Origin of the sequence: Paraburkholderia nodosa DSM 21604, from assembly GCF_000519185.1 — a bacterium.
Taxonomy (GTDB): domain Bacteria; phylum Pseudomonadota; class Gammaproteobacteria; order Burkholderiales; family Burkholderiaceae; genus Paraburkholderia; species Paraburkholderia nodosa.
In genome coordinates this window covers 339,135-394,705 of sequence record NZ_JAFA01000005.1, presented here as the reverse complement: position 1 = coordinate 394,705, position 55,571 = coordinate 339,135, and the positions used below count along the sequence as shown (strand labels likewise).

Genomic DNA, 55,571 nt, shown 5'->3' with positions numbered 1-55,571 from the left:
CACCTAACTACCGGCTTCCTTCTGCGTTGCTGCGTCAGCAGCAGAGAAACGAGATTATGAAGAATCTTTTTCGCTTCGTCAACCCCTTTTTTTCGCTCACCGCTTAAAAAAGCTGCCGACTCCTGCGTCCGCCGGTTTCCGCGGCGGCCTTCGCTGCCCTGATGTCTGAGACATCGAACTGCGAAGGGGGCGAATCTTATCGCCCCCGCCGGCGCTGTGCAAGGGGGTGACGAAAATATTCCTCACTTCCGGGTAAGGACCTCCAGCGGCACCGCATTCGCCATCGCCGCGTAGCCCGCATCGCTTGGGTGGATGTGGTCGCCGCTGTCATAGCCGTAACGCAGTCGCGCGGGATCCGCCGGGTCCCGCAGCGCCGCGTCGAAATCGACCACGCCGTCGAACGCCCCGCTCGTCCGGATCCACTGGTTCACCGCCGTGCGGATCGCCTCGCGCTCCGGCGGAAGCGAAGCCGGCGTGAGCGTTGCGCCGAAAATGCGTACGCCGCGTCCGTGCGCCTGCGCGATCACACGGCGGTAGCCCGCGATCAGGTCGTTCGCGTCCACGTGCGTATGAGGAAAGTCGCAGTCGAGGCCCGATCGGGCCGGCATCGCCTGGAAGTTGATGTCGTTGATGCCGATGAGCAGCACCACGGTCTTCACGCCCGGGTGGCCGAGCGCGTCGCGGCCAAAGCGCCGCTCGAGCGCCTCGCCGTAGCAAGGCGAATCGCTCAGCAGCCGGTTGCCGCTAATCCCGAGATCGATCACGGCGAGATCCGTGCCCGGCGACTGCGCGATGCGGCGCGCCAACGCGTCCGGCCAGCGACGGTTCTGATTGAGCGAGGAACGCATGCCATCGGTAATGGAATCGCCGATCGCCGCGACCGTTGACGCCCCTGGCGCCTCGACCGCCAGCCCCGTCACCCACGCGTACTGCGTAAAGCGCTGGGTGAACGCACCGATCGACGGATCCGCGACGTGATTGCCCGGACGCGAGACGTAATTCACCTGACTCGCCACGCGGTGCCACGCGACCATCTTTTGCTCGGGTCCCATATAGGAACTGATGGCGTAGGGTGCGTGCGCCTTCAGATCGATCTGCACCGGATCGCTATCGAGCGCAGCACCGGGAGGCACCGACACCGCCGGCCGCCCGCCGAAGGTCACATGCGCCGTACCCGCCTCGCTCGCCGCCGCGCCGCCCGCGGACGGCGCAATCGCCATCGCCTCTATCACGAGCGGCGTGCGCCCGTAGAGGTTACTCACATGCACCCGCGCAACCGTGCCGCCCAGCGTCGGATACACGATCTGCCGAACGGTACGCCCGGCGACCTCGGGCGCGCGATACAGCGCCGGGAGCGCGTCGCGCTCGGGAATCGACTGTAGGGCCGTCGCCCAGCTCGTGACCCAGGGGCCCGGGGCTTGATCCGCGAACGCCGGAGACGCGGCGCCAAGTGAAATGAACGCTGCGGCCGCAGCCGCGAGGGGAGCAAAAGAAATCTTCATCCGTGAACGAGTGCGCAGGCAAAGGCGCATTGTGCCCGATGGCCCGGTGCACAGCCTTCCATCCGCCTGACAGCCCAGCGCACTACCCTACGCAAAATCCCACGCACACGCCGCCCACGCGCACAAATCCCAGGCAATCCCGCTGCCGCCCCACTAAAACTCAACTGTAGGTTCGAATTTCTTTGCCCTACCTCAAAAAATTCATTTACCGACCGGTCGGTTGGTTTATACTGCGCGACATACCCAACTTCGACGAGAGCGTCTCCATGTACACGCAATCCCTCGACATCCCCGGCAACGTTGCTCCGCTCGACGCGGACGCAACCTCGCCGGAGCAGGCGCAGTTCGACGCCATCATGGCCGCCGACGGCAAGATCGAGCCGCAGGACTGGATGCCCGAAGCCTATCGCAAGACGCTCGTGCGCCAGATCTCGCAGCATGCGCACTCGGAAGTCGTCGGCATGCTGCCGGAAGGCAACTGGATCTCGCGTGCGCCGAGCCTCAAGCGCAAGGCAATCCTGCTCGCCAAGGTGCAGGACGAAGCGGGCCACGGCCTCTATCTCTATAGCGCGGCGGAAACGCTCGGCGTTTCGCGCGACCAGCTCGTCGACGCCTTGAATGCGGGCAAGGCCAAGTATTCGAGCATCTTCAATTACCCGACGCCCACGTGGGCCGATGTCGGCGTGATCGGCTGGCTCGTGGACGGCGCGGCGATCATGAACCAGATTCCGTTGTGCCGCTGCACGTACGGCCCGTACGCGCGCGCCATGATCCGCATCTGCAAGGAAGAGTCGTTCCACCAGCGTCAGGGCTTCGACGCCCTGCTCGCCATGATGAGCGGCACCGAAGCGCAGCGCGAACTCGTCCAGCAAGCTGTGAACCGCTGGTGGTGGCCGGTGCTGATGATGTTCGGCCCGGGCGACGCCGATTCGGTCCACAGCAACCAGTCGGCCAAATGGGGCATCAAGCGCATCTCGAACGACGATCTGCGCCAGAAGTTCGTCGATGCGACGGTCGAGCAGGCGAAGGTGCTGGGCGTGACGCTGCCCGACCTGGATCTCAAATGGAACGAAGAGCGCGGCCACTACGACTACGGCACGATCGACTGGGAAGAATTCTGGCGCGTCGTGAACGGCGACGGGCCGTGCAACCGCGAGCGTCTCGGCACGCGCGTGAAGGCGCACAACGAAGGCGCGTGGGTGCGCGAAGCCGCCCTCGCCCATGCCGAAAAGCAGCGTCAGCGCGCCGAAAAGCACGCAGCTTGAGCACCTCATACATGAATCAGGAAGGAAGGAGATCCACGATGAACAAGGAATGGCCGATCTGGGAAGTGTTCGTGCGTAGCAAGCAGGGCCTCGACCACAAGCACTGTGGCAGCCTGCACGCCTCCGACGCCTCGATGGCGCTGCGCATGGCGCGCGACGTCTACACGCGCCGCCAGGAAGGCGTGAGCATCTGGGTGGTGCCGTCGTCGGCAATCACGGCATCGGATCCGAACGAAAAGGCCGAGCTCTTCGAGCCGGCCGGCGACAAGATCTATCGCCACCCGACGTTCTACACGCTGCCCGACGAAGTCAACCACATGTAAGAGCGCAACATGACGACGCCCACGCCTGAACAACTCGCGTACGTGCTGCGCCTCGCCGATACGGCGCTGATCCTCGGTCAGCGCAATACGGAATGGTGCGGCCACGGCCCGATCCTCGAAGAAGACATCGCGCTCGCCAACATGAGCCTGGACCTGATCGGTCAGGCGCGCCTGCTCTACACGCATGCCGCCACGCTCGAAAAGGCCCTCACCGGCCGCGAGCGCACCGAGGACGACTACGCCTACTTCCGCGCCGAGCGCGAGTTCGCGAACTACACGCTCGCAGAACTGCCGCATTTCGGCCCGCTCGCCGGCACGACGCATTCGGCCAACGACTACGCCGTGACGATCGTGCGCAACTTCCTCTACGCCACGCTGATGGAGCATCTGTGGACCGCGCTGCTGCGCTCCGCCGACCCGCAGCTGGCCGCGATCGCCGAGCGCTCGATCAAGGAAACGCGCTACCACGTGCACCATGCGCGCGAGTGGCTGATCCGTTTCGGCGACGGCACCGATGAGTCGCACAGCCGCGCCCAGGCCGCGCTCGACTGGCTGATGCCGTACACGCGGGAATTCTTCAGCACCGACGCCGTGGAAGCGGCTGTGGCCGAAGCCGGCATCGCACCGCTTACGGCGCAGTTCGAAGCCGCGTGGCGCGCCGACGTGGAAGCCGCGCTCGAGGAAGCCACGCTCACGCTGCCCGCGCAGGTGTTCCACATCACGACCGGCAAGCACGGCGAGCACTCGGAGCACATGGGTTTCGTGCTGGCCGAGATGCAGAGCCTCGCGCGCCAGCACCCGGACGCGCGCTGGTAAGCACCCCCGCAGGAACAGAGGAAGTCACGATGCAAGCAACGGCAGATCACGCGCTCGAACGCGCCTGGGAAGTGCTGGAATCGGTGCCCGATCCGGAGATTCCGGTCGTGTCGATCCGCGAACTGGGCATTCTGCGCGACGTGCGCCGCGCCGACGACGGCCAGATCGAAGTGGTCATCACGCCCACCTACTCCGGCTGCCCGGCGATGTCGCAGATCGCGGAGGACGTCGCGCACGCGCTCGACGCCGCCGCGCTCGCGCCCTACCGCATCGCGACGACCCTGACGCCCGCGTGGACCACCGACTGGATCACCGACGAAGCGCGCGAGAAGTTGCGCGCCTATGGCATCGCGCCGCCCACGGGCAACTGCGGCTCAGCGCCGCAATCGGCCGAACAGCCGATCACCTTCATCGCGAAACCGAAGCCGTTGCCCGCGCCCGCCTGCCCGCACTGCGGCTCGCAGCACACCGAGCGCCTCGCGCAGTTCGGCTCGACCGCGTGCAAGGCGCTCTACCGCTGCATCGACTGCCGCGAACCCTTCGACTACTTCAAACCGTACTGATATGGCCACTCCGCAATTCCATTCGCTGCGCATCCGCGAAGTGCGGCCCGAAACCGCGGACGCGGTCTCTGTCGCTTTCGAAGTCCCGCCCGAGCTGCGCGAGGCGTTTCGCTTCACCCAGGGGCAGTTTGTCACGCTCAAGACGCACATCGACGGCGAGGAAACGCGCCGTTCGTACTCGATCTGCGTGGGCGTGACCGACTACGACCGCGATGGCGAGCTGCGTATCGGCATCAAGCGCGTGCGCGGCGGGCGTTTTTCGAACTTCGCGTTCGAGCAGCTCGCGCCCGGCCACGAGATCGACGTGATGACGCCCGATGGCCGCTTCTTCACGCACCTGAACGCCGAGCACGGCAAGCACTACATGGCCTTCTCGGGCGGCTCGGGCATCACGCCCGTGCTCGCGATCATCAAGACGACGCTCGAAACGGAGCCGCGCAGTGAGTTCACGCTCGTGTACGGCAACCGCAGCGTCGACGCGATCATGTTCGCCGAAGAGCTGGAGGACCTGAAGAACCGCTTCATGAGCCGCTTCCGCCTTTACCACGTGCTCTCGGACGACCTGCAGGACGTCGAGCTCTTCAACGGCGTGCTCGATCAGGCCAAGTGCGCGGCGTTCCTCGAAACGCTGGTGCCCGCCGACGAGATCGACGAAGCCTTCATCTGCGGCCCCGGCCCGATGATGGACGCCGCCGAAGCCGCGTTCAAGGACGCGGGCGTGCCGCCGCAAAAGGTGCACGTGGAGCGCTTCGGCTCGCCGCTGCCGCAGGCGGGCGTGCCGAATGTCGAGATCACCGAAAACACGCCGGCCGCCGACCTCGAGATCGTCATCGACGGCAAGAAGCGCAAAATGCGTCTGCCGTACGAGGGCGTGAGCCTGCTCGACGTCGGCCTGAAGGCGGGTCTGGCGCTGCCTTACGCGTGCAAGGGCGGCGTGTGCTGCACCTGCCGCGCCAAGGTGCTCGAAGGCGAGGTGAAGATGGACAAGAACTACACGCTCGAGGAGCAGGAGGTGAAGGACGGCTTCGTGCTCACCTGCCAGTGTCATCCGGTGAGCGAGCGCGTGGTCGTGAGTTTCGACGAACGTTAAGGCGTTAGAGCAACAGCACGCTTTCGGCCTGCAGGCGATCCGCTTACACTAGGGGCCGCCCGTCGGTGTTGCAGCGCAGCGCTGCGACACCCGCGGGCGGCTCCTTTTGTTATTAGCGTGCTTTCGGGCTTACAGGGCGTTCAGCGTGAACGCAACGAGTTGTCGATGACCACGATTCACCTCATTTACGGCGAGCCGGCCGTGACGGCGCTACGTCAGGCTCTCGAAGCGGCAGGCCGTCCGGACCGCGTGATCGCCCTGCGCGATGATCTGACGGTAGGCCCATTGCGCGACATCGACGTGGCGGGCGACCCCGGCGTGGCGCAACGCGCCGCCTTCTGGGAGCGTCTCGGCGATGCGCCACCAGCCCTTGCACACGACGACTGCGCGGCGCTGAATGCGCTCGAAGCCGACGACTCCCATGTGCTGATCTGGCACACGCACGACGCCGCCCACCAGCTCGCGCTGCGGCGCGTCTGCTACCGCTTGCGCGACGTCCCGCAGCGCTTGAACGAAGTGCGCCTCACTGTCGACGAAATTTCGGGCCCGAACGCTGCAGCCTGCATCGAGGCGCGCTTGCCCGACGCCGCGCCGATCTCGGTGCTGCGCATCGCGCGTCTCGCGCTGGAGTGGCAGGAAGCCAAGTTCGCCAACGGCGAGACGCGCCGCTGGCGCGACAACACCTTTACGAGCGGCACATGGAGCGACCTCGACGCCATGATCCTCGACGTGCTCGACGCCCATGAAGACCGTCCGGCGGGCGCATCCTGGCTCGCCAGCGACGTGCTCGGGGCCGCGCTCACGCGTGGCGGCGCCGGCTTCACGGTTGGCGAGCCGGTCGTGCTGTGGCGCCTGCGCGAACTGTGCGCGGCTGAAGAACTGCGCCTGCGCGACGACATGTGCGCCGCCTGCGCCCCGCTCGCCGCTGCCGCGCGCGCCGCGCGTCCGCCGCTGCCGCAAACCGCCGCGCACCTTTCCCTCCCCCGCTGAATTCCCATGGCACGCACCCGAGCGCCCGACCACGAAACCCAACGCGACCAGATCCTCGAACTCGCCGCCGCCAAATTCGCGCAGACGAGCTACCCGAGCACCTCGATGTCGGATCTCGCGGCCGCCAGCGGCACCTCGAAGGCGCGGCTCTATCACTATTACGAGAGCAAGGAAGCGATCCTCTTCGATCTGCTCGATCGCTACACCAAGCGGCTCATGCTGATCATCGCGGAGGTGGAAGGCGCGAGCCAGCGGCGCGGCCACGACGAGCGCGAATGCTTCGCGGCGCTGATTCGCGCGTTTCTCGCCGAGTACGAAACCTCGCACAGCCGCCACGTGGCGCTCCTGAACGACGTCAAATACCTCGTGGACGCCCAGCGCGAGATCATCCTGAACCGCCAGCGCGACGTGGTCGCCGCCTTTACGCGCCAGCTCGCGCGCGCGTACCCAGGCCAGGTCACGAGCGAAAACCAGACCGCGCTGACGATGATGGTGTTCGGCATGATCAACTGGACGTTTACGTGGCTCAAGCCCGGTGGCCGCATGGGCTATCGCGACTTCGCCGAGCAGGTGATCGCCATGGTCGATCACGGCCTGAAGGGCGCCTGAAGATTGCCTGGACGGTGCTCCGGGCGGTAGAAATTTTCGGGTCGGATTGCTGCAGTGCGACATGATGCGTCAGGGCAACAGTTGACACGTCAAACGACCACTTCTGAATAAACGTTAATAATCAATCGCTTGCGCTTATATTTTTATTAATTAGGCGCAACACTCAAATTTGCACTCCGGGTTTTCCCTAGAGTGCACCCAGGGTTTCCGCTAGAATGCGTTTTGCGCTGCATCATGCGGCATGCATTTTAAGGAGAACCCACCATGAACCCGCTTTCGACCCAAGCCAACGTGCCGATCATATCGTCCGCTCGTCCGCTGACGTCCGGACATGCGCCCGTCATGGTGCGAGTGCTCACCTCGGCAGACCGCGAACGCCTGCTCGCGCACTTTCTCACGCTCGACAGCGATGACCGCCTGCTGCGCTTCGGCCAGGCCGCGCCGGACCACGTGATCGAAAAGTACGTGCGCTCGATGGACTTCACGCGCGACACCGTGTTCGGCGTGTTCAACCATCAGCTGCAACTCGTGGGCGTCGGCCATCTGGCCTACCTGCCGGCGGACGGCAACGGCCGCACGGCCGAGTTCGGCGTGTCGGTGCTGGAAAGCGCGCGCGGCCAGGGCATCGGCTCGAAGCTGTTCGAGCGCGCCGCCATCCGCAGCCGCAACACGCACGTCACCACGCTCTACATGCACTGCCTGTCGCGCAACTCGACGATGATGCACATCGCGAAGAAGTCGGGCATGAAGATCGAGTACGCCTACGGCGAAGCCGACGCCTATCTCTCGCTCGAGCCGGCCGACCAGAGCAGCATCATCGCCGAAATGCTCCAGGAACAAGCCGCCGTGTTCGACTACGCGCTCAAGCGTCAGGCGCGCCAGGCCAGCAAGCTGATGGAATCGATCCTGCCGCAGGCTGTCGCGGCGTGACTCCTGCCCTTCGGGACAGACTGATGCACTGAAAAAGCGGCTTCGGCCGCTTTTTTTTGCGTCTGCTGCACAGTGCCGCGCAGTCAGCGGATCGGCAAAGCCGTCGTTTCCTTGAACGTGTCGAGCGAAAAGCTGGACTTCACGTCGATCACCGAAGGATGGTGCAGCAACTGGTCCTGCACGAAGCGCGAGAAGTGCGCCATATCCTCCACCTGCACGCGCAGCAGGAAATCCATGTCGCCCGTCATCGCGTGGCAGGCCACCACCTCCGGCCAGGTCTGCACCGCCGCACGAAACAGCTCGGCGTGCGTCACGCCTTCGCGCCCCGCCGCCGTCGGCCCACGCTTTTCCAGCCGCACGTTCACGTAGGCGAGCAGGTCGAGGCCCAGCTTCTGCGCATCGAGCAGCGCCACGTAGCTGCGAATCACGCCGCTTTCCTCCAGCCGCCGGATGCGCCGCAAACACGGGCTCGGCGAGAGGTTCACGCGCTCGGCGATCTCCTGGTTCGAGAGCCGGCCATTCTCCTGAAGGATCGCCAGAATGCGCCGATCGATCGCGTCCAATTCGATGCTTGCCATTTTCTGCCTTCCGAACATTCATTCAAGGCAGTTTATAGCGCAGATCGACGGCAATGCGACCCAACTCGCAAGTTTTCTCCCAATACGGCGGACTACACTGTCCAACACGAAATCTGATCTACATCAGCCAGGAGACAACCATGCAGGTCCCCAACTGGGAGAACCCCGTCGGCACCGACGGCTTCGAATTCATCGAATACACCGCGCCGGACCCCAAGGCGCTCGGCAAACTGTTCGAACGCATGGGCTTCACGGCCATCGCGCGCCATCGCCATAAGGACGTGACGCTCTACCGTCAGGGCGACATCAACTTCATCGTCAACGGCGAACCCGATTCGTTCGCCCAGCGCTTTGCGCGTCTGCACGGCCCGTCGATCTGCGCGATCGCCTTCCGCGTGCAGGATGCCGCCAAGGCCTACAAGCACGCGCTCGAACTCGGCGCGTGGGGCTTCGACAACAAGACCGGCCCGATGGAGCTGAACATTCCGGCCATCAAGGGCATTGGCGACTCGCTGATCTATTTCGTCGACCGCTGGCGCGGCAAGAACGGCGCGGCGCCGGGCAGCATCGGCGACATCAGCATCTATGACGTCGACTTCGAGCCAATCGCGGGCGCCGAGCAGAACCCGGTCGGCCACGGCCTCACCTATATCGACCACCTCACGCACAACGTCCACCGCGGGCGCATGAACGAGTGGGCCGAGTTCTACGAACGCCTCTTCAACTTCCGCGAAATCCGCTACTTCGATATCGAAGGCAAGGTCACCGGCGTGAAGTCGAAGGCGATGACCTCGCCCTGCGGCAAGATCCGCATCCCTATCAACGAGGAAGGCGGCGAGACGGCGGGCCAGATCCAGGAATACCTCGACGCCTATCACGGCGAAGGCATCCAGCACATCGCGCTCGGCACGAACGACATTTACCGCACCGTGGATGGCCTGCGCGCCAAAGAGATCGCGCTGCTCGACACGATCGACACGTACTACGAGCTCGTGAACCGCCGCATTCCGGGCCACACCGAGCCACTGGAAGAACTGAAGAAGCGCAAGATCCTGATCGACGGCATGCCCGAAGACCTGCTGCTGCAGATTTTCACGGAGAACCAGATCGGCCCGATCTTCTTCGAGATCATCCAGCGCAAGGGCAACCAGGGCTTCGGCGAGGGCAACTTCAAGGCGCTGTTCGAGTCGATCGAGCTCGACCAGATCCGCCGCGGCGTGGTGCAGGACAAGGCCTGACGCACCCGCGCCGATAATTTCGGCCAATGCCAAACAAAAAGGGCGAAGATCGCACGATCTTCGCCCTTTTTGACTTTTGAATCCGCCGCCGCACACCCCGGCGCCGGATTCGGGTGAATGGAATGCTGCGCGGATCAGCGCGGCATCAGGATTTGCGTTCGGCCTTCGCGGCCGGCATGGCGTTCGTATCAGCCTTCATGCTCAGCGTGTACTGGGCGCATCGGGTCGTCGCATTCTCGCCGCTCTTCGTGCTGGCGTTCGAATGCAGCGGCGCGCTCATGGCAAAGAACGCGGCCGAGACCGTCAGAAAGGTCTGGATATGTCGATTATTCATGCTGAACTCCTTTTTTCAGACTGCCTGTTGCAGTAGTGCCCCTTTAATAAGCGTTAACTGCGAGGGACGCTGCGCGGTTCGCACAGGTGAGGGAGTTAGACAGGATATTCAAGTCCGGTTCCCAGGTAGTGCAAGTTTTACACGTTGTTACTCCTCTGAGGAATTCGATACATCCGTTATTACACGGGGGTTTCAGGCCGCTTGCGCGACACGGCGCCACAGGCCCGAAAGATGCAGCGCAATGCGGCGCGGCGCCCCGAGCCTCGCAGCGGCGGGTTTATCCGAGTGCTACTATCGAAAGAAAGAAGCCAATATGGCGACCCCGGCCGAAGCATTCACAAGATGCCGAGGCCCTGAAGTTCTGGCGATCCCACAACGGATTGGTTGGATGGAGGAAGACACATAATGAATGCCCCGCTAGACGCAGGTCAGCGCGCTTCGCTTGAAGCCGCACTCGCTTCCGTCACGCTCGACGATAAATACACCCTCGAACGCGGCCGCGCGTACATGAGCGGCATCCAGGCGCTGGTCCGCCTGCCGATGCTGCAGCAGGAACGCGACAAGGCCGCCGGTCTCAATACCGCGGGGTTCATCTCAGGCTATCGTGGCTCGCCGCTCGGCGGTCTCGATCAGTCCCTCTGGAAGGCGAAGCAGCATCTCGCCGCGCATCAGATCGTTTTTCAGCCAGGTGTGAACGAAGACCTCGCCGCGACCGCCGTTTGGGGTTCGCAGCAGGTGAACCTGTACCCGTCCGCGAAATACGACGGCGTGTTTTCGATGTGGTACGGCAAGGGCCCCGGCGTCGACCGCAGTGGCGACGTGTTCAAGCACGGTAATTCCGCCGGCTCGTCGCCGCACGGCGGCGTGCTCGTGCTTGCCGGCGACGACCATGCGGCCAAGTCGTCCACGCTCGCGCACCAGTCGGAGCACGTCTTCAAGGCCTGCGGACTACCGGTGCTGTTCCCCTCGAACGTGCAGGAATATCTCGACTTCGGCCTGCATGGCTGGGCGATGAGCCGTTACTCCGGCCTCTGGGTCGCGATGAAATGCGTGACCGACGTGGTGGAGTCGTCGGCTTCGGTCGAGCTCGACCCGCATCGCACGAACATCATCCTCCCAGAAGACTTCGCGATGCCCGAGGGTGGCCTGAATATCCGCTGGCCCGATCCGCCGCTCGTGCAGGAAGCGCGTCTGCTCGACTACAAGTGGTACGCGGGGCTCGCCTACGTGCGCGCCAACAAGCTCGACCGTGTCGAAATCGATTCGCCGCATGCGCGCTTTGGCATCATCACGGGCGGCAAGGCATATCTGGACGTGCGCCAGGCGCTCACCGACCTCGGCCTCGACGACGAAACCTGCTCGCGCATCGGTATCCGGCTCTACAAGGTCGGCTGCGTGTGGCCGCTCGAGGCGCAGGGCGCGCACGCCTTCGCGCGCGGCCTCGAAGAGATTCTCGTGGTCGAGGAAAAGCGCCAGATTCTCGAATACGCGATCAAGGAAGAGCTGTACAACTGGCCCGACGCCCAGCGTCCGCGCGTGTACGGCAAGTTCGACGAAAAGGACGGCGCGGGCGGCGAATGGTCGGTGCCGATGGGCAACTGGCTCCTGCCCGCGCACTACGAGCTATCGCCCGCGATCATCGCGAGAGCCATCTCCACGCGGCTCGACAAGTTCGAATTGCCCTCGGACGTGCGCGCGCGTATCGCCGCGCGCATGAGCGTGATCGAGGCCAAGGAAAAGGCGCTCGCGAAGCCGCGCGTGCAGGCGGAGCGCAAGCCGTGGTTCTGCTCGGGCTGCCCGCACAACACGTCGACGAACGTGCCCGAAGGCTCGCGCGCGATGGCCGGCATCGGCTGCCACTACATGACCGTGTGGATGGACCGCAACACGAGCACCTTCAGCCAGATGGGTGGCGAAGGCGTGGCGTGGGTCGGCCAGGCGCCGTTCACGAACGACAAGCACGTGTTCGCCAACCTCGGCGACGGCACCTACTTCCACTCGGGCCTGCTCGCCATCCGCGCGGCGATCGCCTCGAAGGCGAACATCACCTACAAGATTCTCTACAACGATGCGGTCGCGATGACGGGCGGCCAGCCTGTCGACGGCACGCTCACCGTGCCGCAGATCACGCATCAGGTCGCCGCCGAAGGCGCGGCGAAGATCGCAATCGTCACCGACGAACCCGGGAAGTACGAAGGTGAACCCGCCACGAAGCTCGCGCCGGGCGTGACGATCCACCACCGCGACCAGCTCGATGCGATCCAGCGTGAACTGCGCGAGATTCCCGGCACGACGATCCTGATCTACGACCAGACCTGCGCCACCGAAAAGCGCCGCCGCCGCAAGCGCGGCACGTATCCGGACCCGGCGAAGCGCGTGGTCATCAACGAGGCTGTGTGCGAAGGCTGCGGCGATTGCTCGGTGCAGTCGAATTGCCTGAGCGTCGAGCCGCTCGATACGGAATACGGCACGAAGCGACAGATCAACCAGTCCACCTGCAACAAGGACTTCTCGTGCCTGAAGGGCTTCTGCCCGAGCTTCGTGACGGTGGAAGGCGGCCAGCTGCGCAAGCCGAAGGCGAGCAGCGTCGCGAACGAAGCGATGCCTGCCGTCCCGACGCCCGACGTGCCCGCCATCGACCGGCCCTACGGCGTGCTCGTGACGGGCGTGGGCGGCACCGGCGTGGTGACGATCGGCGCGCTGCTCGGCATGGCCGCGCACCTCGAAGCCAAGGGCGTGACCGTGCTCGACGTGACCGGCCTCGCGCAAAAAGGCGGCGCGGTAATGAGCCACGTGCAGATTGCCAACCGCCCCGGCGACATCCACGCCACGCGCATCGCCATGGGCGAGGCGAACCTCGTGATCGGCTGCGACGCCATCGTGACGGCCGGCGACGACTGCATCTCGCGCATGCAGGAAGGCATGACCCAGGTGGTGCTCAACAGCGCGCCCACGCCGACCGCCGAGTTCATCAAGAATCCGCAGTGGCAGTTCCCGGGCTCCAACACCGAGGCTGACGTGCGCGCCGCAGCGGGCACGGACAACGTCGCGACCGTCGATGCGAACCGCTACGCGCTCGCGCTGCTCGGCGACGCGATCTACACGAACCCGTTCGTGCTCGGCTACGCGTGGCAAAAGGGCTGGCTGCCGCTCACGCACGAGTCGCTCGTGCGCGCGATCGAGTTGAACGCGGTGCAGGTCGAGAAGAATCTCGCGGCGTTCGAATGGGGCCGCCGCGTGGCACACGATCGCGCCGCCGTGGATCAGCTCGTGAAGAAGCCGATGCCCGAGCAAAACGCAGACTCTGCCGGCGCGAAGATCGTCTCGCTGCATACGCCCAGGGCGCTCGACACGCTCATCGAAAAGCGCGCGCAGTATCTCGCCGCGTATCAGAACGCGGCATACGCGCGGCGCTATCGCGCGTTCGTCGAAAGCGTGCGCGAGGCCGAAGCAAAGCTCGAGCACGTCGACGGCCAGTCTCCGCTCACCGAAGCCGTGGCGAAGAACCTGCACAAGCTGATGGCATACAAGGACGAATACGAGGTCGCGCGCCTCTACGCGGACCCGGCGTTCATCGAAAAGATCAAGGCGAGCTTCGAAGGCGACTGGAAGGTAAACTTCCATCTCGCGCCGCCCTCGTTCGCGAAGCATGACGACAAAGGCCAGTTGGTGAAGAAGCAGTATGGCCCGCGCATGCTCACGGCCATGCGCATGCTCGCGAAGTTCAGGTTCCTGCGCGGCTCGGCGCTCGACCTGTTCGCCCGCACCGAGGAACGCCGTCACGAACGCGCGTTGATCGGCGAGTACGAAACGCTGATGCGCGAAGTGACCGGCGGTTTGAGCGAGGCGAATCTGCCGCTCGCGGTGGAACTCGCGAACCTGCCCGACGCAATTCGCGGTTACGGCCACATCAAGGAGAACAACCTCAAGGCCACGCGCGCGAAGTGGGCCACGTTGCTCGCGAAGTGGCGCTCGCCGGAGAACGGCGCGGCGCGGCATGCGGCTTGACGCTCACCTGATTTGAGGCGGGAAAAACAAAGGGCGCTCCGTGCAACACGGAGCGCCCTTTTCACGTCAGGCGATGAGCGAGAGCGTGCTTACTTTGCCGCCGCCTTCGCCACGTTCGCGTTCGCCGAAGCGACCGCCGTCATGTTGATGATGCGTCGCACCGTGGCCGCCGGCGTGAGGATGTGCACCGGCTTCGACGCGCCCAGCAGGAACGGGCCGACCGTCACGCCTTCACCGCCGATCACCTTCAGCAGGTTGTAGGCAATGTTGGCCGCTTCCACGTTCGGCATGATCAGCAGGTTCGCTTCGCCCGTGAGCGTCGTGCCCGGGAACGACTGCTTGCGGATCAGCTCGGAGAGCGCCGCGTCGCCGTGCATTTCGCCGTCGACTTCGAGCTGCGGATCGCGCTCGGCGATCAGCTCGCGCGCGGCCTGCATGCGCTGCGACGTCGACGAACGCACGCTGCCGAAGTTCGACGAAGACAGCAGCGCGACCTTCGGCGTGATGCCGAACTTCTCGATTTCGCGCGCGGCGAGGATCGTCATGTCGGCGAGCTGCTCGGCGCTCGGCACTTCGTTCACGTAGGTGTCGCTGATGAAGATATTGCGGCCCGGCAGCATCAGCAGGTTCATCGCCGCGTAGTTCTCGGCTGCCTTCGCCTTGCCAAACACCTGATCGATGAACTTGAGGTGGTAGTCGAAGCTGTTGAGCAGGCCACAGATCATGCCGTCGGCGTCGCCCAGATGCACGAGGATCGCGCCGATCAGCGTGTTGAACTTGCGCACCGAAGCCTTCGCCACGTCGGGCGTGATGCCCTGACGCGCGCCGAGTTCGTGGTACGCCTGCCAGCTCTTCTGGAAGCGCGGATCGTCTTCGGGATCGACGATCTCGAAGTCGGTGCCCGGACGCAGCTTCGAGCCCATCTTCTTCAGGCGCATTTCCACGACCGACGGACGGCCCACGATGATCGGCCTGGCGATCTTCTCGTTGAGCACGAACTGCGCGGCGCGCAGCACGCGCTCGTCTTCGCCCTCGGCGAACACGATGCGCGCGCAGTTGGCCTTCGCCGCCGCGAACACCGGGCGCATCACCATGCCCGAGCGGTAGACCGTCGCGCCAAGCTGCTCGCGGTAGGCTTCCATGTCCTGGATCGGGCGCGTGGCCACGCCCGAATCCATCGCGGCCTGCGCCACGGCCGGCGCGATCTTGATGATGAGGCGCGGATCGAAAGGCTTCGGAATCAGGTACTCCGGGCCGAATTCGAGCGTGTGGCCTTCATAGGCCTTCGCCACTTCGTCGCCCTGATCGGTTTCCTCGGCGAGTTCCGCGATCGCGCGCACGCACGCGAGCTTCATCTCTTCCGTGATGGTCGTCGCGCCCACGTCCAGCGCGCCACGGAAGATGAACGGGAAGCACAGCACGTTGTTGACCTGGTTCGGATAGTCCGAACGGCCCGTGGCGATGATCGCGTCCGGGCGCACCTTCTTCGCTTCTTCCGGGCGGATTTCCGGCTCCGGGTTCGCGAGCGCGAGGATCAGCGGCTTGTCGCCCATCTCCTTGACCATCTCGGGCTTGAGCACGCCTGCGCTCGAGCAGCCGAGGAACACGTCGGCGGCCTTGATCGCATCGCCGAGCGTGCGCGCTTCGGTGTTGGCGGCGTAACGCGCCTTCGACGGATCGAGATTGCCGCGGCCTTCGTAGATCACGCCCTTCGAGTCGGTGACGAGGATGTTCTCTTTCTTCAGACCGAGCTTCACGAGCAGGTCCAGACACGCGATCGCCGCCGCGCCCGCGCCCGAGCACACGAGCTTCACGCTGCCGAGATCCTTGCCCACGACCTTCAGGCCGTTGAGGATCGCCGCCGACGCGATGATGGCCGTGCCGTGCTGGTCATCGTGGAAGACCGGAATCTTCATGCGCTCACGAAGCTTCTGCTCGATGTAGAAGCACTCGGGCGCCTTGATGTCTTCGAGGTTGATGCCGCCGAGCGTCGGCTCGAGCATGGCGATGGCGTCGACGAGCTTGTCCGGGTCCAGCTCGTCGAGTTCGATGTCGAACACGTCGATGCCGGCGAACTTCTTGAAGAGACAACCCTTGCCTTCCATCACCGGCTTGGCCGCGAGCGGGCCGATGTTGCCGAGGCCGAGCACGGCCGTGCCGTTCGTCACGACGCCGACGAGGTTGGCGCGCGAGGTGTACTTCTGCGCATCGAGCGGTTCTTCGTAAATCGCCATGCACGCGGCCGCAACGCCGGGCGAGTAAGCGAGCGAAAGATCAAGCTGGTTCGAGAGCGGTTTGGTCGGTGTGACCGAGATCTTGCCGGGCTTCGGATTCTGGTGATACGCGAGCGCGCTTTGCTTCAGTTGTTCATCCATTTTCAGGCCTGCCTGGACGTGAGAGACGTGAGAGAGAGAATCTTTTATGGTCGTAGGCCCGCCGGTTCGCACGGCACGAGCGTTCCAGCAGGGCCGATTAGTGTACACCTGGGGCCGTTCACGTCCACGTGGGTCAAAGCCTGATACCGGGAATTCGCGCGGCCGATAGTGCGGGATAGCGCGGCGGCGCTTTCGTCTGACCGATGCACGTTGCTTATTCGAGCGCCGCGCCGCGGCGCTCGGGAATCAGGAAGAGCGTCGCGAAGATGTCGAGCACGTAGATGGCGGCGAGCATGCCGAGCGCCGCCGTGAAGGAATAGCGTGCGGCCAGTGCGCCCACGGCGAGCGGCCCGAAGCCGCCCACGGCGCGGCCGATGTTGAACAGCACGTTCTGCGCGGTGGCGCGCGCCGCGGTGGGATACAGCTCGGAGATGAGCGCGCCATAGCCGCCGATCATGCCGTTGACGAACACGCCCATCGCCGCGCCGCCGATCAACAGCGCGAACGGCGTGGAAAGCTGCGCGTAGACGAACACCATGACCACGGCGCCCGCCTGATAGAACAGGAACGCGGGCCGGCGGCCGAACCGGTCGGCCGCGATGCCGAATAGCCAGATACCGAGCGCCATGCCGGCAACCGTCGCGGCGGTCCACAGCCCCGACTTCGTGAGCGAAAAGCCGAAGGACTTCGAAAGGTACGCGGGCAACCAGATCATGAGCCCGTAGTAGCCGAAGTTCTGCACCGAGCACAGCACGGCCACGCCGAGGCTCGCGCGCGCGGTGCGCGCATCGGCCACGAGCATGCGCAGGGCACGGGGGCGCTCGGCCCTGGCGGCGGCGGCCGTGCGCCGCGCATGCGCGACGAAAAGCTCGGGCTCCTCCACGCGCCGCCGCACCACGAACGAAACGACCGCCGGCAGCAGCCCGATGGCGAACATGCCGCGCCAGCCGATCAGCGGGAGCAACAGCGGCGTGAGCAGCGCCGCGGCCAGCACGCCCAGCTGCCAGCCGAGCCCGACGTACGACGACGCCCGCGCGCGCAGCTGCGCCGGCCACGCCTCGGCAACGAGCGCCATGCCGATGCCGAACTCGCCGCCCAGCCCGATGCCCGCGATCGTACGGTAGATGAGCAAGTCGCCGTAGCCGCGCGCCAGCGCGCACATGCCGGTGAAGACGGCGAACAGCAGAATGGTCCACGTGAGCACGCGCACGCGACCGTAGCGGTCGCTCAACAGCCCGAACACGATACCGCCCATCACCGCGCCGACGAGCGTCCATGTGACGAGCGCGCCCGCCTGCGCGCCTGAGAGATGCAAATCGGCGCTGATCGCGGGCAGCATGAAGCCGAGCATCAGCAGATCGAAGCCGTCCATGGCGTAGCCGAGCACCGACGCGACGAGCGCACGCAGGGCGTGGCCGCGCGTGGCGGCGGCTGGGTTGGTAGAAACGGCGGTCATGTGGGCAATCCTGAGGAACGTGCGCGCACGGGGAGCGCAAACCGGCGTGAGTGTAAAGGCGTGGCCGGGCCGTCACAACCGCGACGCCAACCGCGCGAACCGCGGCGCGGCCGGCGTTCGCGCCCCACATCGCTGCCGGCGCTTGCCCGTGCGACTCGTCGGCGATCGTCAAGTCGGGTAAAATACCGGCCTACGCGCGCAAGAGAAGCCGTCCGGACCGGGCGAGTCGCCTTGACCCCATGCAGTGAGAAAGGTCAGGCGACCCACGCCTTTCGGGCCGCGCACCGCAGGCGCCGAAGCCACGCTTCGCGCCCGCCGTGCCAGCGCCACCGGGCCCCGCGCCCACCCTCCTCCCGCACTCATATCCAAGGATTCGCCCATGACAGGCTACGATCGCCAGACGATCTCGGACGCAACCGCGAAAATGCTGCTCGAAGTGAAGGCCGTGCACTTCAACGCCGAAAAGCCCTTCATCTTCACTTCCGGCTGGGCGAGCCCGGTCTATATCGACTGCCGCAAGCTGATCTCGTATCCGCGCGTGCGCCGCGGCCTGATGGAAATGGCCGAAGCCACGATCCTGCGCGACGTCGGCTACGAGCAGATCGACGCCGTGGCCGGCGGCGAAACCGCGGGTATCCCGTTCGCGGCATGGCTCTCCGACCGCCTGATGGTGCCCATGCAGTACGTGCGCAAGAAGCCGAAGGGTTTCGGCCGCAACGCGCAGATCGAGGGTCTGCTCACCGAAGGCCAGCGCGTGCTGCTCGTCGAAGACCTGACCACCGACAGCCGCAGCAAGATCAACTTCATCAACGCGCTGCGCACGGCCGGCGCGCAGGTGAACCACTGCTTCGTGCTGTTCCACTACAACATCTTCAAGGAAAGCGTCTCGGTCCTGAAGGACATCGACGTCGACCTGCACGCGCTCGCCACGTGGTGGGACGTGCTGCGCGTCGCCAAGGAATCGGGCTACTTCGAAACGAAGACGCTCGACGAAGTCGAGAAATTCCTGCACGCACCGGCCGAGTGGTCGGCTGCGCACGGCGGCGCGACGTCGGCACCGCAGTAAGCACACGAGCCGCACGCGCGCGAGCGCGTGCGCATGGCAAAAAGGCCATCTGCCTCCTGGGCAGATGGCCTTTTTTTCTGGCCGGTGTATAAGCGTAAAGCGGGTGTCGAGCGGGTGTCGGGCGGCAGGATCAACGCGCCGTTTCTGCCTCACCGCCCGCTTCGGGCACATCGGGCGTATACGAGGAGAGATTGAGCAAGCCATTGCTCTGCGCGTACTGGAAAAGTTCGGAGTCTCGCTCGAGCCCGAGCTTGCGCATCGCCGTATTCTTCTGAGTACTAATAGTCTTAATACTGCGGTTCAGTTTCTCGGATATTTCTTTAATCGTCATGCCCGAAACAAAGAGTCGCACGACTTCGAGTTCCCGCTTTGAGAGAATCACTTCATCGGTTTTCCCGCCGCTGTTGATGCGTAATTGATCGAGCGCGATCTTCACCTGTGGGCTCATATATTCGAGATTGCGGCTCACATGCTGCACCGCGAGGCCGATGTGGCTCAGGTCGTCGGATTTGTGCACCACCGCGAACACACCGAGTTCGCCGAGCCGTTTGAGCAGCGCGGGATTTTCGAGCATTGTGAGGACGACGATGGGAACGTTCGGGAAGTTGCGCCGCAGGTAGCCGATGAGCGGCAAACCGTCGCCGTACTGGCCGCCCGGCATGGCAAGGTCAGTCACCAGCACGTCGCAGGGACCTGTTTGCAACGCCTTGACGAGTTCGGTGGACTGGCGGGCGCGGCCAACGACCTGGATGCCGGGAAAGTTGAGCAGTGCATGTTCCGCACCAAACAAGATCACCGGATGATCGTCGGCGACTACGACCCTGATTGGTTGCTGCATTAGCCCTCCGTGTAGGCAAACCTGCTTATTTCTCCCGCGGCCAGTTCACATTTTGCTTGTTGTTTCTGGCCTCCGACGGCACTAGTTGCCCGAGCAGGAGAATATACGACTATAGCGGAATCCTCCTGCACGCCTGGTACGCGCGCAGGCGAAAGCTCGCTCGCTTATACCGCTATATTGGATCAAATCCGGACCAGGGAACAATTCAAAACTTTCCTTCAGGACAACGTGGCCCAAATTTCACAAACGTGCAGGAGAACTCGCTGATGCGTACTCCCTATGACTTTCAGCCTCGTTGCATGCGCCGTGCATCCCTATGCGCGGCCTTGGCGATGGCCAGTGTTGTGGCGACAACCGACTTGGCCTGCGCAGGCGAAAAATTCACGGTATCGAGCGCCGATTTCAGCGATGGCGGAAAAGTCGGTCCGCGCCAGATCTTCAATGATGCGGGCTGCAATGGGCCGAACCAGTCACCCAGTTTGACCTGGCGCAATGCTCCTGCAGCTACGCGCAGTTTTGCCATTACGATCTTCGATCGAGACGCGCCAGGACGCGGTTGGTGGCACTGGGCCGTCGCGAATATTCCAGCAAGCGTCACGAGCCTGCCGGAGAACGCCAGCGCCGCGGGCGCGCTGCGCAAGCTCGGCGCGATCGAGGCGCGCAACGACTTCAACATCGACGGCTATGGAGGACCGTGCCCGCCGCCGGGCAATCCCCATCGCTACGTCGTCACCGTGTACGCGCTGAACGTCGATACGCTCCCGCTCGCGCAAGGCCGCCCGGCACCGCTGTTCGATCGCGAGATCAGCGGCTCGACGCTCGGAAGCGCACAGATCACCGTGACGTACGGACGCTGACGGGGGGCGGTCGTGCGGCGAGCGCCTGAGCCCTTACGGGTAAGCCCCGATTTTTTTCCGGACGTGTTCACACGCGCGTCCGCATGACGTCTTAAAATACCGTTCCAGCACCGCCCCGGGTGATGGCGCCCCAATCCCCCGCGTTCAGAGAGACTGAGATGAGCACGAAAGTTTTTGTCGACGGACAGGAAGGCACGACCGGCCTGAAGATTTTTGAATACCTGTCGCCGCGCACCGACGTCGAGATTCTGCGAATCGACGATGCGAAGCGCAAGGACGTCGAGGAACGCCGCCGTCTCATCAACGCTTCGGACGTGACGTTCCTGTGCCTGCCCGACGTCGCCTCGCGCGAGTCGGCCTCGCTCGTCGAAAACGATCGCACCGTGCTGATCGACGCGAGCACGGCGTTCCGCACCCAGGCCGACTGGGCCTACGGCCTGCCCGAGCTGACCAAAGCCCAACGCGACAAGGTGCGCAAGTCGAAGCGCATCGCGGTGCCCGGCTGTCACGCTTCGGCGTTCATTCTCGCCATGCGTCCGCTCGTCGAAGCTGGCCTCGTTGCGCCGGATTTCGCCGCGCACAGCTACTCGCTCACGGGCTACAGCGGCGGCGGCAAGAAGATGATTGCCGAGTACGAAGCGGGCGGCAACGCGAAGCTCGCGAGCCCGCGCCCGTACGCGCTCGGCCTCACGCACAAGCATTTGCCGGAAATGGCGGTGCACGGCGGCCTGAAGTCGGCGCCAGTATTCACGCCGATCGTCGGGCCGTTCTACAAAGGCCTCGCGGTCACGACCTATTTTTCGCCGAAGCAGCTCAAGCGCGGCGCCAAGCCGCAAGACGTGCAGGCGCTCTTCGCCGAGTACTACGCGGGCGAGCCGTTCCTGCGTGTGGCGCCGTTCAACGCCGATGAGAACCTCGACGCCGGCATGTTCGACGTTCAGGCGAACAACGACACGAACCGTGTCGACCTGTTCGTGTTCGGCAACGACGAGCAGTTCGTCACCGTTGCCCGCCTCGACAACCTGGGCAAGGGCGCCTCGGGCGCGGCGATCCAGTGCATGAATCTCGCGATTGGCGCGGCTGAAAATACTGGCCTGCACGCCTGAAGCGGACTCGAAGCGCAAACAAAAAACCGGCTCGCTGAGCCGGTTTTTTTACGCCCTTCATCCTTGCCATGCGCCGATGCGAAACATACAGACGAAAAAAAGCCCGCCAATAGTTGGCGGGCTGAATCCATATCAGAGGAGACATGGAGGAGACAAGAAGCAGTATATCGACTAGCGTGATGCAATGCAACATGTAAAGTAGTGCGCACCCTGAATGTTGCGCCACAACAACATGCTCGTCATTGTCCTGTCATCGAGAGGATGAACATCAGCTGATCGAGCCCCACGGGTCGCACGAGATGCACGTCAAAGCCCGCCGCAAGCGCCTCGTCGCGGTGGCGCGATTCGCCCCAGCCGGCGAGCGCGATCAGGAGCGGCACGCGCTCGCCGCCGACCGCACGCAATTGCCGCACGATCGTTCCGGGCTCGTCCTGCGCGAGCGAAAGCGCCACGATCGCCACGTCGGGCGCGCCGCGCACAGCAAGATCGCGTGCCTCGTCGAGCGTGCGGGCCACAGATACGCCGTAGCCGAGATCGGTCAGCAAGGTGCTGAGCCCGTCCAGCGACTTCTCGTCGTTATCGGCGATCAGGATGCGCGTCTCCATCCGCCGTTCTCCTACCCTGAAATTGGCCTTGCAGCCGGATCTCCCGTTGGATCCGGTGCGTGCCCTGTCGTCGTCATCGGTTCCCCGTCCCCACATCGCGGGCGGCGCCGCCAATCCGGCCGCCATCCATCGAGATGCGTCACATTGTGCTCAGCCGCCCTCCGGGTCTTTGTGCGTCACCGAGCGGTCGTCTGAAGATTTTGATCGCAAAACGCCCCCGAACGTTCGCCGCGCCTCATTGCGCCCCAGTACTCAGCCGCGGCCCGCGCGCCGCGCGGCCACCTTGCCGAGCACGGCGAAATCGGACTCGCCGTCGCCGTGCGCCACGGCTTCGAGCAGGCTATCGCGCAGCACGCTCGCGAGCGGCATCGGCGTCGCGGCGGCGTCGGCCGCGGCCAGCGCGAGCCGCACGTCCTTCAGACCGAGGCGCGCCTTGAAGAGCGCCGGCTCGTAGCGCCGCTGCGCGATCATGCCGCCGTAGCCCGCATACACCGGACCCGGGAACGGTCCGCCCGTCACGACCTCGAGGAAGTCGCTCATCGCGACGCCGTAGCCGTCGAGCAGCGCCGCCGCCTCGCCGAGCGACTCGACGGCCGCAGCCAGCATGAAGTTCGCGGCGAGTTTCATCACGTTCGCCTGCTGCGGCACGGCGCCGACGCGCCATGTTTTCTGGCCGATCACGTCGAACAGCGGCTGCACGCGGTCGATCGCCTCCGAAGCCCCTGCCGCCATGATCGTGAGTTTCGCCGCCTGCGCGGCGTCCGGGCGCCCGAGCACCGGCGCCGCCACGTAGTGCAGGCCATGCCCGGCATGGGCCTGCGCAAGCGCTTCGGCCAGTGCGACGGAAATGGTCGCCATGTTCACGTGCACGAGGGCTTGCGGCGCATGGTCGAGCAGCGTCGCGTCGATGACCTCGCGCAGCGCGGCGTCGTCGGCGAGCATCGAGAGCACGGCGTCGCCGGCGAAGGCCTCGCCCGGCGTGCCGACGATGCGCGCGCCCGCGTCGGCAAGCGCCTGCGCCTTCGCTGCCGTGCGGTTCCACACGCGCACCGTGTGGCCCGCCTTCAGCAGATTGCCGACTATCGCGCCGCCCATTTCGCCAAGACCGATAAATCCGATGTCCATCGCTGCTCCTTCCATGAAAAACGAGGGGAAACCCACGGCAAAGGTGCAGTACAGCACAAGACGGGCCGCGCTGCAGGCGGGCTCTCACGCCGCGCGAACCCCCGCGCGCACTCCGGCAGGCGGTGCGATACTGCTTTGCATGGTCACCGCCACCTTCCGTTTTTACGAGGAGCTGAACGACTTTCTTGCGCGGCCGCTGCGCCGGCGTGCGTTCAGTTGCGCCTGCGCGCGCAACGCCACGGCGAAACACATGATCGAAGCGCTCGGCGTGCCGCACACGGAAGTCGAGCTGATTCTCGTGAATGGCGAATCGGTGGGTTTCGACCATCCGCTCGCGGACGGCGACCGCGTGGCCGTCTACCCGAAGTTCGAGGCGCTCGACATCCGGCCGCTGCTGCGCGTGCGCGACGCGCCGCTGCGCGAACTGCGCTTCGTCGCCGACGCGCATCTGGGCGGCCTCGCGCAACTCCTGCGGCTGGCCGGTTTCGATACGCTCTACGACAACCACTTCCCCGACGACGAGATCGAGGCGCTCGCCGCCGCCGAGCACCGCATCGTCCTCACGCGCGACCGCGAGCTGCTCAAGCGGCGCAGCATCACGCACGGCTGCTACGTGCGCGCGCTCAAGCCGCGCGCCCAGGTCCACGAGATTTTCGAGCGTCTCGACCTCGCGGCGAGCGCGCGGCCGTTCCGGCTCTGCCTCATGTGCAACGCGCCGCTGCGGCCGATCGAGCGCGCCGCGGTGCGCGAGCGCGTGCCCGCCGGCGTCTATGACCGGCAGACACGCTTCGTGACCTGCGACATCTGCCGGCGGGTGTTCTGGGAAGGCTCGCACTGGCAGCGCATGCGCACGCTGATCGACGGCCTCACGCGCCCCACGGACGAAGCGCACGCGGCGCATGACCGGCACGAGCACCACAACGGCCATGAGGGGCCGGATCGCGGCGGCGGAGCGTAGTGGTATTCACGGGTACCCGATGCGGCTCAGTGGCGCTCAAGAGGCAAGTCGCCGCGATGGACGCACGCGGGCGTTTGCGTACAATGCGCGCCACCGCCCAACACCGGAGCACGACATATGACCATGAAGAAAACCGACCTTGAGAAGAACAAGGCGCTGAAACTGATGCAAGCGACGCACAAGAACGGGCCCGACCGTTTCGGCAAGGGTTCGGCGCAACCGCCGCTGGACCGCCGCGAACAGCGCAAGCTGGACCAGGCGCAAGGGCTCGTGCCGTTCGCGTGCAAGCTCAACGCCGATCTCGTCGAGAAGCTGAAGGCTCGCGGCGAGAGTCACCCGGGCGGCGTGAACGGCCTGCTCTCGGAATTGCTGGAAGCCGGGCTCGCACGCGACGCGTCCTGAGCGCTCACCCGCGGCGCGCGCAAAAAAAAAGCCAGAGCAGAGGCTCTGGCTTTTTTACGGCTGAAGGGTGCTTTAGTTTGCCTGGCCCTTGTCTGCCGTACCGGCGGCCGATGCGCCTTCCGACACAGCGGCGCGCTTGCCGTGATGCTTGAGTTGCTTGTGTTGCTTCTTGGCCTTAGCCGGCGCGCTGGCTGCCGGTGCGGTTGCAGCGGGAGCCGAAGCGTCTTGTGCGAATGCCGAAGCCGTGACCAGTGCGAACGATGCTGCGATGAGCGAGGCGAGAATCTTTTTCATCTGTTGTTCCCCAAAACCTGACAAATAATGACCGGCACGTTGTGAATTAGAACAGCGTGAAACCGCGAAACGATCCGCTTGCCGATCTGGGCGGGCGTTTCGCGCGAAGCAGTATTACGCAGCGTAGGGCGTTTGTCATCCGCTAATGCCCGGGTGTATTTTCCGGGAGACAATTCCCTTTCAATTCGGATACGATCGGCATTTACGCGTCCGTTTTCCGGAAGTTCGTTGTTTTTTCACGTAATACGCTGAATTGGCCTGCCCCGAGCGAATTCGGGCCAGATTGACACCCAATTCAGATGCAATCGCGAAAAAAGGGGCAACCGCCCCTTGCGCAACAGGACACCAGGCGGGACATTGCGCGCCGCGCGCCAACCGTCGAAAACGCTGTCGCGCCCGTTCCCCGCGAAAAGAGATCTCCGCTTGCAATCCGCCTCCCGCCGCCACCTGCGCGCCAATCTGCTGATGCTGACCGCCGCCCTCATCTGGGGCTCGGCGTTCGTCGCCCAGCGCCTGAGCCTCGACGCCATCGGCCCGTTCCTGTTCACCGGCCTGCGTTTCCTGCTGGGCGCCGGCGTCGTCTCGGTCTTTTTGCTTGCACGCCGGCGCGCCAGCCGGCGCTGCGCCGCCGACAGCGGCAACGCGGCGGCCCCGGCGCTGTTCAATGGCGCGCTGCTGCGCTCGGGCACCGTGCTCGGCCTCGTGCTGGCCGTCGCCATCTCGCTTCAGCAGATCGGGCTCGGCTACACGAAGATCGCCAACGCCGGCTTCATCAGTTCGCTCTATGTCGTGATCGTGCCGATGCTCGGCGTGCTGCTGCGCCATCGCACGGGCATCGGCACATGGGTCGGCGCCGCGCTCGCTGCGGTTGGGCTCTACTTCCTCAGCATCAACGAGCACTTCTCGGTGATGTACGGCGACTGGTACCAGCTCGGCTGCGCGCTCGTGATCTCGATCCAGGTGATGCTCGTGGGCCACTACGCGCCGCGTCACGATCCGCTCGCGCTTTCGATCGTGCAGTTCGTCGCCTGCGGCGTGGTATGCCTCGCGATCGGGCTCGCGTGCGAACCGCTGCGCGCGGCCGACATCGTGCGCGCCGCGCCCACCATCCTCTACGGCGGCGCGCTTTCGGTGGGCATCGGTTATACGCTGCAGGTCGTCGCGCAGCGCGATGCCGCGCCTGCGCACGCCGCCGTGATCTTCAGTATGGAAGGCGTGTTTGCCGCGCTCGCGGGCTGGGCCGCACTCGGCGAAACGCTCACGTCGCGCGCACTCGCCGGCTGCGCGCTCATGCTCGCCGGCCTGCTCGCCTGCCAACTGCTGCCGGCCTGGCAAGCGCGCATGCATGCGAAGCAACGCACCGCTGCGCAATCTGCCGAAACGGTGTAAAAGCGCGCCATGATTTTCCGGCGTTGATATCGCGCTCCGCACTGTTTCGACAAATGGCGTCGCTCTCGAGCGGCGCCATTTTTTTTCGTGTGGATAACGCGTGATTGCGCCGCGCCGAACCAGGTTATCCACGCCAACCTCTGGACAACCTGGGGATGACCTGGCGAACGACCTGTGGACCACTTCTTGATAACTACGCACCTGGTGTTGCGGCCTGAAAAGTTATCCCAAGAGCGCGCAACACGTACATGCTTTGTCCGCATGGCTATCCGTTTTGCATCGGTATGAGCCAGCAGGCAATTTTCGTGTTGTCCACAGTTAATGCCAGGACTTGTTAACTGTTACTACTTATAAATATAAATACTGAAAAGACAATGGGGAAACACGCACCGCTCGCTGCGCTCGCGTGCTGTGCATTCGCGCAAAATGATTCCACGCTGTGTTTAATCGCGCGTGAGAACACCGTCGACGAATCGCGGCACGCCGAGCAACGCGCGTCGCGCGATCGATCTGCTTCGCAATGTTCATGACGGCAGCCAATGAAAAAGGGCGTGCCTCCTGAGGAGGCACGCCCTTGCCAAATGCATCGCGTGAGGACACCGTGGGAGCTAGTCGCCCGCCATCATCCGCTCGATCCTCGGCTCGAGATCGAGCAGACCGATGGTTGCGGGCTTGGCCTCGACGACGCCGAAGTATTCCGTGCGCCGCGGCGCCGGATCGACGAGGAAATTGCGCGCGTGATGCCCGCAGCGCTCTGGCGGCAGAAGCCGCTCGGGCGGGATCACCTCGAACGCCGTCCCCACGGCGATGAAGAGATCGTCGGGCGTCATGTCGCTCTGAATGCGCCAGAGCGTCTCGTACTCGGGCGCGGCCTCGTTGAAGAACACCACGCCGGGCTTCACACCCTCCACCTGTCCGCACGACGGACAGGCCGCTTGTGGATCGAGCGCGCGGCCGGACACGGGAAACCGGTAGTCGCAGTCGGTGCACAGAAGCGAAATCATGTCGCCGTGCAGATGCGTCACCTGGCGCGCGCCGGCCTGCTCGAGCATGTCGTCGATGTTCTGCGTGACGAGATGCACGCGCTCCGTGCCCCAAGCGTCCTGCCACTTCGCGAGCCGGTCGTGGGCGGCGTTCGGGCGCGCGTCGCCGCATTCGGCGATGCGCTGGTTGTAGAAACGGAACACCGCGGGCCGGTTGCGGCGCCACGTGAGGTAATTGCAGACCTCGTCGATGCTCGCATGGGACCAGATGCCGTCGCCGGTGCGGAACGTCGAAATGCCGCTTTCCGCAGACAGCCCTGCGCCGGAAAACACGAACAGGCGGGGGAGTCTGCCGGACTGACCCGGTTGCCGGGATTGCGCCACGTTTGCCACTTTCGCCTCCTTGATCGAACGGCGACATTATGACCGTCCAGCGGCGTTTCGGCAGAGCCTCGCCTTGGCCAACAGGCACAGGGTCCCGACGAGCGCGTTGCGCGCCCTCAGAGGCGACGCAGCGCGTCTGATCACCCCAGCCCACGCACCGAACCGCGGCAGCCGCCTGAGCGGCCTCTGAATGCCTTCTGCTGCGATCGACCCAACAAAAAGGGGATGCCGCAATGGCATCCCCTTATTCAACCGGCGCAATCAGCGCGCGAACATCCTCACTCCACCGTCACCGACTTCGCGAGATTACGCGGCTTGTCCACATCGGTGCCGCGCACGCACGCCGTGTGATACGCGAGCAGCTGCAGCGGCACGACGTGCAGGATCGGCGAAAGCAGCCCGTAGTGTTCCGGCATGCGGATCACGTGGATGCCGTCTTCGCTCGTGATGTGGGTATCGGCATCGGCGAACACGTACAGCTGGCCGCCGCGCGCGCGCACTTCCTGCATGTTCGACTTGAGCTTCTCGAGCAGCGCGTCGTTGGGCGCCACCGTCACCACCGGCATCGCCTCGGTCACGAGCGCGAGCGGCCCGTGCTTGAGCTCGCCGGCCGGATACGCCTCGGCGTGGATGTACGAGATTTCCTTGAGCTTGAGCGCGCCTTCGAGCGCGATCGGGTAATGCAGCCCGCGCCCGAGGAACAAGGCGTTTTCCTTGCGCGCGAATTCTTCGGACCACGCGATGATCTGCGGCTCCAGCGCGAGCACGCCGTTGAGCGCGGCCGGCAGGTGGCGCAGCAGTTTCAGGTGCGCGGTTTCCTGCTCGGCGTTCACATGCCCGCGCAGCTTGCCGAGCGTGACGGCGAGAATGAACAGGCCGACGAGCTGCGTGGTGAACGCCTTCGTCGACGCAACGCCGATCTCGCGCCCTGCGTGCGTGAGGAACTTGAGTGCGGTGAGCCGCACCATCGCGCTCGTCGCCACGTTGCACACGGCGAGCGTGTGTGCCATGCCGAGCGACTGCGCGTGCTTGAGCGCGGCGAGCGTGTCGGCGGTTTCGCCCGACTGCGAGATCGTCACGACGAGCGCGCGCGGATTCGGCACCGACTCGCGATAGCGGTATTCGCTCGCGATCTCGACATCGGTGCGGATCTTCGCCACGGATTCGAGCCAGTACTTCGCCGTGAGGCCTGCGTAATAGCTCGTGCCGCACGCGAGAATCAGAATGCTGTCGATGCCCTTGAACACCTCGCCCGCGTTCTCGCCGAAGAGTTCGGGCGTGAAGGCGTCGGTGGCGGGAATCGTGTCGGAGATCGCGCGCGGCTGCTCGAAGATCTCCTTCTGCATGTAGTGGCGATACGGGCCGAGATCGACCGCGCCGCCGTAGGCGCCATAGGCCTGCACGTCGCGCACTTCGCGCGTGACGAGGTTGCCGGCGCGATCGGCGATGCGCACGCCTTCCAGCGTGATCTCGCACACATCGCCCTCTTCCAGATAGCTGATGTGCTCGGCGCTGCCCGCGATGGCGAGCCCGTCCGACGCAATGAAGTTCTCACCCTTGCCATAGCCCACCACGAGCGGCGAACCGGCGCGCGCGCCGACCACCGTATGCGGCTGGCTCTTGTGCACCACGCCGATCGCATACGCGCCCGCGAGTTGCTGCACGGCGGCGCGCACGGCGGCGAACAGGTCGCCTTGATACAGGCTGTGGATCAGATGGGCGATGACTTCGGTGTCGGTCTGCGAGACGAATTCGTAGCCCTTCGCGCGCAGCATGTCGCGCAGCGACTCATAGTTCTCGATGATGCCGTTGTGCACGATCGCGAGCGTGTCGCGCGAGAAGATCGGGTGCGCGTTGTTCATCGTGGGCGCGCCGTGTGTGGCCCAGCGCGTGTGCGCGATACCGGTCACGCCTTCGAAGTGCGCCTCGCGCACCTGCTCGTCGAGCTCGGCCACACGCGCGACGCTGCGCACGCGCTGCGGACCGTCGGCCGTCACGACGGCCACGCCGCACGAGTCGTAGCCGCGATATTCGAGCCGCCGCAGTCCTTCGATCAGGACGGGAACGATGTTACGAAGCGCTACCGCGCCGACGATGCCGCACATGGATTCGATCCTTTGCAATGAGAGGCGTGGGCGCCGCGCGTCTTCGCACAGCGGCGCCGGGTTTCAACCGTTCAGTTCTTTTTCTTCACCGGCCGAACGTAGCCGGTTTTCGCGATCTGCGTTTTTTCGTTGAACACGAGCGTGGCTTCCGGCACGTCCTTCCACACCGTCGTGCCTGCCGCGATGGTCACGCCGCGGCCCACGCGCACGGGCGCGACGAGCTGCGTGTCCGAACCCACGAACACGTTGTCCTCGATGATCGTGCGGTGCTTGTTCGCGCCGTCGTAGTTGCAGGTGATGGTGCCCGCGCCGATGTTCACGCCCGCGCCGACGTCGGCGTCGCCGACGTAGCTCAGGTGATTCGCCTTCGAGCCCACGCCGATGTTCGCGTTCTTCACCTCGACGAAGTTGCCCACGTGAACGTCATCGGCGAGCTTCGCGCCGGGACGCAGACGCGCATACGGCCCGAGCACCGCGTTCGCGCCGACCGCCGCGTTTTCGATATGCGTGTAGGCGTCCACGCGCGTGCCCGCGCCGATCGACGCGCTGCGAATCACACAGTTCGGGCCCACGCTCACGTTGTCCGCCAGCGTCACCTCGCCTTCGAATACGCAGTTCACGTCGATGAACACGTCGCGCCCGCAGTTAAGCGAGCCGCGCACGTCGATGCGCGCCGGGTCCGCGAGCGTCACACCCGCCACGAGCAGCGCCTCGGCCACCGTGCGCTGATGCACGCGCTCGAGTTCGGCGAGCTGCTGCTTGCTGTTCACGCCGAGCGTTTCCCATTCGTCGTCGGGCTGTGCGGTCACGGCCGGATGACCGGCGGCGATCGCGGCTTCCACCACGTCGGTGAGGTAATACTCGCCCTGTGCGTTGTCGTTCTTCAGCGCGGCGAGCCAGCCCGCGAGCGGCGCGGTCGGCGTCACGACGATGCCCGTGTTGATCTCGGCGATCTTGCGCTGCGCTTCGTTCGCGTCCTTCTGCTCGACGATGCGCTCGACCTTGCCTGCCGTGTCGCGCACGATGCGGCCGTAACCGGTCGGATCGTCGAGCGTGACGGTGAGGATGCCGTAGCCGTTCTCGCCAGCGGTGTCGATGAGACGCCTGAGCGTCGACGCGCGCGTGAGCGGCACGTCGCCATAGAGCACGAGCGTGGGCACGTTCGCGTCGAGCAGCGGCAGCGCCTGGGCGAGCGCGTGGCCCGTGCCGAGCTGCTGCGCCTGCAGCGCGAACTGGACGTCGGGCGCGCCGACGGCTTCGCGCACGGCCTCGCCGCCATGGCCGACCACGACGACGAGCCGGGTGGGCGAAAGCGTGCGGGCAGTATCGATGACGTGCGAGAGGAGCGGCTTGCCGGCGAGCGGATGAAGCACTTTCGGCAGCGCGGAGTGCATGCGTTTGCCCATGCCTGCCGCGAGGATCACGATGTTCATTGCATCAGTGACTGGATGAGGAATGAAGCGGCTGATTTTAGCATGCGGGATATCCCCGACACGCCGGCCGGCCGGGCTCTCGTGCCCCGATAAACACAGTTTTACAACTGCTTTTCTCCGGATCGGCGGCTAGATGTAAAAAACGCTCCGATGCGGGGTCGGAGCGTTTGAGTCGAACCACAGGGACGACCTGGAAGGCGGCTCAAAGATCGTCGAACGGCGTGAACTTGATTGCCGTGCCGTCCGCGGGCGCCGGGTCGGTGGAACACGGTTCTTCGTCGAACGCGATGTCGCCGGCCGGATCGGCCACGCCCGTCGCGCGCAGGTCCGCGAAGTTGAACAGGTTCGCGTCCATGAGGTGCGACGGCACGACGTTGCCGAGCGCGTTGAACATGTTCTCGACGCGGCCCGGGAAGCGCTTGTCCCACTCGCGGATCAGCGCCTTCATCTCCGCGCGCTTCAGGTTCGGCTGGCTGCCGCACAGGTTGCACGGAATGATCGGGAATTCGCGCAGCACCGCGTACTTCTCGAGATCGGTTTCCTTCACGTAGGCAAGCGGCCGGATCACGACGTTCTTGCCGTCGTCCGACTGCAGCTTGGGCGGCATGCCCTTGAGCTTGCCGCCGTAGAACAGGTTCAGCAAGAGCGTCTGGAGAATGTCGTCGCGATGATGGCCGAGCGCGATCTTGGTCGCGCCCAGCTCGCCCGCCACGCGGTACAGGATGCCGCGGCGCAGCCGCGAACACAGCGAGCAGGTCGTCTTGCCCTCGGGCACGAGGCGCTTGACGATGCTGTACGTGTCCTGGTTCTCGATGTGGTACGGCACGCCCACGCGGTCGAGATATTCGGGCAGCACGTGCTCCGGGAAGCCCGGCTGCTTCTGGTCGAGGTTCACGGCCACGATGTCGAAGTCGATCGGCGCGCGCTCGCGCAGGCGCAGCAGCACGTCGAGCATCGCATAACTGTCCTTGCCGCCCGACAGGCAGACCATGACCTTGTCGCCGTTCTCGATCATGCTGTAGTCGCCGATCGCCTGGCCGACCTGACGCACGATGCGCTTGAACAACTTGTTGTTCTCGTAGGCTTCCTTCTGCTCGCGGCGCGTGAGCACCTGGCGGCCCGTCTCTTCGGTCGCGGCGTCCTCGCCGACGCTTAGCGTTTCGGGGGCGTTCATGAATCAGTCCTCTTTGATGCGAAAGACCTCGACGCCCACCGCGTCGCAGTCCGGATAAACGTCGGGCTTCTCGGTCGAGACGCGCACCGCGCGCACGAGTTCGTGCGAAAGCAGCGCCGCCGCGAGATCGTCGCAGAGCGTCTCCTGCAGATGGATATGACCCTTGCCCACGCGTTCGGCAACGGTCGAGCGCATGAAGTCGTAGTCCACGACTTCGCGCAGCTTGTCCTCTTGCGGCGTGGTCGAAGCGAGCGGCACGAACAGGTCGACATTGATGACGACGCGCTGTTCGCCGCGCTTCTCGAAGTCATGCACGCCGATGTTGATGTGCACTTCGTAGTCGCGCAGGAAAAGCCGGCGGCAATCGGCGAGCCGTGGGTGAAGCAAAACGGTGGACATACAGGTTCCAGTCGATAAAAGCGTGCGTTCTCTCGCACGTATGCCGGCGCGGCGCGCCCGGCGGGTCGTTCAGCCGGTCTGCAAAACCGCTCGTGCGCGGCGGCTTGCGTTCCTTTGTCTTCGTCAGCACCGCTCGCTCGCCGTTCTGCGCGCAGCGGGCTATGCATTTAGTTGCAAATTTAGATGCAACCCACGTTTGGGCGTCAGCCGCCCGTCAAAAACATCACGTCGCGCGGCAGCGGCACGAGGTGCTGGCCGCCGTCCACGACGAGCGTCGTGCCGGTCACGCCGGTCGCCCGCGCGAGATACAGCGCGGCTTCCACGAGATCGGCGGGCCGCGACGCGCGCTTGAGCGGCGTGACCTGGTGCGCGGCGGCGAAGCTCTCCGGCGTCTGGTCGCCCGACTGCAGCGTGAGGCCGGGCGCGAGCCCCACCACGCGCACCTTCGGCGCGAGCGCCTGGGCGAGCGCGACGGTGGCGTTCTGCAGCGCGGCCTTCGTCAGCGTGTACGACAGATAGTCGGGATTCATGTTGTACAGCTTCTGGTCGAGCACGTTGATCACACACGTGCGCAGCGTCTCGTCGTCCACCGCCGCCTCGGGCGTTGCCTCGTACAGCATGCGCGAGAGCACGAGCGGCGCGCCCACGTTGATCGCCATCATTTGCAGCAGCTTCGTGTAACCCACATCCTGCGCGGTGTCCTCGTCGAAGCGCGAGGCATTGTTGAGCACGCACGCAGGACGGCCGAGCGCCGCCGTGCAGTCCGGCACGAGCCGCGCCACCTGGCCTTCGTCGCCGAGGTCGGCGTGCAGCGCCACGGCCCGGCGGCCCAGCGCCGCGATCTGCGCGACGACTTCGTCGGCGTCTTCGCGCGACTCGCCGTAATGCACCGCGACGTCCCAGCCGCGCGCCGCAAAGCCGAGCGAGAACTCGCGGCCAATGCGGCGTGCTCCGCCCGTCACCAGCACAACGGGCGTCGGGGCGTCAGAATCGGGGCGCGATCCTTCGCCGGATGCGCTCAGGTCGGCGTCAGCCGGGCGGATGCCGGGAGTTGCGCTCATTTACAATGCCGGGATGAATCCGAAAGCTCACGAACCCGATAGTTTACCTGTTCCCGAGCCGATCGCGCTCGCGCAGTCCGAGGCGCTCGCGGCCACGTTGCGCGCCGAGATCGCCGCGGCGGGCGGGTGGCTCCCGTTCGACCGCTACATGGAGCGAGCACTCTACGCGCCGGGACTCGGTTACTACGGCGGCGGCGCACGCAAGTTCGGCCTCTTCGCCGAGGACGGCAGCGACTTCGTGACCGCGCCCGAGCTTTCGCCGCTGTTTGCCGCGACGCTCGCGCGCGCCGTCGGCGAAGCGCTCGCCGCCAGCCGCACGCACCGCCTGATGGAATTCGGCGCGGGCACGGGCCGTCTCGCGGCGGGTGTGATGCTCGCACTCGACGCCGCAGGCGTTGCGTTCGACTCCTACGCCATCGTCGACCTGTCGGGCGAACTGCGCGAACGCCAGCGCAAGACCATCGCGCAGCTCGCGCCGGCGCTGCTCAATCGCGTAACGTGGCTCGATGCGCTGCCCGCGCAGTTCGAAGGCGTCGTGATCGGCAACGAGGTGCTCGACGCCATGCCGGTGCGCCTGTTCTCGCGCAAGGACGCCGTCTGGCACGAGCGCGGCGTGAGCGCAAACGCGGAAGGCGCCTTCGTCTTTTCCGATCAGCCGGCGAACTCAGGGCGCGACGCCAACTGGCCCGAAAGCGCGCTCGCGGGCGTGGAAGGCAGCGAAGACTACGTGACCGAAACGCACGAAGCCGCACTCGCGTTCACGCGCACCGTTTGCGCGATGCTCCAGCGCGGCGCGGCGTTCTTCATCGACTATGGCTTTCCGCGCCACGAGTACTACCACGCGCAGCGCGCGCAGGGCACGCTGATGTGCCACTACCGGCACCGCGCGCATGGCGACCCGTTCCTCTATCCCGGTTTGCAGGACATCACCGCGCACGTGGAATTCTCGGGCATTGCCGAAGCGGGCGTCGAAGCGGGCGCGGACCTGCTCGGCTACACCACGCAGGCGCGCTTTCTGATGAACGCGGGCATCACCGAAGTGCTGAGCGAGATCGATCCGCGCGACGCACAGCGCTTCCTGCCCGCCGCGAACGCGGTGCAGAAACTCGTTTCCGAAAGCGAGATGGGCGAGCTATTCAAGGTGATCGCGTTTTCGCGCGGCATCGACGAGACCGTCGCGGCGTTCGCGCGCGGCGACCGCAGCCACACACTCTGAGGCTCACGCCACGCGACCATGATCCGCTGGTTTCTCACCACCTTCATCGCCGTGGCGATTCTCTCGAGCGCCCAGCCGTGGCTCAAAAAGCTCGGCATCGGGCGGCTGCCCGGCGACATCACGCTGCGCATTTTCGGCCGCGAATATCCGCTGCCGTTCATGTCGACGCTCGTGCTTTCGATGGCGCTTTCGTTTCTCGCGCGCGCGCTCTGAACGCGCGCACGCAACGGCTCAAGCCGTCGCGAGCGCACCTTCCACTGCCGCCACGCGCGCTTCGTGCACCGCTTCCTTGATCTTCTCGGCGCCGCCGCGTTCGATCGAGCGCGCAATCGCCCCCGCATCCACGCCGCGCGCGGCCACGAGCGCCAGACGCAGGCGCTCCGCTTGCGGATAAGGCGCGTTCTCCCAGTTCAGCCGCCCGCGCAAATCCGCCTCGCAGGACTGCAGCGCTTCGGCAAAACGCGCGGGTTTGCGCAGCGCGTCGCAACGTTCGAGCATGCGCACGAGCGCCGCCGCGCCCATCTCCATCACGCGATGCACATTGCCGTGCTCGCGTGCGACCAGCACCGCCAGTTCGCGGCAGTCGTTGGGCACGCGCAGACGGTCGCACAGCGGTTTGAGCAGATCGACGCTGCGCCCTTCGTGGCCGATGTGACGCGGCAGCACGTCCTCGGGCGTGGTGCCCTTGCCGAGATCGTGCGTGAGCGCCGCGAAGCGCACCGGCAGCGTGTAGCCCTGCGCGGCCGCATGGTCGATCACCATCATCACGTGCACGCCCGTATCGATTTCCGGGTGATAGTCCGCGCGCTGCGGCACGCCCCACAGCACGTCGACCTCGGGCAGCACCCGCGCGAGCGCGCCGCAATCGCGCAGCACCTCGAACATGCGCGACGGCTTCGCTTCCATGAGACCGCGGGCGATTTCCTGCCATACGCGCTCGGGCACGAGTGAATCGACTTCGCCCGACGCGACCATCTCGCGCATGAGTTCGAGCGTTTCGGGCGCGACGGTGAAATCGGCGAAACGCGCCGCAAAGCGCGCGATGCGCAGAATGCGCACGGGGTCTTCGAGAAACGCCTCGCTCACGTGGCGAAACACGCGTGCTTCCAGATCGCGCGCGCCGCCGAACGGATCGACGACCGCTCCCGTGAGCACGCCGCCCGGCTGGACTTCGCGCGCCATCGCGTTGATGGTGAGATCGCGCCGCGCGAGGTCTTCCTCGAGCGTCACGTCGGGCGCGTAGAAGAACTGGAAGCCGTGATAGCCCGCCGCCGTCTTGCGCTCGGTGCGCGCAAGCGCGTACTCCTCATGCGTTTCGGGATGCAGAAAGACCGGAAAGTCCTTGCCCACCGGACGATAGCCCTGCGCGGCCATCTGCTCGGGCGTCGCGCCCACCACGACATAGTCGCGGTCGCGCACGGGCAGCCCGAGCAGCTCGTCGCGGATCGCGCCGCCTACGACATAGATCTTCATTCGTCGTCGCGTTCGTCGTCGGCAACGATGTGCGTTTCACGGCGCGCCGCTTCGACCCACTCGGCCACTGCGGGCAGTGCGCTCACGCGCTGCGCGTACGCCGCCGCTTCGGGCGAGAGCTTCGGCTGGTAGCTGTTGAAGCGCATGACGACCGGCGCGTACATCGCGTCGGCAATGCCGAATTCGCCGAACAGGAACGGGCCGCCGCTCGCGGCGAGGCACTCGCGCCAGAGCGCGTCGATGCGCGCGACGTCGGCGAGTGCGCCAGGCGTCGCGCCTGCACCCGGCTTCACCTTGCGGATGTTCATCGGCATGTGGTTGCGCACTTCGCCGAAGCCCGCATGCATCTCCGCGCTCACGCTGCGCGCGCGGGCGCGCGCGTTCGCGTCGCGCGGCCACAGCGCGTGCTGCGGGAAGCGCTCGGCGAGGGTCTCGGCAATCGCGAGCGAATCCCACACGGCAAAGCCGTCGTCGCCAACGAGGCACGGCACCTTGCCCGAGGCCGAGAACGCCAGGATCGAGGACTTGGTGGCCGGCTCGTCGAGCTCGATCAGCACCTCCTCGAACGCGATGCCGAAGTGCTTGAGCAGCACCCACGGGCGCATCGACCACGACGAATAGTTCTTGTCTCCGATTACGAGCTTCATTGTTCCAATGACCGTTGTGAGTTGAAAGAGCGCCGGCTGATAGTCCGCGTTCGGCTATCGACCGGCATGGGCGCGAAAGATGTTCAACCGCGAACGCAGCGACGCGTCGGCGAGATAGAGCGGCGCGATCGTCTCGATGCTCGCGGGCTCGATATCGAGCTCGGGTGCGAGCGGCCCGGTCAGCACGCTGTCCACCTTCATCGAATCGAGATTATCGCGCGTGAGCACCGGCACGCCCGGCGCCATCTCGAACGACAGCGCCTGCAGGCGCCCAAACGCGTCGGGCAGCCGCATGATGCGTGCGTGGCGGCCCACCACGTCGCCGCAATACTGCAGCAACTGTTCGAGCGTGTAGACCGTCGGGCCGCCGAGTTCGTAAGTGTGCCCGCTCGCGGCGTCGAGATCGAGCACGTTGACGATCGCCTTCGATACATCGCCCACGAACACCGGCTGGAACTTCGCGTCGGGCATGGCGAGCGGAATCATTGGAAAGAGCCGCTGCAGGAGCGCGAAACGGTTCAGGAAGGTGTCCTCGGGACCGAACACGACGGAAGGCCGGAAGATGGTGGTGGCGAGCGCCGTGGCCGCGTGCACGGCTTTCTCGCCGTCGCCCTTCGAGCGCAGGTACATGCTCGGCCCGCGCGGGTCGGCGCCGATGGCGCTGATGTGGATCAGGCGATGCACGCCCTTGCCCTCGCAGGCGGCGACGATCTTCGTGGGCAAGTCGACGTGCAGCTTCGCGAAGCCCGGGCCGTAGGGATCGCCGCGCCCGCCGTTGAGCGTGCCGACGAGATTGATGACCGCGTCCGCATTTTCGACGAAGGCCGCGAGCGCGACCGGATCGGACACATCGGCCTCGATCACGTCGACGGGCAGCAGGGTGAGATGGCGGGCGTTGTAGCGGCGGCGGGTGGCGACGCGCACGTCCTTGCCCGCCTCGACGAGCGCGTTGACGAGATGGCTGCCGATGAATCCCGAACCGCCGATGACCGCAATGGCTTGATGTCTCATCTTCGACCTCCTCGGGCAGACGGCGCCGCCGCGTACGAGGTCCGGTTCGTCCCGCAGCGCGTCAGCCCGAAGACGGAGCACGCAGCGTGCCGTCATGCCGCGCGCGTTTCCGTATGAAGGGAAGACGGCGCGGCGTAACGGCCCGGCGCTTACGGCGAGATATAGCCGAGACGCGCCTTCAGCGATTGCGGACGGCCCTCGAACAGCGCCGCATAGTAGACCGTGTTCGACAACACGTTTTTCACGTAATCGCGGGTTTCCTGGAACGGAATGGTTTCCGCGAAGATGGCGCCCTCGACGCCGCCCTGCAAAGTCTGGCGCCATGCGCGCGGGCGGCCCGGCCCGGCGTTGTAGCCCGCGGTGGCGAGCACAGCGGAGCCGTCGAACTGATTGTAGATCATCGACAAATAGTTCGTTCCGAGCAGGATATTGGTGTCGAGATCGTTGAGCTGGTCGCGCGACAGGGGCCCGAGGCCGATCTTCTTCGCCACCATCTGCGCCGTGGCCGGCATGATCTGCATGAGACCGCTCGCGCCCACGCCCGACTTCGCGTTGAGAATGAAACGCGATTCCTGGCGAATCAGGCCGTAGGCCCATTCGACGTCGAGGCCGTTGGTTTGCGCGTCGCGCTCCACGACGTCGCGGAACGGCGCGAGATAGCGCAGCGAGAAGTCGTGCTCCGTTTGCGTGCGGTCGGCCGTGTTGACGGTGCGGTCGAGCAGCTGGATGCGCTTCGCGTATTCGGCGACGGCGAGCAGCTGCCGATCGCTCATGCCGCGCAGCGGCCAGTTCCATTCGCGATTGCCTTCGAGCCGCAGATTCAGCGCGTAGAAGCGCTGCGCGAGCGCGAAGCCCGGTGTTTGCGCAGCCTGGGCGATTTCGGCGTCGCTCACCGTGGTCTTCGGCGGGATGGTGATCTTCTGGCCGAGTTCTTCGGTGGCGAGCTGGCCGTAGAAGTTATAGCCCGGCGAGATCGACGCGAATTCCTGGTTCGCCTGCCCCGTTTCGCCGGCCTGCTTGAGCGCGCGTGCGTGCCAGTAGACCCACGACGGCTGCGCGCGCAGCGCGGCCGGCATCTGTTCGATCGACCAGCGCACCATGGTCCAGTCGCCGCCCAGCAGCGCGGCGCGCGTACGCCATTCGTAAGCCTGGCTCGAGAGCGGCGCGTTGGCCGAGAGGCGATACCAGTCGAGTGCGGCGGGCAGACGCTTCAATGCGCCCTGATAGCCGATCGTGCCCCAGCCGATCGCCCGCTCCGGCGACGCGAGCTGCGGCGCGACGGTGGCGAACGTGGCCGCGGCCATGGCCGGGTCGTTGCGCGCCATCACGGTGATGGCCAGCAGCGCGAGCTGATGCGACTGCGGATCGCCGGAAACGCCTTGCGCGAGCGTGAGCGGCGGCGTGCTCACGGCCTGGCTGAAGGCGGTCGGATCGGGACGCTGCGAAAGGCCGTCGAGCAGCTTGGCGCCGGTCGAGGTCTGGTTCTGCTCGTAGGAAAGGCGAATCTGCTGCCAGACGTCGTCGCTCGAGAACTGACCTTTGATGGCAAGCGCGGTGATGAGATCGACGCAGCCGTCGCCGTAATAGCGCGGCTCGGTGAGCAGCGCACGCGCGTCGTTCGCGACGTTCTCGCCGCGCGCCGCACGCGACTCCAGCGCGTAGCACTTCACCTGCGTGTCGTCGTTGAGCACGAAGCGCGAATATTGCTGGTCGAAGTTCGCCCAGTCGTGGCGCGCGCCGAGCACGGTCAGATAGTCGTTGCGCATGCGGTCGGCGATCGCCTGGCCGTCGTAGCGCTGCAGGAACGACAGCACCGGCGCGTCAGGCGCGTCGATGCGCGCGTGGCCCTGCGAATCGAACAGCTGCGGCTTGAGCTGGAAGTATTCGAGATACGACGGCGCCGGGTAATCGGGAATCATCGCAGCGAGTTGCGCGGCGCGCGCGGGATCGTTGTTGCGCGCGGCTTCGCGAAGCTGGATGAAAGTCTGATCGTCGCTGGAAAGGACTGCGCCTACGGGCAGTGCGACGGGGCGCACGGCGTCCGCCGTGCTGCATGCTACGAGTGCCGCGGCAGTCAGTGCGAGACCGACCACGCGATATACTCGGACAAGGCGTTTGGACATCGTTATTTCTGGAGCGCGAGGTGAACCCAAGCATAGCACGCAACCCTCACACGGAATCCAAAAAGGACTGGCGTACAAGGCTGCTTCCTCGGCGAATTGAGGCGGCTTCCGACGTGGCAATCGGTGCGTCACTCGCGGCTCGTCTCGATGCGCTCGTCGCGCGATTTTCGCCGCGTTCGATCGGGTTCTACTGGCCCTTGCGCGGCGAGTTCGATGCGCGCGCCTGGATCACCGCCTGGCTCGCCGCCGATGCGTCACGCCGCGCCGCCCTGCCCGCCATTCCCGAACGCCACACGCCGCTCCTCTTTCACGCCTGGACGCCCGACGCACCGATGCGCGAAGGCCATCACGGGATCCTCGAGCCGCAAGCGCAGGAACGGATCGTGCCCGATCTTCTCTTCGTGCCCTGCGTGGGTTTCGATCGCGACGGCTATCGCCTCGGCTACGGCGGCGGCTACTACGACCGCACGCTGGCCGCGTGGCCTGGCGAGGCGTTGCCCGTCACGGTTGGCATTGCGTATGAAGCGTGCCGCATCGACGATGGCGTGCTCGCGCGCGAGGCGCACGACCTGCCGCTCGATGCCGTGGTGACCGAAGCCGCCACGCATCTTTGCCAACGTTCACGTGAGCGCTGAACCCACCCTGGTCGCTCAGAGCGAAGCCGCCGCGCGCGCGGCCGTGTCATAGAGCCCCGACGCATTGCGCATGAGTTGCGCGGCGTCGCCGATCTGCTGGTTCGTGAGGCCGCTTTCCTTGAGCGTCGCGATGAGGCAACTCTCGCGCACGTCGCGGTAGCGCAGGCACAGTTCCTGGCCTTCCGGCGTGACCGAAAAGAAGACTTCCTTGCCGGTCTTTTCGCTTTTTACATACCCTCTGGAGACAAGCTTCTTCAACGCATACGTGGCCACGTGCGTGTCCTCGATGTTGAGCACGAAGCAGATATCCGCGAGCTTCTTGCGCCGCTCGCGATGGCCGACGTGATGGAGCAGCGACACCTCGATCGGCGTCATGTCCTTCACGCCCGCCGCCGACATGCAGCGCACCATCCAGCGGTTGAACGCGTTGCTCGCCATGATGAGCGCGTACTCGAACTCGGAAAGCTCGGCGCTCGACTCGGAGACGAGATGTTCGGACGAAACGATCTTGGTCGGCTGGCGCGACATGGCAGATAACCCGGTAGTCGGTGTTCGAAAAGGCAAAGCGGCGTGGCGTGAGTGTAATTGCAGTGTGTTTTCGGTGCGCCTGGCGAAAACGCTTATTGATAAATTGTAGATAATTTATCGACAATGTACGCTAGGAAGGAACGGCACCGGCCGTCCCGTGCGCCCATTTTCGACCGGTCGAACCCGTCCCCTCATCGATCCAACATGCCGAATTCTGACCCTCGCATTTTTCCTCTCGGTGACGAAGCGCTCGTCTGTGAAGCGCCGCCGCCCGCCACGCTCGAGGTCCAGCGCCGCGTCTGGGCCGTCGCTGCGCTCGCGCGCGGCTGGGCGCCGGTGCGCGAGGTGGTGCCCGGCATGAACAACCTGACGATCACCTTCGATCCGCTCTCGGCCGACGCCGCGGCGCTCGCCGGCGCGCTGCGCAACGCCTGGCGCGACGCCGAAGACGCGAGCGCAGCAGGCAGCGAAGTCGAGATACCGGTGGTCTATGGCGGCGCAGACGGCCCCGATCTCGAAGCCGTCGCGCAGCACTGCGCGCTCGCCGCCGCCGACGTCGCCGCGCGCCATGCCGCGGGCGTCTACACGGTGTTCTTCCTCGGCTTTCAACCCGGCTTCGCCTATCTCGGCGGTCTCGAACCCGCGCTGCACACGCCGCGCCGCCGCGAGCCGCGCATTGCCGTCCCGGCCGGATCGGTGGGCATCGGCGGGGAGCAGACGGGCATTTATCCGGCCGCCTCGCCAGGCGGCTGGCAACTGATCGGCCGCACCGCCGCGAAGCTGTTCGACGCTTCGCGCAATCCGCCTTCGCTGCTCATGCCAGGCGACCGCGTGCGTTTCACCATCGCGGAGCTCCACGCATGATCGAAGTACTACGCGCGGGCCTGCTCACCACGGTCCAGGATCTCGGCCGCCCCGGCTACCGGCATCTGGGCGTCGCCACCGGCGGCGCGCTCGATGCGCTCGCGCTCGAAGTGGGCAACCGCCTCGTCGGCAACCGGCCCGACGCCGCCGGCGTGGAAATCACCTTCGGCCCCGTCGCGCTGCGCTTCGCGCGCGCCACGCGCGTCGCCATTACCGGCACGGACTTCGGCGCCACGCTCGGCGGCCGCCCGGTCTGGTCGTGGTGGAGCCTGCCCGTGGCCGCCGGCGAGGAACTCGTGCTGAACGGCGCGAAGCGCGGCATGCGCGCCTATGTGTGCGTGGCCGGCGGCATCGACGTCCTGCCCATGCTCGGCTCGCGCAGCACCGACCTCGCGGCGGGCTTCGGCGGCCTCGCGGGCCGCGCGCTCAAAGACGGCGACCGTCTCGCCACGGGCGCCTCGTTCGCGCCGGGCCGCGAGCGCGCCGCGCTCGACCCGGGCGCGCCGGCCTTCGGCGTGAAGGCGCCCGTGTGGTGCAACTTCGCGCTGGCGGACGAGCCGCATCACCGGCGCGGACGCCATGCGGACGGCATGGCGTGGGCCGTGCCCGTGCGCGTGCTGCGCGGCCCCGAGTACGACAGCTTCACACCCGAGGCGCAGCGCGCGCTGTGGTCCGACGAATGGCAGATCACGCCCAACAGCAACCGCATGGGCTTCCGGCTCACGGGCACGCCGCTCGCGCGCGCGAACGGCGTGGACCTGCTCTCGCACGCCGTGCTGCCCGGCACGATCCAGGTGCCACCGAGCGGCCAGCCGATCGTGCTGATGGCCGACGCGCAGACCACGGGCGGCTACCCGAAGATCGGCTCCGTGATTCGCGCCGACTGGTGGAAGCTCGCCCAGGTGCGGCTCACCGGTGGCGTGCGTTTCATGGAAGCGACCCCGGCCGCCGCGCGCGCGGCGCTGGAAGAGGAACGGGCGTATTTGCGGCAGATCGACACCGCGATCGCCATGCACGACGAGCGCTTTGCGAGCCGCCGCGCGAACGCGGCCGCGAGCGCGTGATTTTCAAGCACCATCGGTAAGACGAGCAGTAAGAGGAACCCATCATGACCACCATCGATCTGAACGCCGATCTCGGCGAAGGCTGCGGCTCCGACGAGGCGCTGCTCGACCTCGTGAGCTCCGCCAACATCGCGTGCGGCTGGCACGCGGGCGGCGCCAACGCCATGCGCGAATGCGTGCGCTGGGCCGTGGAAAAAGGCGTGTCGATCGGCGCGCATCCGAGCTTCAACGACCCCGAGAACTTCGGCCGCAAGGAGATGAACCTGCCGCCCGAGGAAATCTACGCGGGCGTGCTGTATCAACTCGGCGCGCTCTCCGCGATCGCCCAGGCCGAAGGCGGACGCATCGCCCACGTGAAGCCGCACGGCGCGCTCTACAACCAGGCCGCGCGTGACCCGCAGATCGCCGAGGCCATCGTCTCCGCCGTGCACGACTTCGATCCGTCCGTGACGGTGTTCGCGCTCGCGGGCAGCGGCCTTGTGACGGCGGCGCGCGAAGCGGGGCTCGTGGCGATCGAGGAAGTGTTCGCCGACCGCGGCTATCGCGCGGACGGCTCGCTCGTGCCGCGCAGCGAGCCGGGCGCGTTGCTCGACGACGAAGACGCCGTGCTCGCGCGCACGCTCGCGATGATCCGCGAGCAGCGAGTGCAGGCCGTGAACGGGGCCTGGGTGCCGCTGAACGCGCAGACCATTTGCCTGCACGGCGACGGCCCGCACGCGCTCGCGTTCGCGCGGCGCATCCGCACGGCGCTCGACGACGCAGGCATCGGCGTGCGCGCGGCGGGGGCCGCCGAAGTCTGACGCACGCGCGTTTGAACGCAGCAAAGCGCGCGGCATGCGCCGCGCGCCAATCGAGCCGTATCACCGAAGGTTTTCACAAGGCAATCCCTCGGCAGCGCAAGCTTGCCAAGCGTAGTTGTACCAAGCAGGTTCGTAGTTGTACGAATGGCCATCAGAGCCGCGAAGTCAACGCCGCTATCCGCGGCAATCAACGACAAGCCAATACGTTTGGAGATCCACATGCAGAGCACCGTCAACTTATGGCCGCTGATCGGCGTGGCCGTCATCATCGCCGGCTTCCTGTTACGCTTCAATCCGATGCTGATCGTCGCCGCGGCGGCCGTCGTCACCGGTCTCGCCGCGGGCTTTCCGGTCGCGAAGATTCTCGCCGCCATCGGCACCGGCTTCATCAAGACCCGCAATATTCCGCTCATCATCCTGTTGCCGCTCGCCGTGATCGGGCTGCTGGAACGCCACGGCCTGCGTGAGCGCGCGCAGATCTGGATCGGCAGCATCAAGGCGGCCACCGCCGGGCGTCTGCTCATCGTCTATCTGCTCGTGCGCGAACTGACCGCCGCCGTCGGCTTGACGGGCCTCGGCGGCCATCCGCAGATGGTGCGGCCGCTCATCGCGCCGATGGCCGAAGGCGCCACCGAAAACCGTTTCGGCAAGCTCTCCGACGCCGTGCGCTACAAGCTACGCGCCTACTCGGCCGCGACCGACAACGTGGGCCTCTTCTTCGGCGAGGACATCTTCGTCGCGTTCGGCGCGATCGTGCTGATGGTCACGCTGCTCAAGGAAGCGGGCGTTTCGGTCGAGCCGATCCATGTGGCGTTCTGGGGCATTCCCACGGCGATCTGCGCGTTTCTGATTCACGGCGCGCGGCTCTGGCTGCTCGACCGCAAGCTCGAACGCGAACTGGGCGGCACGCGCAGCGCGAGCGACGCCAAGGGTGCAGACCGTGCACAGGGAGACGAAGCATGACGCTCACCCTCAACTGGCTCTTCTGGCTGCTCGGCATCGTGCTGCTGATCGTCGGCGGCATGATCGTGATGGACCGCGAGCATCCGCGCCGCTTCACGGCGGGCGGCTTCTGGCTGCTCTACGCGCTCATCTTTCTCGTCGGCGACCTGCTGCCCGCCGAAGTCGTGGGCGTGCTCGTGCTCGCCATGGCGCTCATCGCGGGTCTCGGCGGCGTGACGGCCGCCAAGCCCAAGGTGCTCGCGCTCGAAACGCGTATCGCCAGTGCGAAGCGGCTGGGCAACAAGCTTTTCGTGCCCGCGCTCACCATTCCCGTCGTCACCGTCGTGCTCACGCTCGCGGCCAGCCATCTCGTATTCGGCGGCAAGGCGCTCATCGACCCGAAGAACGTCACGCTGATCGGCTTCGGCATTGGCTGCGTGATCGCGCTCGTCATCGCCTGCATCATCACGCGCGATAGCGTCGGCCAGTCGATGAAGGAAACCCGCCGCCTCGTCGACGCGCTCTCGTGGGCCGCCGTCCTGCCGCAGATGCTCGGGATGCTCGGCCTCGTGTTCTCGGACGCGGGCGTGGGCAAGGCCGTGGCGCACGTGACGACGTCGTACATCAACATGGACGTGCGCTTCGTCGCCGTGGTGGTCTATTGCGTGGGCATGGCGCTCTTCACGATCATCATGGGCAACGGCTTCGCCGCGTTTCCGGTGATGACGGGCGGCGTGGGCGTGCCGGTGCTGGTGGGCGTGTTCCACGTCAATCCGGCGATGATGGCCGCCATCGGCATGTTCTCGGGCTACTGCGGCACGCTCATGACGCCGATGGCCGCGAACTTCAACATGGTGCCCGCGGCGCTGCTGGAGCTGCCCGACAAGAACGCGGTGATACGCGCGCAGGTGCCCACGGCGCTGGGCATCCTCGCGGCGAATATCGTGCTGCTGAATGTGTTCGGGTTTTGACCCGCGTACGCATGCGGTTGCAAAAAAAGCCGGCGAAAGCCGGCTTTTTTGCGTTCAGGCCGCGCGCGGCCGCGAGATTCGGGCGCAAAGACCCAAGCCGGCTCAACCTGGGTCGACGTTGAAGCCACGCTGGCGCAGCAACTGGAGCACGCCTTTCGGGCCGCCCAGGTGCAGCGCGCCGACGGCAACGAAGAGCGGCTTGTTCGGCGCCACGTATTGCTGCATGCGCGAAACGAAGCGCCGGTTGCGCTCGTAGACGATGCGGTTATCGACCGACGCCGCCACCCGGGCGTCGTGCGAGAGCTTTTCGGTGCGAGCCGATTCCCATGCGGCGATCGCGTCGGCGTCGCCCACGCGCCACAGGTGCAGGAGCGTCTGCACGTCGGATACGTTTTGCGCCGGCGTCTGCGCGAGGTCCTGGGCGAGCATCTCGCGCTGCTGTGCGAGGCTCAGGTTCGTGAAAGCGCGCATCTGCTCGCCGAGCGTCTCCAGCCCGACGATGCGGCGGCCCTTCCAGCGCAGGAACACGTTCTGCAGCTGCGCCTCGGTGCCGAACTCGGTCTGCAGGCCGGCGCTCAGCGAGTCGTAGGTCTCCACGAGCAGCGAAGCGAGCCACGGCCGCATTTTGCGGATCTCGGCGAGCGCCTCCGGATTGCCGCGCATGCGCGCCTCGAGTTTCTGCCAGAGCGGATCGGGCAACAGGCCCGGCAGGCAGGGCCGTCTGCACACCCCGTATTTCGAGACGTCGTCCTGGGAAACGAGCAGATCGTCGGGGGAAAGCTCGAGCGCGAGAATGGGCGACGCGGCGAGCGCCGCGAGAATCGGCGGGCGAAACGGCTGGCCGGGCGGGTAGTCGGCGGGGTCGCCCACATGGAGCGTGCCGAGCAGATAGATCGTGAGATTGCCGCGCGTGGCGACGTAGAACGGCATGCGCGCAGGCTGGGTGCGCACCGGACCGCCAGCCGTCGTGCCCGATGCGTAGCTCGGCACGGCGGGCGCGGCATGAAAGCCGGGAATGCCGCCGTTCGCGCCGCGCGCCGCGCCGGGCGGCATGGGCACGGCCGGGTGCACGCCGGGCGTGTTGGCGACGGCGCCGCCAGCGAACGCCGGGCCCGAGGCACCGGCGAGAACGCCGACCGCGAGCGCCAGCGTGAGCGCCGCGCGCGCCGCGTCGCTCGACGCTTTCTTCAACGCCGCACGCAACGCCACCGCGAATGCCACACCAAAAGCCACACCGAATGTCACACGAACAGCCGTACTCAACCCGGCCGCCACGGCAAACGCGGCAGCCGGAACGATTGAAAGAGCGGCGGAGAAAACGGTGGAAAAAACAGTGAAAAAGGCGGCACGACGGCCGCCCATCAACTGGCGGCGCGTAGCAATAAAACGACGCGCCGCCGTCGCTTCAGGCCGGCATGGGCCGCCCATCCTCTTCCCCCACCTCCTCTGCACGATGGCAGGATACCTGACGGCCGTCCACTTCGCGAAGTACAGGCACTTCCTTACGACACCGATCGACCGCGTATGGACAACGTTGATGGAACGTGCAACCAGACGGCGGGTTGAGCGGCGAAGGCAATTCGCCCTCGAGCTTGATCTTCACGCGGCGGTCCGCTTCGAAGATCGCGGGCGTGGCCGAGAGCAGCGAGCGCGTGTACGGATGGCGCGGCCGCGAGATCACCGTGTCCTTGTCGCCCAGTTCCGCCACGCCGCCCAGGTACATCACCATCACGTCGTCGGCAATGTGCTCGACCACGGCCAGGTTGTGCGAGATGAACACGTAGCTCGTGCGGAACTGCTCCTGCAAGTCCATGAACAGATTGAGAATCTGCGCCTGGATCGAGACGTCGAGCGCGGAAACCGGCTCGTCGGCCACGACGATCTGCGGGTCGAGAATCATGGCCCGCGCGATCGCCACGCGCTGGCGCTGGCCGCCCGAAAACATGTGCGGATAGCGCTTGGCGTGCTCGGGCCGCAGGCCGACGATGCGCATCATGTGCGCGATGCGGTCCGCGCGCTCGCTCGCCGTGAGCCGCGTGTTGATGGCGAGCGGCTCGCCGAGCGTCTGCTCCACGGTCTTGCGCGGATTGAGCGAGGCGAACGGGTTCTGGAACACCATCTGCACGCGGCGGCGCAGCGCGGCGATCTTCGCGGCGCTTGCGTGCGCAACGTCCTCGCCGTCGATGGTCAGCTTGCCCGCGGTGGGCGGCTCGATCATCGTGAGCTGGCGCGCGAGCGTCGATTTGCCGCAGCCGGACTCGCCCACCACGGCGAGCGTGCGCCCGCGCGTGAGCGAGAACGACACGCCATTGAGCGCCTTCACGGTGCCCGTGCCGAACATGCCGCGCTTGACGGTGTAATGCTTCTTGAGACCGTCGGCGATGAGAACCTTGTCGTCCTGATGGTCCTGATGAGCCGCGTGTTGCTGGACTGCGTTCATCGCGCGCCTCCACTGGATTGAGTCACCGCCGCGTTCAGCGGCTTGATGCAGCGCACTTGCGCATAGCCGCTCTCATCGGTCACCGCGTCGAGCGCGGGCCGCGCCTTCATGCAGTCATCCACCACATACTTGCAGCGCGGCGCGAAGAGACAGCCGCTCGGCCGGTCGTCGCGGCCGGGCACCATGCCGGGCAGCGCGGCAAGCCGCATCGCCCCCTTGTTGTGCTCGGGAATCGCGGCGAGCAGCGCTTCCGTGTACGGATGATGCGGACGCGAAAAGATGTCCGGCACGCGGTTCGTTTCGATGATCTCGCCCGCGTACATCACGGCCACGCGTTGCGCGACTTCGGACACCACGGCCAGGTCGTGCGAGATCAGCACGAGCGCCATGCCGCGGTCCTTCTGCAGACGCACGAGCAGCTCCATGATCTGCGCCTGGATCGTCACGTCGAGCGCCGTGGTGGGCTCGTCGGCGATCAGCAGCTTCGGGTTGCAGGCCACGGCCATCGCGATCATCACGCGCTGGTTCATGCCGCCCGACATCTGGTGCGGGAAGTTGTCGATGCGGTTCTTCGCGTCGGGAATGCCGACCTGGTCGAGCAGTTCGATCGCGCGCGCATGCAGCGCCGAGCCGCGCAGGCCCTCGTGCAGCTTGAGCACTTCCTTGATCTGATAACCGACGGTGTAGCTCGGGTTCAGGCTCGTGAGCGCGTCCTGGAACACCATGGCGATGTCCTTGCCCACGATGCGGCGGCGCTCCTTGCCCGTGGCGCCCAGCAGATCGCGGCCGTCGAAGGTGATCGAATCCGCGCTCACCTTGCCGGGGGCGTCGATGAGGCCCATCAGCGCCATCATCGTCACGCTCTTGCCCGAGCCCGACTCGCCGACGATGCCGAGCACTTCGCCAGGCGCGACCGACAGATTCACGCGGTCAACGGCGGGCAGGCCGTTGAAGTTCACCGCCAGATTACGGATGGTCAAAAGTTCTTTGTTCATGTCAGGCCATCCGCTTGAGCTTGGGATCGAGCGCGTCGCGCAGCCCGTCGCCGAGCAGGTTGATCGCGAGCACCGAAATGAGGATGGACAGACCCGGCATCGTGACGATCCACCATGCGCTGTCGATGTAGTCGCGCGCCGAGGCGAGCATCGCGCCCCACTCTGCACGCGGCGGCTGCACGCCGAGGCCAAGGAAGCCGAGCGCGGCGGCGTCGAGAATCGCCGAGGAAAACCCGAGCGTGGCCTGCACGATGAGCGGAGCCGTACAGTTGGGCAGCACCTGCGAGAACATCAGGCGCAGCGTGCCGGCACCGGCCACGCGCGAAGCGGTCACGTACTCCTTGTGCAGTTCGCCCAAAGCCGAACCGCGCGTAAGACGCACGTAGCCGGGCAGCGCCACGATCGCGATCGCGAGCATGGTGTTCGTGAGACCCGGACCGATGATCGCGACCACGGCCACCGCGAGGAGCAGCGAGGGCAGCGCGAGCAGCACGTCCATGAGACGCATGATCGGCGTATCGGCCCACTTCTCGAAGAACGCGGCCACGAGCCCGAGCACGATGCCCGGAATCAGCGCGAGCACGACCGAGACGCAGCCGATCCAAAGCGAAAGCCGCGCGCCGTACATGAGACGCGAGAGGATGTCGCGGCCCGCTTCGTCGGTGCCGAGAATGAACTTCCAGTTGCCGCCGTCGAGCCAGGCGGGCGGAATCTTCACGTAGTCGCGGTATTGCTCGATGGGGCTGTGCGGCGCGATCAGCGGCGCGAAGATCGCGATAAGGATCAGCGCGAGCACGATCACGCCGGCGCCCACGGCGCCCCTGTTGCGCGAGAAGTTCGCCCAGAATTCGCGCAGCACGAGCGCGCGGCCCGAAGGCGGCGTGACGGCGCGAGGCACGGTGTTCTGAATGTCAGCCATCATGCCTCCTGGTGTTGAATGTGGTGTTGTGGGGTTCGCATTGTCATGGCTCGCTTACCTCGTATGTCGAATGCGCGGGTTGAGCACGCCGTACAGCAGATCGACGAACAGGTTCACGACGATCACGAGCGTCGCGATCATGAGAATGCCGCCTTGCACCACCGGATAGTCGCGCCGGCTGATCGCGTCGATCAGCCATTTGCCGATGCCGGGCCAGGAGAACAGCGTTTCGGTGAGCACCGCGCCCGCGAGCAGCGTGCCGACCTGCAGGCCGATCACGGTCACCACGGGAATGAGCGCGTTGCGCAGCGCATGCACGACGATCACGCGCAAGGGCGAAAGACCCTTGGCGCGCGCAGTGCGGATGTAGTCCTCACGCAGCACTTCGAGCATGGAAGAGCGCGTCATGCGCGCGATCACGGCGAGCGGAATCGTGCCGAGCACGATGGCCGGCAGGATCAGGTGGCTCAGCACCGACCTGAACGCGCCTTCGTCGGTGCCGGGCAGGAGCGAGTCGATCAGCATGAAGCCGGTCACGTGCGGAATGTCGAATTCCACCGCGATGCGGCCCGACACAGGCGTCCAGCCGAGCTTCGACGAGAACACCATGATGAGGATGAGCCCCCACCAGAAGATCGGCATGGAGTAGCCGGTGAGCGCGGTGCCCATGACGCCGTGATCGACGACGGTGCCGCGCCGCAGTGCGGCGAACACGCCGGCGGGCAAGCCGACCGCGAGCGCGAAAATGAGCGCGCAGATCGACAGCTCGACGGTGGCGGGAAAGCGCGCGAGAAACTCGCCCATCACGCTCGTGTTGGTGATGATCGAGGTGCCGAGATTGCCGTGCACGGCGTGCCAGACGTAGTGCACATACTGCATCGGCAGGGGCTCGTCGAGCCCCAGGCGGTGCATCGCCTCGGCGTGCATTTGCGGATCGACGCCGCGCTCGCCCATCATCACTTCGATGGGGTCGCCCGGAATCAGGTGGATGAGTGCGAACGCAAGGATGGTGATACCGATGAACGTGGGTATGACCATGCCGATGCGGCGCAGTACGAAGCGGAACATGTGGTGTTCCCCCAAAAGCTTGAAATGAAACGCAACCGGCGACAGGGGCTCGTGACCCCGGTCGCCGGACCATTTTCCGCCGGTCCTGGCTGATGTGCGGACCGAGCGGAAAGTCTTACCCGATTATCCTTACTGCATGCCCACGCCGTCGAAGCGCGCGTAGCCGAGCGGTTCGATGCGCATGTCGGTCACCTTCTTGCTGACCGGCTGATAAACGGTCGAGTGAGCGATCGGCGAGAACGGCAGTTGCTTCGCGAAGATCTGCTGCGCTTCCTGGTAGTACTTCGTGCGCTGCGCCACGTCCGAGGTCTGGCGGCCCTTCTGGACCAGGTCGTCGAACGGCTTGTAGCACCACTTGCCGAAGTTGTTGCCGTTCACCGCTTCGCAGCCGAGCAGCGTGCCGAGCCAGTTGTCGGGATCGCCGTTGTCGCCCGTCCAGCCGATCAGCATCGAGTCGTCCTCGCCCGCGTGCGCGCGCTTGATGTACTCGCCCCACTCATACGTGACGATCTTCGCCTTCACGCCGATCTTCGCCCAGTCGGCCTGGATCATCTCGGCCATCAGACGTGCGTTCGGGTTGTAGGCGCGCTGCACGGGCATGGCCCACAGCGTGATCTCGAAACCGTTCGACAAGCCAGCCTTGGCGAGCAGCGCCTTGGCCTTCTCCGGGTCGTACGCGTTGGCCGGCAGGTTCTTGACGTAGGACCACTGCGTCGGCGGCATCGGGTTGGTCGCGAGCTGGCCCGCACCCTGGTACACCGACTCGATGATCGCCTTCTTGTTGATCGCCATGTCGAGCGCGTGGCGCACGTCCGCGTTGTCGAGCGGCTTGTGCGTGACGTTGTACGACAGGTAGCCCAGGTTGAAGCCCGGCTGCGACGGCATCGCGATGTTCGGCTCGGCCTTCAGCGGCGCGATGTCGGCGGGACGCGGATAGCTCATCACCTGACATTCGTCGCGCTTGATCTTCTGCACGCGCACGCTGGCGTCCGGCGTGATCGAGAAGATCAGCTTCGAGAGCTTCACGGCGCCCGGCTTCCAGTAGTCGGGATTGCCGTCGTAGCGGATGGTCGCGTCCTTCGTGTAGCTCTTGAAGATGAACGGACCCGTGCCGACCGGGAACTGGTTGATGTCGGCGGCCTTGCCGGCCTTCATCAGTTGATCCGCGTATTCAGCCGAAAGGATCGAGGCGAATTCCATCGCCATGTTCTGGATGAACGGCGCGTTCGGCTCGTTCAGCGTGAACTTGACCGTGTACGGATCGACCTTTTCGACCTTCGCGATCAGCTTGTCGAGGCCCATGTCCGTGAAGTACGGGAACGACACCGGGTACGCCTTGCGGAACGCATTGTTCGGGTTGAGCATGCGGTCGAACGAGAACACGACGTCGTCCGCATTGAATTCGCGCGTGGGCTTGAAGAACGAGGTGGTCTGGAACTTCACGCCATGACGCAGATGGAACGTGTAGGTCTTGCCGTCCTGGGACACGTCCCACGATTCTGCGAGACCCGGTTCGACCTTGGTGCCGCCGCGCTCGAACTCGACGAGGCGGTTGTAGACGGTGAACGTGTTCGCGGTGAAGTCGGTGCCGGTCGTGTATTGGGCCGGGTCGAAGCCAGCGGGGCTGCCTTCCGAGCAATAGACGAGCGTCTTGTTCGGAATGCTTTGCGCGGCGTGCGCGAGCGGCGCTCCAGCAATCGATGCCGCTGCGAGCGCCACGAGAGACGTCATTAGGGCAGCCCGCAACAGTTTGTTTTCTTTCATGTTTCCTCCAGTTCAATGCCGGCTTGCGCCAGCGTAGCGCGATCTTACTTGAGCACGTGCCGCAGTCACAAGCAAGCCAAAAGTCCGGTCGCTTGTGGAAAACGCCGGGTTGACAGGCGTCGTCGTTGCAGCATGCTGCGGTGCAGCGTAGCTTCGCCCCCTTTTTTTCTCTTGCTGGATCAGGAACATAGCGCGCCGAAATGCCGCGCGCAGCCGGGCCGCGCGGCCTTGCTGATGCAAATCGCGCAATCGCATCTCAATAAAAAACCGCGCGGCCCGGGAGTCCGGGAACCGCGCGGTTTGTCGCCGCTGGCCGGGTCTAGAGCGAGCGCCCTAGAACCCGAGCCGCTCGCAAATGGCCTTGGTGGCCGGCGCCGCGTTGAGCGTGTAGAAGTGGATGCCCGGCACGCCCGCCTCGACGAGACGGCGGCACAGGTCGGTCACCACGTCGAGCCCGAACGCGCGGATCGACTCGCGATCGTCGCCGAAGCTTTCCAGGCGCTTCGCGACCCAGCGCGGCACTTCGGCGCCGCACATCTCCGAAAAGCGCATGAGCTGCGAGTAGTTCGTGATCGGCATGATGCCCGGCACGATGGGAATATCCACGCCCAGCTTCTTCGCGTCGTCGACGAAGCGGAAATACGCATCCGCGTTGAAGAAGTACTGCGTGATCGCCGAATTGGCGCCCGCTTTCACCTTTTGCGCGAACGCTTCGAGGTCGTGGCGCGGCGAACGCGCCTGCGGGTGGTACTCGGGATACGCGGCCACTTCGATGTGGAACGCGTCGCCGGTTTCCTCGCGGATGAAGGCGACGAGTTCCGACGCGTAGCGTAGTTCGCCCACCGCGCCCATGCCCGAGGGCAGGTCGCCGCGCAGCGCCACGATATGGCGGATGCCGTGCGAGCGGTACTCGCCGAGAATCGCGCGCAGGTCCTCTTTCGAAGAGCCGATGCACGAGAGGTGCGGCGCCGCCTCGACGCCTTCCTTCGCGATGTCGACGACGGTGTCGAGCGTGCCCTGTTGCGTCGAGCCGCCCGCGCCGAACGTCACCGAGACGAACTTCGGCTTGAGCGTGACGAGCTGGGCGCGCGTGGCGCGCAGCTTTTCCACGCCGTCCGGCGTCTTCGGCGGGAAGAATTCGAATGAGAGTTCGATCGGTTTCATGTTGATGAGGCCAGTGAGGCCGGGCCGCAAACGTGGGCGGTCCGGGCCCGCGTCAGCCGAGGCTGCGGTTGCCGAAAATCAGCGCCGAAAGCAGCCACGACACGATGCTGTACAGGATCGAGCCGAAAAATGCCGACCAGAAGCCCGACACCTCGAAGCCCTTGAGGAGCGACGCCGCCAGCCAGAAGCACAGCGCGTTCACCACGAGGATGAAGAGGCCGAGCGTGAGGATGGTCACGGGCAGCGTGAGCACGATCAGCAGCGGGCGCAGCACGGCGTTGATGAGACCGAGCACGATCGCGACGATGAGCGCGGTGCCGAAACTGCGAATATGGATCGACGGAACGAGCCAGGTGATGATCAGGAGCGCGAGCGCGTTGATCAGCCAGGTCAGCAGCACGGTCATAAGGACTCCTTTTGCGTCGTTGCTTTTGTATCGCCAGGTGCCGGCAGCGGATGCCGCCCGCAGTCCCCACACGTTGCGCGCGCGGGGATTGGGGTCAGCATCCGCTTGACCGCTTAAAACGGGCTTAAAACCGCAGCCCGTTTTGTATCGCGTTGTATCGGCTTAATAGCGATAGTGGTTCGGCTTGAACGGACCGTTCTTGTCGACGCCGATGTACGAAGCCTGGTCGTCGGACAGCACGGTCAGGTTCGCGCCGATGCGCGCGAGGTGCAGACGTGCAACCTT

General features: G+C 65.6%; 53 protein-coding genes (1 of these 53 only partly in view). 24 read left to right on the top strand and 29 right to left on the bottom strand.

The window, feature by feature from the left end; genetic code table 11:
* Positions 1 to 242: 242 nt before the first annotated feature.
* On the bottom strand, positions 243 to 1,502 hold the full coding sequence (locus A3CW_RS0110040; RefSeq protein WP_028203447.1) for an SGNH/GDSL hydrolase family protein: 1,260 nt from the start codon (positions 1,500 to 1,502) through the stop codon (positions 243 to 245).
* Between the two features lie 266 nt (positions 1,503 to 1,768).
* Here A3CW_RS0110040 and paaA point away from each other — a divergent pair, with 266 nt between their 5' ends.
* From paaA to A3CW_RS0110000, 8 genes are all read left to right on the top strand, one after another.
* Positions 1,769 to 2,767, top strand: coding sequence for a 1,2-phenylacetyl-CoA epoxidase subunit PaaA (gene paaA / locus A3CW_RS0110035; RefSeq protein WP_028203446.1), 999 nt, complete (start codon positions 1,769 to 1,771; stop codon positions 2,765 to 2,767).
* Positions 2,768 to 2,805: 38 nt separating this feature from the next.
* The gene (gene paaB, locus A3CW_RS0110030) at positions 2,806 to 3,090 is read left to right on the top strand and encodes a 1,2-phenylacetyl-CoA epoxidase subunit PaaB (protein ID WP_028203445.1); all 285 of its coding nucleotides are present in this window, start codon (positions 2,806 to 2,808) and stop codon (positions 3,088 to 3,090) included.
* 9 nt (positions 3,091 to 3,099) lie between these two features.
* The gene (gene paaC / locus A3CW_RS0110025) at positions 3,100 to 3,906 is read left to right on the top strand and encodes a 1,2-phenylacetyl-CoA epoxidase subunit PaaC (protein ID WP_028203444.1); all 807 of its coding nucleotides are present in this window, start codon (positions 3,100 to 3,102) and stop codon (positions 3,904 to 3,906) included.
* Positions 3,907 to 3,935: 29 nt separating this feature from the next.
* On the top strand, positions 3,936 to 4,469 hold the full coding sequence (gene paaD, locus A3CW_RS0110020; RefSeq protein WP_028203443.1) for a 1,2-phenylacetyl-CoA epoxidase subunit PaaD: 534 nt from the start codon (positions 3,936 to 3,938) through the stop codon (positions 4,467 to 4,469).
* A 1-nt stretch (position 4,470) separates the two neighbouring features.
* Positions 4,471 to 5,559, top strand: a complete 1,089-nt coding sequence (gene paaE / locus A3CW_RS0110015) for a 1,2-phenylacetyl-CoA epoxidase subunit PaaE (protein WP_028203442.1) — start codon at positions 4,471 to 4,473, stop codon at positions 5,557 to 5,559.
* A 165-nt stretch (positions 5,560 to 5,724) separates the two neighbouring features.
* Positions 5,725 to 6,549 (top strand): DUF1835 domain-containing protein, encoded by an 825-nt coding sequence (locus A3CW_RS45815; RefSeq protein WP_051481343.1) that lies wholly within the window; start codon positions 5,725 to 5,727, stop codon positions 6,547 to 6,549.
* Positions 6,550 to 6,555: 6 nt separating this feature from the next.
* Positions 6,556 to 7,158 (top strand): TetR/AcrR family transcriptional regulator, encoded by a 603-nt coding sequence (locus A3CW_RS0110005; protein ID WP_028203441.1) that lies wholly within the window; start codon positions 6,556 to 6,558, stop codon positions 7,156 to 7,158.
* Positions 7,159 to 7,422: 264 nt separating this feature from the next.
* Entirely contained in the window at positions 7,423 to 8,088 is a 666-nt protein-coding gene (locus A3CW_RS0110000) for a GNAT family N-acetyltransferase (protein ID WP_028203440.1), read from the top strand.
* 83 nt (positions 8,089 to 8,171) lie between these two features.
* Here A3CW_RS0110000 and A3CW_RS0109995 read toward each other — a convergent pair whose 3' ends face one another.
* A complete protein-coding gene (locus A3CW_RS0109995) occupies positions 8,172 to 8,666 on the bottom strand; it encodes an Lrp/AsnC family transcriptional regulator (protein WP_028203439.1) in 495 nt (164 codons plus the stop codon).
* 140 nt (positions 8,667 to 8,806) lie between these two features.
* Between A3CW_RS0109995 and hppD the strand changes: the two genes are divergently transcribed.
* The gene (gene hppD, locus A3CW_RS0109990) at positions 8,807 to 9,904 is read left to right on the top strand and encodes a 4-hydroxyphenylpyruvate dioxygenase (protein WP_028203438.1); all 1,098 of its coding nucleotides are present in this window, start codon (positions 8,807 to 8,809) and stop codon (positions 9,902 to 9,904) included.
* Between the two features lie 145 nt (positions 9,905 to 10,049).
* On the opposite strand, the gene A3CW_RS0109985 is transcribed toward hppD, so the two are convergent.
* Positions 10,050 to 10,238, bottom strand: a complete 189-nt coding sequence (locus A3CW_RS0109985; RefSeq protein WP_028203437.1) for a hypothetical protein — start codon at positions 10,236 to 10,238, stop codon at positions 10,050 to 10,052.
* Positions 10,239 to 10,643: 405 nt separating this feature from the next.
* On the opposite strand from A3CW_RS0109985, the gene A3CW_RS0109980 reads away from it, so the two are divergent.
* The gene (locus tag A3CW_RS0109980) at positions 10,644 to 14,246 is read left to right on the top strand and encodes an indolepyruvate ferredoxin oxidoreductase family protein (protein ID WP_028203436.1); all 3,603 of its coding nucleotides are present in this window, start codon (positions 10,644 to 10,646) and stop codon (positions 14,244 to 14,246) included.
* 89 nt (positions 14,247 to 14,335) lie between these two features.
* Here A3CW_RS0109980 and A3CW_RS0109975 read toward each other — a convergent pair whose 3' ends face one another.
* Both A3CW_RS0109975 and A3CW_RS0109970 read right to left on the bottom strand, forming a co-directional pair.
* Positions 14,336 to 16,621: an NADP-dependent malic enzyme gene (locus tag A3CW_RS0109975; protein ID WP_028203435.1), complete on the bottom strand. Its 2,286-nt coding sequence runs from the start codon at positions 16,619 to 16,621 to the stop codon at positions 14,336 to 14,338.
* A 214-nt stretch (positions 16,622 to 16,835) separates the two neighbouring features.
* Positions 16,836 to 18,077 carry an MFS transporter gene (locus tag A3CW_RS0109970; protein ID WP_028203434.1) on the bottom strand — a complete coding sequence of 414 codons (1,242 nt, stop codon included), beginning with the start codon at positions 18,075 to 18,077 and terminating at the stop codon, positions 16,836 to 16,838.
* A 379-nt stretch (positions 18,078 to 18,456) separates the two neighbouring features.
* Between A3CW_RS0109970 and A3CW_RS0109965 the strand changes: the two genes are divergently transcribed.
* Positions 18,457 to 19,143, top strand: coding sequence for an orotate phosphoribosyltransferase (locus A3CW_RS0109965; protein ID WP_028203433.1), 687 nt, complete (start codon positions 18,457 to 18,459; stop codon positions 19,141 to 19,143).
* Positions 19,144 to 19,273: 130 nt separating this feature from the next.
* Here the strand turns inward: A3CW_RS0109965 and A3CW_RS0109960 are convergent, their stop codons facing one another.
* Positions 19,274 to 19,981 (bottom strand): response regulator transcription factor, encoded by a 708-nt coding sequence (locus tag A3CW_RS0109960; protein WP_028203432.1) that lies wholly within the window; start codon positions 19,979 to 19,981, stop codon positions 19,274 to 19,276.
* A gap of 266 nt (positions 19,982 to 20,247) precedes the next feature.
* On the opposite strand from A3CW_RS0109960, the gene A3CW_RS0109955 reads away from it, so the two are divergent.
* On the top strand, positions 20,248 to 20,838 hold the full coding sequence (locus A3CW_RS0109955; protein ID WP_051481342.1) for a YbhB/YbcL family Raf kinase inhibitor-like protein: 591 nt from the start codon (positions 20,248 to 20,250) through the stop codon (positions 20,836 to 20,838).
* 158 nt (positions 20,839 to 20,996) lie between these two features.
* Positions 20,997 to 21,944, top strand: coding sequence for an N-acetyl-gamma-glutamyl-phosphate reductase (gene argC / locus A3CW_RS0109950; RefSeq protein ID WP_028203430.1), 948 nt, complete (start codon positions 20,997 to 20,999; stop codon positions 21,942 to 21,944).
* Between the two features lie 239 nt (positions 21,945 to 22,183).
* Here the strand turns inward: argC and A3CW_RS0109945 are convergent, their stop codons facing one another.
* Together A3CW_RS0109945 and A3CW_RS0109940 are read right to left on the bottom strand one after the other, a co-directional pair.
* Positions 22,184 to 22,549, bottom strand: a complete 366-nt coding sequence (locus A3CW_RS0109945; RefSeq protein WP_028203429.1) for a response regulator — start codon at positions 22,547 to 22,549, stop codon at positions 22,184 to 22,186.
* 252 nt (positions 22,550 to 22,801) lie between these two features.
* Complete coding sequence (locus A3CW_RS0109940) at positions 22,802 to 23,674, bottom strand: NAD(P)-dependent oxidoreductase (RefSeq protein WP_028203428.1); 873 nt, start codon at positions 23,672 to 23,674, stop codon at positions 22,802 to 22,804.
* Between the two features lie 139 nt (positions 23,675 to 23,813).
* Here A3CW_RS0109940 and A3CW_RS45810 point away from each other — a divergent pair, with 139 nt between their 5' ends.
* Together A3CW_RS45810 and A3CW_RS0109930 are read left to right on the top strand one after the other, a co-directional pair.
* Positions 23,814 to 24,632 (top strand): Mut7-C RNAse domain-containing protein, encoded by an 819-nt coding sequence (locus A3CW_RS45810; RefSeq protein WP_081771581.1) that lies wholly within the window; start codon positions 23,814 to 23,816, stop codon positions 24,630 to 24,632.
* A gap of 117 nt (positions 24,633 to 24,749) precedes the next feature.
* Positions 24,750 to 25,034 carry a hypothetical protein gene (locus A3CW_RS0109930; protein ID WP_028203427.1) on the top strand — a complete coding sequence of 95 codons (285 nt, stop codon included), beginning with the start codon at positions 24,750 to 24,752 and terminating at the stop codon, positions 25,032 to 25,034.
* A 72-nt stretch (positions 25,035 to 25,106) separates the two neighbouring features.
* Here A3CW_RS0109930 and A3CW_RS0109925 read toward each other — a convergent pair whose 3' ends face one another.
* Positions 25,107 to 25,328: a hypothetical protein gene (locus A3CW_RS0109925; protein WP_028203426.1), complete on the bottom strand. Its 222-nt coding sequence runs from the start codon at positions 25,326 to 25,328 to the stop codon at positions 25,107 to 25,109.
* Between the two features lie 465 nt (positions 25,329 to 25,793).
* Between A3CW_RS0109925 and A3CW_RS0109920 the strand changes: the two genes are divergently transcribed.
* Positions 25,794 to 26,717, top strand: coding sequence for a DMT family transporter (locus A3CW_RS0109920; RefSeq protein ID WP_051481361.1), 924 nt, complete (start codon positions 25,794 to 25,796; stop codon positions 26,715 to 26,717).
* 608 nt (positions 26,718 to 27,325) lie between these two features.
* Here the strand turns inward: A3CW_RS0109920 and A3CW_RS0109915 are convergent.
* The 6 genes from A3CW_RS0109915 to A3CW_RS0109890 form a co-directional block, all read right to left on the bottom strand.
* A complete protein-coding gene (locus A3CW_RS0109915; protein ID WP_245623572.1) occupies positions 27,326 to 28,093 on the bottom strand; it encodes an SIR2 family NAD-dependent protein deacylase in 768 nt (255 codons plus the stop codon).
* A gap of 269 nt (positions 28,094 to 28,362) precedes the next feature.
* On the bottom strand, positions 28,363 to 30,189 hold the full coding sequence (glmS, locus tag A3CW_RS0109910) for a glutamine--fructose-6-phosphate transaminase (isomerizing) (RefSeq protein ID WP_028203423.1): 1,827 nt from the start codon (positions 30,187 to 30,189) through the stop codon (positions 28,363 to 28,365).
* A 71-nt stretch (positions 30,190 to 30,260) separates the two neighbouring features.
* Complete coding sequence (gene glmU / locus A3CW_RS0109905) at positions 30,261 to 31,622, bottom strand: bifunctional UDP-N-acetylglucosamine diphosphorylase/glucosamine-1-phosphate N-acetyltransferase GlmU (RefSeq protein ID WP_028203422.1); 1,362 nt, start codon at positions 31,620 to 31,622, stop codon at positions 30,261 to 30,263.
* 202 nt (positions 31,623 to 31,824) lie between these two features.
* A complete protein-coding gene (gene ttcA / locus A3CW_RS0109900) occupies positions 31,825 to 32,796 on the bottom strand; it encodes a tRNA 2-thiocytidine(32) synthetase TtcA (protein WP_028203421.1) in 972 nt (323 codons plus the stop codon).
* Positions 32,797 to 32,799: 3 nt separating this feature from the next.
* Positions 32,800 to 33,195 (bottom strand): dihydroneopterin aldolase, encoded by a 396-nt coding sequence (locus tag A3CW_RS0109895; RefSeq protein WP_028203420.1) that lies wholly within the window; start codon positions 33,193 to 33,195, stop codon positions 32,800 to 32,802.
* Between the two features lie 203 nt (positions 33,196 to 33,398).
* On the bottom strand, positions 33,399 to 34,256 hold the full coding sequence (locus A3CW_RS0109890; protein ID WP_154677894.1) for an SDR family oxidoreductase: 858 nt from the start codon (positions 34,254 to 34,256) through the stop codon (positions 33,399 to 33,401).
* A 13-nt stretch (positions 34,257 to 34,269) separates the two neighbouring features.
* On the opposite strand from A3CW_RS0109890, the gene A3CW_RS0109885 reads away from it, so the two are divergent.
* Positions 34,270 to 35,472, top strand: a complete 1,203-nt coding sequence (locus tag A3CW_RS0109885) for a class I SAM-dependent methyltransferase (RefSeq protein ID WP_028203418.1) — start codon at positions 34,270 to 34,272, stop codon at positions 35,470 to 35,472.
* Positions 35,473 to 35,490: 18 nt separating this feature from the next.
* A complete protein-coding gene (locus tag A3CW_RS0109880) occupies positions 35,491 to 35,685 on the top strand; it encodes a DUF2905 domain-containing protein (RefSeq protein WP_028203417.1) in 195 nt (64 codons plus the stop codon).
* An 18-nt stretch (positions 35,686 to 35,703) separates the two neighbouring features.
* Here A3CW_RS0109880 and A3CW_RS0109875 read toward each other — a convergent pair whose 3' ends face one another.
* The 4 genes from A3CW_RS0109875 to A3CW_RS0109860 form a co-directional block, all read right to left on the bottom strand.
* Positions 35,704 to 36,945, bottom strand: a complete 1,242-nt coding sequence (locus A3CW_RS0109875; protein WP_028203416.1) for a multifunctional CCA addition/repair protein — start codon at positions 36,943 to 36,945, stop codon at positions 35,704 to 35,706.
* Positions 36,942 to 37,592, bottom strand: a complete 651-nt coding sequence (locus A3CW_RS0109870; RefSeq protein WP_028203415.1) for a glutathione S-transferase family protein — start codon at positions 37,590 to 37,592, stop codon at positions 36,942 to 36,944. Before A3CW_RS0109870 ends, A3CW_RS0109875 begins: the two co-directional genes overlap by 4 nt.
* A 54-nt stretch (positions 37,593 to 37,646) precedes the next feature.
* Positions 37,647 to 38,603 carry a complex I NDUFA9 subunit family protein gene (locus A3CW_RS0109865; protein WP_028203414.1) on the bottom strand — a complete coding sequence of 319 codons (957 nt, stop codon included), beginning with the start codon at positions 38,601 to 38,603 and terminating at the stop codon, positions 37,647 to 37,649.
* 149 nt (positions 38,604 to 38,752) lie between these two features.
* On the bottom strand, positions 38,753 to 40,726 hold the full coding sequence (locus A3CW_RS0109860; protein ID WP_028203413.1) for a lytic transglycosylase domain-containing protein: 1,974 nt from the start codon (positions 40,724 to 40,726) through the stop codon (positions 38,753 to 38,755).
* 8 nt (positions 40,727 to 40,734) lie between these two features.
* Here A3CW_RS0109860 and A3CW_RS45805 point away from each other — a divergent pair, with 8 nt between their 5' ends.
* Complete coding sequence (locus tag A3CW_RS45805) at positions 40,735 to 41,361, top strand: 5-formyltetrahydrofolate cyclo-ligase (RefSeq protein WP_081771591.1); 627 nt, start codon at positions 40,735 to 40,737, stop codon at positions 41,359 to 41,361.
* A 15-nt stretch (positions 41,362 to 41,376) separates the two neighbouring features.
* Here A3CW_RS45805 and A3CW_RS0109850 read toward each other — a convergent pair whose 3' ends face one another.
* Positions 41,377 to 41,889 carry a winged helix DNA-binding protein gene (locus A3CW_RS0109850; RefSeq protein WP_028203412.1) on the bottom strand — a complete coding sequence of 171 codons (513 nt, stop codon included), beginning with the start codon at positions 41,887 to 41,889 and terminating at the stop codon, positions 41,377 to 41,379.
* Between the two features lie 204 nt (positions 41,890 to 42,093).
* Between A3CW_RS0109850 and pxpB the strand changes: the two genes are divergently transcribed.
* From pxpB to A3CW_RS0109825, 5 genes are all read left to right on the top strand, one after another.
* Positions 42,094 to 42,753: a 5-oxoprolinase subunit PxpB gene (gene pxpB, locus A3CW_RS0109845; RefSeq protein ID WP_028203411.1), complete on the top strand. Its 660-nt coding sequence runs from the start codon at positions 42,094 to 42,096 to the stop codon at positions 42,751 to 42,753.
* Entirely contained in the window at positions 42,750 to 43,817 is a 1,068-nt protein-coding gene (locus A3CW_RS0109840; RefSeq protein WP_028203410.1) for a 5-oxoprolinase subunit C family protein, read from the top strand. Before pxpB ends, A3CW_RS0109840 begins: the two co-directional genes overlap by 4 nt.
* Positions 43,818 to 43,861: 44 nt before the next feature.
* Positions 43,862 to 44,617 (top strand): 5-oxoprolinase subunit PxpA, encoded by a 756-nt coding sequence (gene pxpA, locus A3CW_RS0109835; RefSeq protein ID WP_028203409.1) that lies wholly within the window; start codon positions 43,862 to 43,864, stop codon positions 44,615 to 44,617.
* A 219-nt stretch (positions 44,618 to 44,836) separates the two neighbouring features.
* Positions 44,837 to 45,580 carry a DUF969 domain-containing protein gene (locus tag A3CW_RS0109830; RefSeq protein WP_028203408.1) on the top strand — a complete coding sequence of 248 codons (744 nt, stop codon included), beginning with the start codon at positions 44,837 to 44,839 and terminating at the stop codon, positions 45,578 to 45,580.
* Positions 45,577 to 46,530, top strand: a complete 954-nt coding sequence (locus A3CW_RS0109825; RefSeq protein WP_028203407.1) for a DUF979 domain-containing protein — start codon at positions 45,577 to 45,579, stop codon at positions 46,528 to 46,530. The genes A3CW_RS0109830 and A3CW_RS0109825 overlap by 4 nt, the downstream gene beginning before the upstream one ends.
* A 102-nt stretch (positions 46,531 to 46,632) precedes the next feature.
* Here A3CW_RS0109825 and A3CW_RS45800 read toward each other — a convergent pair whose 3' ends face one another.
* The 9 genes from A3CW_RS45800 to ahcY all read right to left on the bottom strand — a co-directional run.
* On the bottom strand, positions 46,633 to 47,751 hold the full coding sequence (locus A3CW_RS45800) for a TraB/GumN family protein (RefSeq protein ID WP_407669728.1): 1,119 nt from the start codon (positions 47,749 to 47,751) through the stop codon (positions 46,633 to 46,635).
* Between the two features lie 184 nt (positions 47,752 to 47,935).
* Positions 47,936 to 48,970, bottom strand: coding sequence for a peptide ABC transporter ATP-binding protein (locus tag A3CW_RS0109815; RefSeq protein WP_028203405.1), 1,035 nt, complete (start codon positions 48,968 to 48,970; stop codon positions 47,936 to 47,938).
* Positions 48,967 to 49,965 carry an ABC transporter ATP-binding protein gene (locus A3CW_RS0109810; RefSeq protein WP_028203404.1) on the bottom strand — a complete coding sequence of 333 codons (999 nt, stop codon included), beginning with the start codon at positions 49,963 to 49,965 and terminating at the stop codon, positions 48,967 to 48,969. Before A3CW_RS0109810 ends, A3CW_RS0109815 begins: the two co-directional genes overlap by 4 nt.
* A gap of 1 nt (position 49,966) precedes the next feature.
* Positions 49,967 to 50,884 (bottom strand): ABC transporter permease subunit, encoded by a 918-nt coding sequence (locus A3CW_RS0109805; protein ID WP_028203403.1) that lies wholly within the window; start codon positions 50,882 to 50,884, stop codon positions 49,967 to 49,969.
* Between the two features lie 54 nt (positions 50,885 to 50,938).
* Complete coding sequence (locus A3CW_RS0109800; protein WP_028203402.1) at positions 50,939 to 51,952, bottom strand: ABC transporter permease subunit; 1,014 nt, start codon at positions 51,950 to 51,952, stop codon at positions 50,939 to 50,941.
* A gap of 129 nt (positions 51,953 to 52,081) precedes the next feature.
* Complete coding sequence (locus A3CW_RS0109795) at positions 52,082 to 53,716, bottom strand: ABC transporter substrate-binding protein (protein ID WP_028203401.1); 1,635 nt, start codon at positions 53,714 to 53,716, stop codon at positions 52,082 to 52,084.
* Positions 53,717 to 54,049: 333 nt separating this feature from the next.
* Entirely contained in the window at positions 54,050 to 54,880 is an 831-nt protein-coding gene (metF, locus tag A3CW_RS0109790; RefSeq protein WP_028203400.1) for a methylenetetrahydrofolate reductase [NAD(P)H], read from the bottom strand.
* 52 nt (positions 54,881 to 54,932) lie between these two features.
* Positions 54,933 to 55,286: a phage holin family protein gene (locus A3CW_RS0109785; RefSeq protein ID WP_028203399.1), complete on the bottom strand. Its 354-nt coding sequence runs from the start codon at positions 55,284 to 55,286 to the stop codon at positions 54,933 to 54,935.
* Between the two features lie 162 nt (positions 55,287 to 55,448).
* On the bottom strand, positions 55,449 to 55,571 hold the final stretch of the coding sequence (gene ahcY, locus A3CW_RS0109780; protein ID WP_028203398.1) for an adenosylhomocysteinase. 1,296 nt of this gene lie beyond the right edge of the window; the window shows 123 of its 1,419 coding nt (coding positions 1,297-1,419); its start codon lies beyond the right edge, outside the window — the gene reads right to left on this strand; it ends in the stop codon at positions 55,449 to 55,451.

Bases quoted from the DNA above. Each gene is read 5' to 3' on its own strand.
- A3CW_RS45815 (WP_051481343.1), top strand. From the start codon at position 5,725: ATGACCACGATTCACCTCATTTACGGCGAGCCGGCCGTGACGGCGCTA.
- A3CW_RS0109980 (WP_028203436.1), top strand. From the start codon at position 10,644: ATGAATGCCCCGCTAGACGCAGGTCAGCGCGCTTCGCTTGAAGCCGCA.
- A3CW_RS0109830 (WP_028203408.1), top strand. From the start codon at position 44,837: ATGCAGAGCACCGTCAACTTATGGCCGCTGATCGGCGTGGCCGTCATC.
- A3CW_RS0109930 (WP_028203427.1), top strand. From the start codon at position 24,750: ATGACCATGAAGAAAACCGACCTTGAGAAGAACAAGGCGCTGAAACTG.
- A3CW_RS0109945 (WP_028203429.1), bottom strand. From the start codon at position 22,549: ATGGAGACGCGCATCCTGATCGCCGATAACGACGAGAAGTCGCTGGAC.
- paaE (WP_028203442.1), top strand. From the start codon at position 4,471: ATGGCCACTCCGCAATTCCATTCGCTGCGCATCCGCGAAGTGCGGCCC.
- A3CW_RS0110000 (WP_028203440.1), top strand. From the start codon at position 7,423: ATGAACCCGCTTTCGACCCAAGCCAACGTGCCGATCATATCGTCCGCT.
- A3CW_RS0109815 (WP_028203405.1), bottom strand. From the start codon at position 48,970: ATGAACGCAGTCCAGCAACACGCGGCTCATCAGGACCATCAGGACGAC.
- A3CW_RS0109940 (WP_028203428.1), bottom strand. From the start codon at position 23,674: ATGGACATCGGATTTATCGGTCTTGGCGAAATGGGCGGCGCGATAGTC.
- paaD (WP_028203443.1), top strand. From the start codon at position 3,936: ATGCAAGCAACGGCAGATCACGCGCTCGAACGCGCCTGGGAAGTGCTG.
- A3CW_RS0109970 (WP_028203434.1), bottom strand. From the start codon at position 18,077: ATGACCGCCGTTTCTACCAACCCAGCCGCCGCCACGCGCGGCCACGCC.
- A3CW_RS0109985 (WP_028203437.1), bottom strand. From the start codon at position 10,238: ATGAATAATCGACATATCCAGACCTTTCTGACGGTCTCGGCCGCGTTC.
- A3CW_RS0109875 (WP_028203416.1), bottom strand. From the start codon at position 36,945: ATGAAGATCTATGTCGTAGGCGGCGCGATCCGCGACGAGCTGCTCGGG.
- A3CW_RS0109895 (WP_028203420.1), bottom strand. From the start codon at position 33,195: ATGTCCACCGTTTTGCTTCACCCACGGCTCGCCGATTGCCGCCGGCTT.
- pxpA (WP_028203409.1), top strand. From the start codon at position 43,862: ATGACCACCATCGATCTGAACGCCGATCTCGGCGAAGGCTGCGGCTCC.
- A3CW_RS0109965 (WP_028203433.1), top strand. From the start codon at position 18,457: ATGACAGGCTACGATCGCCAGACGATCTCGGACGCAACCGCGAAAATG.
- ttcA (WP_028203421.1), bottom strand. From the start codon at position 32,796: ATGAACGCCCCCGAAACGCTAAGCGTCGGCGAGGACGCCGCGACCGAA.
- metF (WP_028203400.1), bottom strand. From the start codon at position 54,880: ATGAAACCGATCGAACTCTCATTCGAATTCTTCCCGCCGAAGACGCCG.
- hppD (WP_028203438.1), top strand. From the start codon at position 8,807: ATGCAGGTCCCCAACTGGGAGAACCCCGTCGGCACCGACGGCTTCGAA.
- A3CW_RS0109975 (WP_028203435.1), bottom strand. From the start codon at position 16,621: ATGGATGAACAACTGAAGCAAAGCGCGCTCGCGTATCACCAGAATCCG.
- A3CW_RS0109810 (WP_028203404.1), bottom strand. From the start codon at position 49,965: ATGAACAAAGAACTTTTGACCATCCGTAATCTGGCGGTGAACTTCAAC.
- A3CW_RS0109995 (WP_028203439.1), bottom strand. From the start codon at position 8,666: ATGGCAAGCATCGAATTGGACGCGATCGATCGGCGCATTCTGGCGATC.
- A3CW_RS0109825 (WP_028203407.1), top strand. From the start codon at position 45,577: ATGACGCTCACCCTCAACTGGCTCTTCTGGCTGCTCGGCATCGTGCTG.
- A3CW_RS45810 (WP_081771581.1), top strand. From the start codon at position 23,814: ATGGTCACCGCCACCTTCCGTTTTTACGAGGAGCTGAACGACTTTCTT.
- A3CW_RS0109795 (WP_028203401.1), bottom strand. From the start codon at position 53,716: ATGAAAGAAAACAAACTGTTGCGGGCTGCCCTAATGACGTCTCTCGTG.
- paaC (WP_028203444.1), top strand. From the start codon at position 3,100: ATGACGACGCCCACGCCTGAACAACTCGCGTACGTGCTGCGCCTCGCC.
- A3CW_RS0109960 (WP_028203432.1), bottom strand. From the start codon at position 19,981: ATGCAGCAACCAATCAGGGTCGTAGTCGCCGACGATCATCCGGTGATC.
- glmU (WP_028203422.1), bottom strand. From the start codon at position 31,622: ATGAACATCGTGATCCTCGCGGCAGGCATGGGCAAACGCATGCACTCC.
- paaA (WP_028203446.1), top strand. From the start codon at position 1,769: ATGTACACGCAATCCCTCGACATCCCCGGCAACGTTGCTCCGCTCGAC.
- A3CW_RS0109870 (WP_028203415.1), bottom strand. From the start codon at position 37,592: ATGAAGCTCGTAATCGGAGACAAGAACTATTCGTCGTGGTCGATGCGC.
- A3CW_RS0110005 (WP_028203441.1), top strand. From the start codon at position 6,556: ATGGCACGCACCCGAGCGCCCGACCACGAAACCCAACGCGACCAGATC.
- A3CW_RS0109785 (WP_028203399.1), bottom strand. From the start codon at position 55,286: ATGACCGTGCTGCTGACCTGGCTGATCAACGCGCTCGCGCTCCTGATC.
- A3CW_RS0109955 (WP_051481342.1), top strand. From the start codon at position 20,248: ATGCGTACTCCCTATGACTTTCAGCCTCGTTGCATGCGCCGTGCATCC.
- pxpB (WP_028203411.1), top strand. From the start codon at position 42,094: ATGCCGAATTCTGACCCTCGCATTTTTCCTCTCGGTGACGAAGCGCTC.
- A3CW_RS0109890 (WP_154677894.1), bottom strand. From the start codon at position 34,256: ATGAGCGCAACTCCCGGCATCCGCCCGGCTGACGCCGACCTGAGCGCA.
- A3CW_RS0109800 (WP_028203402.1), bottom strand. From the start codon at position 51,952: ATGTTCCGCTTCGTACTGCGCCGCATCGGCATGGTCATACCCACGTTC.
- A3CW_RS0110040 (WP_028203447.1), bottom strand. From the start codon at position 1,502: ATGAAGATTTCTTTTGCTCCCCTCGCGGCTGCGGCCGCAGCGTTCATT.
- A3CW_RS0109865 (WP_028203414.1), bottom strand. From the start codon at position 38,603: ATGAGACATCAAGCCATTGCGGTCATCGGCGGTTCGGGATTCATCGGC.
- A3CW_RS0109805 (WP_028203403.1), bottom strand. From the start codon at position 50,884: ATGGCTGACATTCAGAACACCGTGCCTCGCGCCGTCACGCCGCCTTCG.
- paaB (WP_028203445.1), top strand. From the start codon at position 2,806: ATGAACAAGGAATGGCCGATCTGGGAAGTGTTCGTGCGTAGCAAGCAG.
- A3CW_RS0109885 (WP_028203418.1), top strand. From the start codon at position 34,270: ATGAATCCGAAAGCTCACGAACCCGATAGTTTACCTGTTCCCGAGCCG.
- A3CW_RS0109925 (WP_028203426.1), bottom strand. From the start codon at position 25,328: ATGAAAAAGATTCTCGCCTCGCTCATCGCAGCATCGTTCGCACTGGTC.
- A3CW_RS0109840 (WP_028203410.1), top strand. From the start codon at position 42,750: ATGATCGAAGTACTACGCGCGGGCCTGCTCACCACGGTCCAGGATCTC.
- A3CW_RS0109860 (WP_028203413.1), bottom strand. From the start codon at position 40,726: ATGTCCAAACGCCTTGTCCGAGTATATCGCGTGGTCGGTCTCGCACTG.
- argC (WP_028203430.1), top strand. From the start codon at position 20,997: ATGAGCACGAAAGTTTTTGTCGACGGACAGGAAGGCACGACCGGCCTG.
- A3CW_RS0109920 (WP_051481361.1), top strand. From the start codon at position 25,794: ATGCTGACCGCCGCCCTCATCTGGGGCTCGGCGTTCGTCGCCCAGCGC.
- glmS (WP_028203423.1), bottom strand. From the start codon at position 30,189: ATGTGCGGCATCGTCGGCGCGGTAGCGCTTCGTAACATCGTTCCCGTC.
- A3CW_RS0109880 (WP_028203417.1), top strand. From the start codon at position 35,491: ATGATCCGCTGGTTTCTCACCACCTTCATCGCCGTGGCGATTCTCTCG.
- A3CW_RS0109850 (WP_028203412.1), bottom strand. From the start codon at position 41,889: ATGTCGCGCCAGCCGACCAAGATCGTTTCGTCCGAACATCTCGTCTCC.